This window comes from Myceligenerans pegani (genome assembly GCF_014892515.1).
In the GTDB taxonomy this organism is placed as follows: domain Bacteria; phylum Actinomycetota; class Actinomycetes; order Actinomycetales; family Cellulomonadaceae; genus Myceligenerans; species Myceligenerans pegani.
Genome location: NZ_JADBGR010000060.1, coordinates 1 through 46,320 on the forward strand (window position 1 = coordinate 1; position 46,320 = coordinate 46,320).

34 protein-coding genes are annotated in these 46,320 nt (G+C 72.3%); 18 read left to right on the forward strand and 16 right to left on the reverse strand.

Going from position 1 to position 46,320, the window contains the following annotated elements; genetic code table 11:
* The 3 genes from IIE03_RS06280 to IIE03_RS06290 form a co-directional block, all read right to left on the reverse strand.
* Nucleotides 1-2,229, reverse strand: a 2,229-nt coding sequence (locus tag IIE03_RS06280) for a serine/threonine-protein kinase (RefSeq protein WP_192861892.1), incomplete at its 3' end; no start/stop codon positions are given.
* Between the two features lie 90 nt (nucleotides 2,230-2,319).
* Nucleotides 2,320-4,395 carry a serine/threonine-protein kinase gene (locus IIE03_RS06285; RefSeq protein WP_192861893.1) on the reverse strand — a complete coding sequence of 692 codons (2,076 nt, stop codon included), beginning with the start codon at nucleotides 4,393-4,395 and terminating at the stop codon, nucleotides 2,320-2,322.
* Between the two features lie 116 nt (nucleotides 4,396-4,511).
* Nucleotides 4,512-5,579: a YtxH domain-containing protein gene (locus IIE03_RS06290; protein WP_192861894.1), complete on the reverse strand. Its 1,068-nt coding sequence runs from the start codon at nucleotides 5,577-5,579 to the stop codon at nucleotides 4,512-4,514.
* 235 nt (nucleotides 5,580-5,814) lie between these two features.
* Between IIE03_RS06290 and IIE03_RS06295 the strand changes: the two genes are divergently transcribed.
* A complete protein-coding gene (locus IIE03_RS06295; protein ID WP_192861895.1) occupies nucleotides 5,815-7,629 on the forward strand; it encodes an AAA family ATPase in 1,815 nt (604 codons plus the stop codon).
* A gap of 97 nt (nucleotides 7,630-7,726) precedes the next feature.
* On the opposite strand, the gene IIE03_RS06300 is transcribed toward IIE03_RS06295, so the two are convergent.
* Complete coding sequence (locus IIE03_RS06300; RefSeq protein WP_192861896.1) at nucleotides 7,727-8,545, reverse strand: metal-dependent hydrolase; 819 nt, start codon at nucleotides 8,543-8,545, stop codon at nucleotides 7,727-7,729.
* Between the two features lie 507 nt (nucleotides 8,546-9,052).
* Here IIE03_RS06300 and IIE03_RS06305 point away from each other — a divergent pair.
* The 3 genes from IIE03_RS06305 to IIE03_RS06315 all read left to right on the forward strand — a co-directional run bounded on the left by IIE03_RS06305 (nucleotide 9,053) and on the right by IIE03_RS06315 (nucleotide 11,711).
* Nucleotides 9,053-9,523: an HNH endonuclease gene (locus tag IIE03_RS06305; protein WP_192861897.1), complete on the forward strand. Its 471-nt coding sequence runs from the start codon at nucleotides 9,053-9,055 to the stop codon at nucleotides 9,521-9,523.
* Between the two features lie 126 nt (nucleotides 9,524-9,649).
* Nucleotides 9,650-11,155, forward strand: a complete 1,506-nt coding sequence (locus IIE03_RS06310; protein ID WP_192861898.1) for an ATPase — start codon at nucleotides 9,650-9,652, stop codon at nucleotides 11,153-11,155.
* Between the two features lie 97 nt (nucleotides 11,156-11,252).
* Entirely contained in the window at nucleotides 11,253-11,711 is a 459-nt protein-coding gene (locus IIE03_RS06315) for a GNAT family N-acetyltransferase (protein ID WP_318842836.1), read from the forward strand.
* 4 nt (nucleotides 11,712-11,715) lie between these two features.
* On the opposite strand, the gene IIE03_RS06320 is transcribed toward IIE03_RS06315, so the two are convergent.
* Nucleotides 11,716-12,216: an HtaA domain-containing protein gene (locus tag IIE03_RS06320; protein ID WP_192861900.1), complete on the reverse strand. Its 501-nt coding sequence runs from the start codon at nucleotides 12,214-12,216 to the stop codon at nucleotides 11,716-11,718.
* Nucleotides 12,217-12,290: 74 nt separating this feature from the next.
* Here IIE03_RS06320 and IIE03_RS06325 point away from each other — a divergent pair, with 74 nt between their 5' ends.
* Nucleotides 12,291-13,562, forward strand: a complete 1,272-nt coding sequence (locus tag IIE03_RS06325) for an arginine deiminase (protein WP_192861901.1) — start codon at nucleotides 12,291-12,293, stop codon at nucleotides 13,560-13,562.
* Nucleotides 13,563-13,610: 48 nt separating this feature from the next.
* A complete protein-coding gene (locus tag IIE03_RS06330; protein WP_192861902.1) occupies nucleotides 13,611-14,051 on the forward strand; it encodes a GNAT family N-acetyltransferase in 441 nt (146 codons plus the stop codon).
* Between the two features lie 46 nt (nucleotides 14,052-14,097).
* On the opposite strand, the gene IIE03_RS06335 is transcribed toward IIE03_RS06330, so the two are convergent.
* Nucleotides 14,098-14,433 (reverse strand): TFIIB-type zinc ribbon-containing protein, encoded by a 336-nt coding sequence (locus tag IIE03_RS06335; protein WP_192861903.1) that lies wholly within the window; start codon nucleotides 14,431-14,433, stop codon nucleotides 14,098-14,100.
* 142 nt (nucleotides 14,434-14,575) lie between these two features.
* Between IIE03_RS06335 and IIE03_RS26650 the strand changes: the two genes are divergently transcribed.
* The gene (locus IIE03_RS26650) at nucleotides 14,576-15,166 is read left to right on the forward strand and encodes a methylated-DNA--[protein]-cysteine S-methyltransferase (RefSeq protein WP_192861924.1); all 591 of its coding nucleotides are present in this window, start codon (nucleotides 14,576-14,578) and stop codon (nucleotides 15,164-15,166) included.
* A 33-nt stretch (nucleotides 15,167-15,199) separates the two neighbouring features.
* Here the strand turns inward: IIE03_RS26650 and IIE03_RS06345 are convergent, their stop codons facing one another.
* A complete protein-coding gene (locus tag IIE03_RS06345; RefSeq protein ID WP_192861904.1) occupies nucleotides 15,200-16,219 on the reverse strand; it encodes an LLM class flavin-dependent oxidoreductase in 1,020 nt (339 codons plus the stop codon).
* Nucleotides 16,220-16,472: 253 nt separating this feature from the next.
* Here IIE03_RS06345 and idi point away from each other — a divergent pair, with 253 nt between their 5' ends.
* Together idi and IIE03_RS06355 are read left to right on the forward strand one after the other, a co-directional pair.
* Nucleotides 16,473-17,045: an isopentenyl-diphosphate Delta-isomerase gene (gene idi / locus IIE03_RS06350; protein ID WP_192861905.1), complete on the forward strand. Its 573-nt coding sequence runs from the start codon at nucleotides 16,473-16,475 to the stop codon at nucleotides 17,043-17,045.
* Between the two features lie 61 nt (nucleotides 17,046-17,106).
* Nucleotides 17,107-18,117, forward strand: a complete 1,011-nt coding sequence (locus IIE03_RS06355) for a prenyltransferase/squalene oxidase repeat-containing protein (protein WP_192861906.1) — start codon at nucleotides 17,107-17,109, stop codon at nucleotides 18,115-18,117.
* A gap of 29 nt (nucleotides 18,118-18,146) precedes the next feature.
* Here IIE03_RS06355 and fabG read toward each other — a convergent pair whose 3' ends face one another.
* The 6 genes from fabG to IIE03_RS06385 all read right to left on the reverse strand — a co-directional run bounded on the left by fabG (nucleotide 18,147) and on the right by IIE03_RS06385 (nucleotide 21,847).
* Nucleotides 18,147-18,899, reverse strand: coding sequence for a 3-oxoacyl-ACP reductase FabG (gene fabG, locus IIE03_RS06360; RefSeq protein ID WP_192861907.1), 753 nt, complete (start codon nucleotides 18,897-18,899; stop codon nucleotides 18,147-18,149).
* A 77-nt stretch (nucleotides 18,900-18,976) separates the two neighbouring features.
* On the reverse strand, nucleotides 18,977-19,573 hold the full coding sequence (locus tag IIE03_RS06365) for a YbaK/EbsC family protein (RefSeq protein WP_192861908.1): 597 nt from the start codon (nucleotides 19,571-19,573) through the stop codon (nucleotides 18,977-18,979).
* A gap of 38 nt (nucleotides 19,574-19,611) precedes the next feature.
* Nucleotides 19,612-19,785, reverse strand: a complete 174-nt coding sequence (locus tag IIE03_RS06370) for a hypothetical protein (protein ID WP_192861909.1) — start codon at nucleotides 19,783-19,785, stop codon at nucleotides 19,612-19,614.
* The gene (locus IIE03_RS06375) at nucleotides 19,778-20,458 is read right to left on the reverse strand and encodes a DsbA family oxidoreductase (protein ID WP_192861910.1); all 681 of its coding nucleotides are present in this window, start codon (nucleotides 20,456-20,458) and stop codon (nucleotides 19,778-19,780) included. Before IIE03_RS06375 ends, IIE03_RS06370 begins: the two co-directional genes overlap by 8 nt.
* A 60-nt stretch (nucleotides 20,459-20,518) precedes the next feature.
* Nucleotides 20,519-21,220, reverse strand: coding sequence for a hypothetical protein (locus IIE03_RS06380; protein ID WP_192861911.1), 702 nt, complete (start codon nucleotides 21,218-21,220; stop codon nucleotides 20,519-20,521).
* 108 nt (nucleotides 21,221-21,328) lie between these two features.
* A complete protein-coding gene (locus IIE03_RS06385) occupies nucleotides 21,329-21,847 on the reverse strand; it encodes a gamma carbonic anhydrase family protein (RefSeq protein ID WP_192861912.1) in 519 nt (172 codons plus the stop codon).
* A 46-nt stretch (nucleotides 21,848-21,893) separates the two neighbouring features.
* On the opposite strand from IIE03_RS06385, the gene IIE03_RS06390 reads away from it, so the two are divergent.
* Entirely contained in the window at nucleotides 21,894-22,127 is a 234-nt protein-coding gene (locus tag IIE03_RS06390) for a helix-turn-helix domain-containing protein (protein ID WP_192861913.1), read from the forward strand.
* A 16-nt stretch (nucleotides 22,128-22,143) separates the two neighbouring features.
* Here the strand turns inward: IIE03_RS06390 and IIE03_RS06395 are convergent, their stop codons facing one another.
* The gene (locus IIE03_RS06395) at nucleotides 22,144-23,133 is read right to left on the reverse strand and encodes an NAD(P)-dependent alcohol dehydrogenase (RefSeq protein WP_192861914.1); all 990 of its coding nucleotides are present in this window, start codon (nucleotides 23,131-23,133) and stop codon (nucleotides 22,144-22,146) included.
* Between the two features lie 59 nt (nucleotides 23,134-23,192).
* Entirely contained in the window at nucleotides 23,193-23,954 is a 762-nt protein-coding gene (locus tag IIE03_RS06400) for a GTP pyrophosphokinase (protein ID WP_192861915.1), read from the reverse strand.
* A 219-nt stretch (nucleotides 23,955-24,173) separates the two neighbouring features.
* On the opposite strand from IIE03_RS06400, the gene IIE03_RS06405 reads away from it, so the two are divergent.
* From IIE03_RS06405 to IIE03_RS06430, 6 genes are all read left to right on the forward strand, one after another.
* Complete coding sequence (locus tag IIE03_RS06405) at nucleotides 24,174-26,897, forward strand: discoidin domain-containing protein (RefSeq protein WP_192861916.1); 2,724 nt, start codon at nucleotides 24,174-24,176, stop codon at nucleotides 26,895-26,897.
* 77 nt (nucleotides 26,898-26,974) lie between these two features.
* Nucleotides 26,975-27,988, forward strand: coding sequence for a LacI family DNA-binding transcriptional regulator (locus IIE03_RS06410; RefSeq protein ID WP_192861917.1), 1,014 nt, complete (start codon nucleotides 26,975-26,977; stop codon nucleotides 27,986-27,988).
* A 121-nt stretch (nucleotides 27,989-28,109) separates the two neighbouring features.
* A complete protein-coding gene (locus tag IIE03_RS06415; RefSeq protein ID WP_192861918.1) occupies nucleotides 28,110-29,771 on the forward strand; it encodes a glycoside hydrolase family 13 protein in 1,662 nt (553 codons plus the stop codon).
* A gap of 40 nt (nucleotides 29,772-29,811) precedes the next feature.
* On the forward strand, nucleotides 29,812-31,191 hold the full coding sequence (locus IIE03_RS06420) for an ABC transporter substrate-binding protein (RefSeq protein WP_192861919.1): 1,380 nt from the start codon (nucleotides 29,812-29,814) through the stop codon (nucleotides 31,189-31,191).
* Nucleotides 31,184-32,152, forward strand: coding sequence for a carbohydrate ABC transporter permease (locus IIE03_RS06425; protein WP_408632831.1), 969 nt, complete (start codon nucleotides 31,184-31,186; stop codon nucleotides 32,150-32,152). Before IIE03_RS06420 ends, IIE03_RS06425 begins: the two co-directional genes overlap by 8 nt.
* Nucleotides 32,149-33,063 carry a carbohydrate ABC transporter permease gene (locus tag IIE03_RS06430; protein ID WP_192861920.1) on the forward strand — a complete coding sequence of 305 codons (915 nt, stop codon included), beginning with the start codon at nucleotides 32,149-32,151 and terminating at the stop codon, nucleotides 33,061-33,063. Before IIE03_RS06425 ends, IIE03_RS06430 begins: the two co-directional genes overlap by 4 nt.
* A gap of 6 nt (nucleotides 33,064-33,069) precedes the next feature.
* On the opposite strand, the gene IIE03_RS06435 is transcribed toward IIE03_RS06430, so the two are convergent.
* A complete protein-coding gene (locus tag IIE03_RS06435; RefSeq protein WP_192861921.1) occupies nucleotides 33,070-34,887 on the reverse strand; it encodes a serine/threonine-protein kinase in 1,818 nt (605 codons plus the stop codon).
* Between the two features lie 277 nt (nucleotides 34,888-35,164).
* Between IIE03_RS06435 and IIE03_RS26655 the strand changes: the two genes are divergently transcribed.
* Nucleotides 35,165-38,353, forward strand: coding sequence for a LamG domain-containing protein (locus IIE03_RS26655; RefSeq protein ID WP_192861922.1), 3,189 nt, complete (start codon nucleotides 35,165-35,167; stop codon nucleotides 38,351-38,353).
* 11 nt (nucleotides 38,354-38,364) lie between these two features.
* Nucleotides 38,365-46,320, forward strand: a 7,956-nt coding sequence (locus tag IIE03_RS06445) for a hypothetical protein (protein ID WP_192861923.1), incomplete at its 3' end; no start/stop codon positions are given.

Consider the following 46,320-nt stretch of genomic DNA (forward strand, 5'->3'; position numbering starts at 1 on the left):
CGGGCGCGTCGCGCCGAGATCCTGTCCGGCCGTCCTGGCGGCGGGCGCCGGCGAACCGGCCCGGGGGTTCGACCGTGGCTGGACCGACGGCGGCCGCGACCGCGGCAGCGCGGAGGTGGCCTGCGCGGACGGTTGCCGGGCGGGCGGCGTCGGCGCCGGCCCGAGGTGCTTCACCGAACTCGTGTGCGGCGCGGGGCCGAGATGCCTCACGGGGCTCTTGCGAGGCGCGTACGACGGCGGTGCGGTCTCCCGCGGCGGCCGCGCGGTCTCCCGCGCCCGGGTGGGCGCCGGCTCCGGGCTCCGGAACCTTCGCCAGCCGCGCAGTGTGTCCGCGTGCCCCTCCGGGGGCGTCGCCGCCCGCCACCGCATCGCCTGCCAGATCCAGTCCTTGATCTCCGCCGGGGTGTGGCCGCCGGCCGCGTCGGCGCCGAGCTGCGCGACGTGGTCGGCGATCACCTGCGACGCGGCGCCGTCGAACCCGTCGGCGTGCACCTCGGACAGGACGTTCATGAGCTCGCGGTCGTACACGAGGGCGTGCCAGGGCTCGCGGATCCGTCCCGGGGAGCCGGTGTCCGCGCCGTCGTCGTCGGCGGAGCCCCGGCCGCTCTCGAACACCTTCGTCGGCCGCTCGGGGGACACGGGCAGGACCGCCGTCGCCGGGAGGATCGCGCGCTCGGCGGCGGTGACGCCGTCGGCGACGAGTCGCTCGGTGACCAGGAGGGTCGGGTCGGCGTCCACGCCCCCGAGTCGCGCGCGCACGACGCCGGCGATGTTCGCCAGCGGCGGGCGGTGGGCCGGCTGGTACCGCGTCATCGCCAGGATCAGCGGGAGCAGGTGCCGGTCGATCTCGGGCGCCGCCGAGCCGGGCTCCGCCTCCACCAGGTCGTCCGCGGTCAGGTCCCGGCCGAGGAAGTTCAGGTCCGGTGGCAGCGCCCCCGTGGTCGCGAACACGAGCAGCAGGCCCAGGCTGTAGACGTCGGACCGGGGGTGCACGCGCCGCCCGAACAGCTCCGGCGCCATGTACGACACCGTCCCGGCGGGCTGCGTCGACGTGGCGGCGTCGAACACCTTGGCGATGCCCAGGTCGATGAGGACGGCGCGCTCGCCGTCGACCATGATGTTCGCCGGCTTGAGGTCGCGGTGCAGGCAGCGCGCGTCCTGCAGCACGAGCAGTGCGTCGACCACCTGCTCGGCGAGGCGCAACGCATCGCGCCCGGACAGCGGTCCCTTCGCCCGCACCCGCTCCAGCAGGGTGCTGCCGGGCACGAGCTCCATCGCGAACCACGGCTGCGCGGCGTCCATGTCCGACTCCACGAAGCGCGGGAAGCCGCGCCCGCCCAGCCGCTCGAGGAGCTGCGCCTCCTGCTCGAAGCGGTCGCGGGCGTCCTCGGGCAGGCCGGTCAGGACCTTGACGGCGACCTCGGTGCCGTCGCCGGCCTCGGCCCGGTACACGTGCGCGAACCCGCCGTGGCCGAGCGACTCGCCGAGCGTGTAGGCACCCACCCGCTCCCCGCTCGCGGGGATGCGCCGCACCGGGCGGACGGGGAGAGGTGCGGGCGAGGGCTTGATCGCGGCCTCGGGCTCCGGTGCGACGTCGGGCTCCGGCGTGGCCTCAGGGTCGGGCGCGGCTTCGGGGTCGGACGCCTGGCCGGGCCCTGGACCATGCTCCGGGTCGGGTCCCGGCTCTGTTCCGCTGCCGGGCCCTGCCTCCGTGGAAGTCTCAACCTTGACTCGAGGGTTCGTCCTGTCCTCAGGCTCGACCTGAGGTTCAGGGTCTGCCACGATCTCCGCCGAACCTTCAAGTCCTGGTTCAACCTTGCGCTCTGCCTCGGGAAACGGCCGGGCGTTCGGCGCGGACTCGGCGTTCGGCGGGGATTCAGTGCCTGGCTCGGGCTCGGCGTCCGGCGCGGGCTCGCTCGGCGCGGGCTTGCTTGGCGCGGGCTCGGCGCCCGGCTCGGCGTCGGGCTCGGCGTCGGGCTCCGGCCCGCTCTTGGATCCGGCGTCAGCGCCGGCGGTGTCCCACAGGGCGTCCGTTTCCGCGGCCGCAGCCCCGGCCCCGGCGTCCGGTCCGGCCCCGGCGTCCGGCCCGGCCCCGGGCTCCGGCGCGACGGCGCGCTGCTCCCCGGCCTCCGGGGGCGGGGGAGGCGGCGGAACCTGAGCGGGGTCGACGGACGCGGGCGCGACGTCGTCGACGTCCGGTGCTGGGGGAATCTGCTCGGCCCGAGGCATGTGCGCAAGGTACCAAGCCGACACACAGGTTCCGGGACAAATCGCTGCGCTGTGGGTGATATGTGACCGTCGTCCTGCCAGGTCATCCCGTCAGAACGGCCAGATCGAGTCGAGGAAGTCCTCGCCCGTCTCCTTCGCCCGTTCCTCGATCTGGTCCTGCTGCTCCTGCACGGTCTCGTCGAACTGGTCCTGGAGGTTGTCCTGCTGATCCTGGATGCCCTGCTCGATGCTGTTGCCGATGTCCTCGCGGGCCTTCTCCACGCTCTCGGTCACCGCGGCCACGATGCCCTGCACCGCGAGCACGACGATCCAGACGCCGATGGTCAGGAAGTACGGCCAGAGGCGACGCCGCCGCGCCTCGGACCGGCCCGCGGCCCGGGTCACCATGTTCAGCACGCCCGCCAGCACGAGGCCGAGCAGCGGGATCGCGAGGTTCGCCATGGTGTCGGACCACTCCCACGGCAGGTTCAGCGTCACCAGCAGGAAGTCGCCCAGCGCACGGAACAGCGGCGCCTGCGACATGTCCGGCATCGCATCGAAGCCTGGGATGAGGCGGACCACCTGGTAGACGGCGATACCCAGCAGCACCGCCGGGATGAGCCCCAGCAGCATGCTGACGAACCGCCATCCGGCGTCGTCGCCGCGCTCGCGCTCCCGCTCGTCGCGCCGCGACGGCCGCGGCTCCGGGTACGACGGCGAACCCCCCGGACCACCGTGCTGCGGCGCGTACCCCTGCTGACCAGACCCCTGCTGCCCGGTGAGCGGCTGCCCCGGATACCCCTGATGACCGGGCTGCCCGGCCGGCGGCTGCGCAGACGCCGGATATCCCTGCGGCACGGAGGGCTGCTGCTGGGTGGGCGGCTGCTGCTGGACGGGCGGCTGCGGCCGGATCGACGCTGGCGGCGGGCCCGCGGGCGTGGGCGTCTGCGCCGGGCTGAACACCTCGGTCTGCGCGCCCGCGGGGCCTGTCGCCTGCGTGCCCGATCCCATCACCTGCGTCGCCGGGTCCATCGCCTGCGTGGGCGGCCCGGCCTGTCCTGCGGCGGCAGCGGCCGCGGCGCCCGCGGCCGCCGCCCCGGCGGCGAGGCTGCCCGCGGTCACGACCTCGGTGACCACGCCGCGCTCGACGCGCGTGGTCTCCGCGGCGTGCAGCAGACCGGGCTCCGGGGCCTGCTGCGCGGCCAGCGACACCACCGCGCGGGCGATGTTGTGCAGCGGCGGTCGCTCCGCCGGGTCCTGCCGGGTCATGGCCAGCACCAGCGGCAGGATCGCCGGGTCCACCGGCCCGACGTCCTCGGGCGTCAGGTCCCTCCCGGAGAAGTTGAGGTCCGCGGGGAGCGAACCGGTGGCGCAGAAGATGAGCAGCAGCCCGAGGCTGTACACGTCCGAGCGGGGGTGCGGCTTGCGCGTGAAGAGCTCGGGCGCCATGTAGGCGAGGGTGCCGGCCGCGTGCGTGGAGGTCTGCGAGCCGTGTCCCTTGGCGATACCGAGGTCGATGAGGACGCAGCGGCCGTCGGACACGATGATGTTGGCCGGCTTCACGTCCCGGTGCAGGTAGTGCTCCTCCTGCAGGACCGCGAGGGCCCCGGCGACGTCGTCGGCCACGCGGAGCAGGTCCTGGCGGGGGAGGGGGCCGTGTTCGTGCACCACCTGGGCGAGCGTCCTCCCCGGCACGAGTTCCATGGCGAACCACGGGGTGGCGGCGTCGAGGTCGGCGCGCACGAACGCCGGGAAACCGCGCCCGCCGAGCTGCTCCAGGAGACGGGCCTCGGTGACGAAGCGCTCCCGGGAGCCCGCCTGGGAGTTGGTCAGGACCTTGAGGGCGACGACACCGTCGGCCGAGGACTCGGCACGGTAGACGTGGGCGAAGCCGCCGTGCCCGAGCGACTCGCGCAGCACGAAACCACCCAGCACCTCGCCGGTCGCGGGAACGTGGCCGGGCTGCTGGGCGGGGGCGGCTCCAGGCGTCTGCGCCGTCGAGGGCTGCACGCGGGTCGCGTGCGGGTCGCCGGTGGGAGCGGCCGGGCGCTGAATCCGTGTCGCGTACGGGTCCGGCACCGTTCCGGGCGGAGGGGGTGGTACCTGGGCGATACCGGGACGCACCTGGGTCGCCTCCGGGTCCGGCGGGACCGCGCCGTGCGTGGGGCGGTACGTCTCGTCGGACATGAGAACTCCTCGGTACGGGACAAAAGGCGCAGGTCAGCCCACAGAACAACCTATCAGCGCGGAAAGGCTGCCAGAATCACGTTCCGCAAACAACTCTCGTGGTTCTCGCGGAACGTTCACCCGCCTCCCTGGCCCTGTTCCTCGACGGTGTTCTTCGCGGCCTCGCTCGCGTCGTCGGTCATCTGGTCGATCTGGTCGCCGACGGCGTCCTCGACGTCGTCCTGCATCTGCTGGGTCTCGTCCTCGATGGTCCGGTCGACCTGCTCCTGGATGTCCTGCCGGAGGTTCTCCGTCGCGTCCGACGCGAACGACGTCACGCCGGACACCGCGAAGACCGCGATCCACGCCGCGATCACCAGCATGTACGGCCAGACGTGCAGCTTCCGGCCGCGCCGCAGGGGCGTGATGTAGTTCAGCAGCGCGGCCAGCACCAGGCCGAGGACCGGGATCGTCAGGTTCGCCGCCTGGTCGCTCCAGTCGGGGTTGAGGTTCAGCGCCCCCAGTACGCCGTCGCCGATCGCGCGGAACGGTTCCCATCGCGACACGTCGGGCATGCCGTCGAACCCGGGGATCAGGCGCACGAGCTGGTAGATCGACAGCGCGAGCAGGGCCCGCGGGATCCATGCGAGGATCTCGCCGAGGACGCTCGCGCCCGGTTCGCCCTCCGGAGCCCGGTCGCCGGGACCTTCCGACGGGCCGGGCGGGAAGGGGCCTGGCGTCCCGCGCGGCACGCCACCCGGAGGCGCCGCCGGCGCCGGTGCGCCGTGCTGCGGATGCGGTCCCGGCTGCTGGAACTGCCCGCTCGGCCGGCTCTGCTCGGGCGCGGGCGGCTGCGGCCGGATGCTGCCGGGCGGCTCGATGATCTCGGTGTTCGCCCGCACCGACTGGCGGAGCGAGTGCAGGTCGCCGTTCGGTGCCGCGGGCATCCCGGCGTCGCCCCACTGCATCTGCTGCCAGATGTACTGCTTGATCTCGTGCGGTGTCCGCCCGCCGGCGCGATGCTGCCCGACCTTCGCCAGGTGCTCCGCGATGACCTGCTCGGCACGGATGCTGAAGCCGCCCCGGTGCAGCGCCTGGAGCCGGCCGACCAGTTCCTGGTCGAAGACCAGCGTCGTCATCGGCTCGCCGGACCGAACGGGCCGGGGGTTCATGCCCGGGGTGAACCGGACGGTGGGGTCGGACACTCTGACTCCTCACGCCTGGCACCCAGTGGTCACCGGGTGATCTCAGCAAGCTACCAGTCCCTGCCGAAAGGGACGAAGGGGCATACGTGAATCGCGCCGGGCCGGGCGTCGCGCACCGAGGGTCCGCCCGGGCGGGTGATCCCTGGTCGAAAGCGGCGTTTCCGGTCGCTTTCGGGGGCGGGATGGCGGAGGCTTGGGCTCAGCGCGACGAACAGCAGAGCCGAGGAGCACGCCGATGAGCACGGAGACGGTGCGCAGCTGGCCTCAGATCGAGGCCGTGGTCAGGACGGACGGGTCCGGCGAGGTCCGGATCGACGGGAACGTCTACCCGGTGGTCACCGGCAGCCTCGAGGAGGCGCGGATCGAGGTGCTGCGCCGCGTCACCGAGAACGCGATCCAGGTCGGCCGCCCCGTGCGCGCGAGCGCGGAGGGGCCGGAAGGCGTGTGGAAGCTCGTCGTGCATCCCGACGGAACGGTGGTCCCGGAGGAGGAGGGCCCGACGCCGACGGGTGCGACGCCGGTCGTCGCGCCCGAGCGCGAACCCGATCCCGTGCAAGGCGCCGGGACGCCCGGCGAAGGGACAGCTGGCGCGGGGACGCCCGGCGACACCGGAACGGCCGACACCGGAACGGCCGACACCGAGACGACGGTGCCGCGCATCCCCGCTTCTCCGCCCGCCCTGCACGACCTCGGGCCGCTCGACCCGACGAGGCGCGACAACTCGGCACCGAACGGTTCGGGGACAACCGGTTCGGGGACGAGCGAGTCACCGAGCGGCCCGTCGTCGAGCGGCCCGTCGTCGAACGGAGCCGCGCCGATCGACACGCTTCCGGGTCCGGCCGGACCGGCGGATCACCCCCGGCCGCCCACGCACGAGAACGCTCCGCGCGGCGCGGCGCAGGACGGCGTCCTGCCCGACGACGTCCTGTACGACGGCGCCCGGCACGACGGCGCGTATCCCGCGGCGACGCAGGACGGCGCGCCGCACACCCCCCGGAACGACGCCGGGCGCCACAGCGCGCCGCCCGCAGTCGTCGGCTCCGCGCCGTCGGCCCCGGAGGGCGTCGCCGACTGGGTGCGCGAGGAGGAGGCGCGGGGCCCGGAGGCCGAGCCCGGCTCCCGCACGCGCCGGGCGGAGCGTGCGTCGTTCCTCACGCAGGTGTCGGTGGAGGAGCCGGCCGAGCAGGGCTTCCGCGGCTGGCTCACGCGGATGGGCCTGCCGGTCGGGCCGAGCGAGGCGGAGCGGGCCGAGCGCGCCGACGAGCGGGACGTGAGCCAGCACTGGCCCGGCCCGCGCACCATCTCGATCGTGAACGGCAAGGGCGGGGCGGGCAAGACGCCGTCGTCGGTGCTGCTGTCGGCGGTGTTCGCGCAGTTCGGCGGGGCCGGCGTGGTGGCGTGGGACAACAACCAGACGCGTGGCACGCTCGGCTGGCGCACGGAGAAGGGCCCGCACGACGCCACGCTCCTGGACCTGCTGCCCCGGGCGGACCACCTGCTCGGGCCGTCGGCGCAGGCGGCCGACCTGGCCCGCTACGTGCACCATCAGACGCGCGACCGTTACGACGTGCTGCGCTCCAAGCCGATGGCGATGGCGCACGAGCAGCGCATCGGGCAGGCGGACGTGGACGCGATCCACGCGGTGCTGAGCAAGTACTACCGGCTGATCATCATCGACTCGGGGAACGACGAGTCCGACCCGATGTGGCAGCGGATGATCGACCACACGGACCAGCTCGTCGTGGCCACGACCACGCGTGACGACCACGCCGAGGCCGGCGCGCTGCTCCTGGAGGGTCTGGCCGAGCGCGACGGGCGGTCCGCCTACCTGGCGCAGCAGGCGGTGGTCGTGGTGAGCCAGGCGGACCAGAAGGCTCCCGCCGAGGAGGTGAGGAAGGTGGCCGCCGGGTACGAGCCCATCGCGCGCGAGGTCGTGACCGTGCCGTTCGACCCGGGCATGGTCGACGGCCACCTGCGCTACGGCGCACTGCGTCCCGCGACGCGGCGCGCGTGGCTGGCCGCGGGCGCCGCGGTCGCGAGGGGGCTCTGAAACACACCACTCCCGGGCCGCCGGAAGGGTAGCGAAGACCGAGGACGCGACGTAGGAGCGCCCGCGGGGCTGAGCCCGGCGGCTCCGGACAACAGAGTCACACCCAGGAGGTGACCTGCTCCCACAGCGGCATCGTGTCGTAGCCCATCTGGTTCAGCAGTGCCCAGACGATGCCGACCACCGCGTACAGCGAGACCGGGACCAGGAGGATCCACTCGCGCACCGACCCCGCGTTGCCGAGGATCGGCAGCGCGATGTTCCCGCTGCGGCGCCAGAAGCTGTCGAGCTCGATGCCCCGGCCGTCGCGCATCCAGCGGGGCGACCTGAACTTCAGCGGCCAGAACAGCGGGACGCCGTTCGTGGTGATGAAGTCGCCGAGGATGTGCACGATGCACCCGAGCGCCACGCAGAACGGCATCCAGAACCACTCCTCGGGCGCGAAGATCGCGATGAGCGTGGCCAGTGTCACCGACGTCGTCCACGGCAGGATCCTGGTGTCGCGCGTGATCTTGAGTGCCTTGAGCGCGAAGGCGACCAGCAGGACGCACATGATGCCCGGGCCGATGAGCACCGTCCCGATGCCGTCGATCCCCGTGTCCACCGACAACAGGCTGAGGAACCAGGCGATCGCCGTGAACACGATCACGCCCAGGATCGAGTGGGTGCCCTTGCGGTGCCCGCCGGAGACCTTCTCGACGACCTTCACCACGGCGTCCGAGACGGGGGAGAGCGAGTTGGCGATGGTGCCGCTGTGGTGGTCGGCGTCGGGCAGGAGCGCCGCACCCGCACAGACCAGTGCGCCGGCGACGACGCCGGTGTGGGAGACACCCTCGTACCAGCCGAAGGCGAACGGTGCGGTCGAGGTCACGGCGACCCAGGCGGCGGCGCCTGTCGCGGCGTGATGTCCTCCCATCATGGGATGTGGGCTCCTTTCAGCCGACTGTCCGTTCCGACCGGAAACGCCCGGCCGACAGGTAACCGTAGCGCGAGCCGCCGACATCGGAGGTGACCAGGCCCGACGTGGCGGTGTTCGGCGTGTCGCGCGAGCGGATCTCCGAGGTTTGATGAATTCTTGGAGACGGATTCAGAAAAGGCATGGACGTGCCAAGCTCGCGTGTGTACCTTTCTTCACGACGAGGTTGCCCGGTCTCGTCACATGGCTGTATCCACTGGCATCTATCGGCTGTATCGACACGAAAGGACGGGAAGCACATGATTCGCTGCGCACGCACCTCGTCCTACCCGACCACCGCGCAGCACCTCCTGGACGGCCGCGAGGCCCTCCGAGGCGCCATACGACGCTGACCCGGCGCTTCGCCGGACCAGCACCCGTGTGCCGCCTGGAGGACTTGCGTCCTGGGCGGCTTTTTCTTTGCACTTCCAGCACCGACGAAACGAACTTCTCACTCGAAGGGAGCGGACCGTGGCCGACGTCCTCGTACTCAATGCCGGCTACGAGCCGCTGCACCGCGTGTCGGTCAGGCATGCCATCGGGATGCTCGTGCGGGAGGTAGCGGTCGTGGAGGAAGCGGTCGACGGCCGCACCTTCGGACCGTTCCCGTTACCGCGCGTCCTGCGCCTGGTCCGGTACGTCGCGATGCGGTGGCTCTACAAGCGAGGCGGCGCCCCCGCCTGCACCAAGCAGGGCGTGAAGCGCCGGGACGGCGCCTGCGCGTACTGCGGAGGCCCGGCCGACACGGTGGACCACATCGTCCCCAGGTCGCGGGGTGGCCCCTCGACGTGGCTCAACCTCGTGGCCGCCTGCTATGAGTGCAACTCGTTCAAGGCGGACCGCACGCCCGCCGAGGCCGGCATGCTGCTGTACGTCACCCCGTACGTCCCGCGCGCCGAGCACGCGCGGGCACGGCTGCAGCGCGCCGCCCGCCTGGCGTAGCCGCACGATTCGTCGCGGGACGCCCGGGCTGTACCCTGTGCCACGACCGCGGGTGAATTATTCGCCCGCCGTCGGGCCCGGGTGAGGCCCGGCGTCCGGATCGCACGATGTCGAGGGGGCAGGCGCATGAGTGTCGGCGCGGCGCCGGGCTGGGATCGCGTGCACGCGGTGGTGCGCGAGGACGGCAGCGGCGAGGTGCACATCGGCGGCGTTCCCTACCCCGTGTACATGACCACGGTCGGTCAGGCGCGGAGCGAGGTCATGCGGCGCGTCGTCGAGCACGCGGTCGCGGTCGGGCAGCCCGTGGCGATGTCGGCCTCGGGGCCCGAGGGCACCTCCGAGCTCGTGGTGTATCCCAACGGCGACGTCCAGCAGGGCGAGGCGCCGCCGTCGTACCCGGAGCCGTCGTACCCGGAGCCGTCGTACCCGGAGCCGTCGTACCCGGAGCCGTCCTACGGCGAACCGTCGTACCCGGCTCCGCAGGCCCCGCCGGCCTTTCCCTTCCCGCAGGTACCGGGTGCACCGGCGCGCGAGCCCGCGGTGCCGCGGCAGGCCGCCGCGGCACCGGCCGCCCCCGCGGAATCCCCCTTCCCGCCGATGCCGGGCGCGCAGGGCTCGATCGCTCCGCAGGGCCCGGCACCCGCACACGACCCCGCCACCGGCAGCCCCTTCCCGCAGCCCGCCGGCTACGGACACCCGCCGTCGGCCCCGGAACCGGACCGCCGCTCGTTCCTGGTCGAGGAACGCGGCGAGGACCCCGCTCGCCGCGGCGTACGCGGGGCACTCTCCCGCATCGGCGTACGTCTCCCGCCCAGTGCCGAGGAACGCTCCGAGCGGGCCGACGAGGCCGCCGTCGCGCAGCACTGGCCCGGCCCGCGCACGGTCGCCGTCGTGAACGGCAAGGGTGGCGCCGGCAAGACCCCCGGCACCGTCCTGCTCAGCTCCGTCTTCGCCGCGCACGGCGGCTCCGGCGTCGTGGCCTGGGACAACAACCAGACGCGCGGCACGCTCGGCTGGCGCACCGAGCAGGGCATGCACGACGCCACCCTGCACGACCTGCTCCCGCAGATCGACCACTTCCTCGGCCCCACGGCACAGCTCGCCGACCTGGCCTGGTACGTCCACCACCAGTCCCGCGACCGGTTCGACGTGCTGCGCTCCAAGCCCATGGTGCTCGCCGACGAGCAGCGGATCTCGTCGACCGACGTCGACGCGATCCACGCGGTGCTGAGCAAGTACTACCGGCTCATCTTCATCGACTCGGGCAACGACGAGTCCGACCCGATGTGGCTGCGCATGATCGACCACACGGACCAGCTCGTCGTCGCGACCACCACCCGCGACGACCACGCCGAGGCCGGCGCGCTGCTGCTCGAGGCGCTCGCCGCCCGGGACCCGCGCAGCGCCGAACTGGCGCGCGGCGCCGTGGTGCTCGTCAGCCAGGCCGACCCCAAGGCCACCCCGGCGGAGATGCAGCAGGTGGCGCGCGGGTACCGGAGCCTCGCCCGCGAGGTCGTGACCGTGCCGTTCGACCCCGGCATGGTCGACGGCCGGCTCAGTCTGCGCTCGCTCCGCCCGGCCACCCGGCGCGCCTGGCTCGCGGCCGGGGCCGCGGTGGCCCGAGGGTTCTGAACATGTGCCCGAAGACCCTCCTGAGCACCCTCCCGAACACGCTCCCGAACACGAGGGGAATGGCGTTCACGGGGGCGGACCTGTCATGATCGCCCGCGTGCCCATCGAAGTGCGTGACGCGAACGCTGCCGACCTCGACGCCGTTGCCGGACTGTTCCTCCAGTACCTGGCCTTCTACGAGCACGCCGCCGACGAGCAGCGCGTACGGGACTTCCTGAGAGCGCGGTTCGCCTCCGACGACACCGTGCTCCTCATCGCGGAAGCGGACGGGAAGCGACCGGCCGTCGGGCTCGCGCAGGCGTACCGGTCCTGGTCGTCGGTGAGTCTCGGGCCCGTGTGGGTCCTCAACGACCTCTTCGTGGAGCCCGCCGCGCGCGGCACCGGCGCGGGCCGCGCCCTCGTCCGCGCGATCTGCGAGCGCGCGAAGGAGGCCGGCGCGATCCGCGTCTCCCTGGCCACCGCCTGGGACAACGTCGCCGCCCAGGGCCTGTACGAGTCCGAGGGCTTCGCGCGCGACGTCGCCTTCCTGCACTACGCGAAGGTCACCGGCGCCTGACCGGCTACGCCCCGGGCCCCTCCCCGGGCCCTTCCCCGAGATCGATCGACACCGGCTCGAACCGGGTACCGGCCGGGTAGTTCCCGCCCCAGAGGCTCGCACCCGTCGCGCTCACCTCGACGTGCGGCCACGTGAGCCGGCGCCCGCCGTCGACCACCTCGGGCGCGCCGACGAGCCGGAACGCATCCGTGCGCACACCGGACTCGCGGTCCAGGATCGACATCGTCCAGTCGTCCCCGGCCGCGTCCGCACGGACCTCCGGGTCGCCGATCTCGCCGACGAACGACCCGAAGTGGCCGAAGAAGGCGACCGAGCCGCTGAAGGCGAACGCGCGCGCGTCCGGCGTCGTGCCGCCGCCGTCGAGGCCCGCGGACCGGTCCGCGTCGAGCCCGAACCAGAACGACGCCCCCTCACCCCCGACCTCCGGCCCCACCGCGAGACGGCCACCCGGCGCCCCGGCGACATACATGAGCAGGCTCGGCTTGATTCCCCAGTCCAGATGCACGCGACGACCCTAACGCCTGCACGTCCCGCCCTACGCCTGCACGCCTCGCCGGCGCCGACGTACCGTTGGCGGTTATGACGACCGCTTCTGAGACCCAGAACCCCGGACCGCGTCCCTCCGCCGCCTACGGCGTGCACTCCGAGGTGGGCAGGCTGCGCAAGGTGCTCGTCTGCGCGCCGGGCCAGGCCCACCGCCGGCTCACGCCCACGAACTCCGACAGCCTGCTGTTCGACGACGTCCTGTGGGTCGAGCGCGCGCAGGCCGATCACGCCGCCTTCGTCGGAGAACTGGAGGCGCGCGGCGTCGAGGTCGTCGAACTGCACGCCGTCCTGGCGCAGACCCTGCGCGTGCCGGGCGCCCGCGACTGGCTCCTGGACCGCAAGATCGTGCCGCAGATCGTCGGCGACGGCCTCGTCGACGCCACGCGGGAGTACCTCGAGTCGCTGCCCCCGCACACGCTCGCCGAGTACCTGATCGGCGGACTCGCCGTGTCGGACGTGCCGGAGCTGCCGCCGGGCCACCGGGCGCTCGCGGCGTTCTCCCCGGACGAGCGGGAGTACCTCATGCCGCCGCTGCCGAACACCCTGTTCACGCGGGACACGACGTGCTGGCTGTACGGCGGCGTCACGCTGAACCCGCTCTACTACCCGGCGCGGCGTGACGAGACGCTGCTGATGAAGGCGGTGTACGAGTTCCACCCGGACTTCGTCGGGTCCCGGGTGTGGTGGGGCGATCCGGAGGAGGACCACGGCCAGGCCACCTTCGAGGGCGGGGACATCATGCCGGTCGGCAACGGCACGGTGCTGATGGGTATGGGGGAGCGCACCTCCCGGCAGGCGATCACTCAGGTGGCCGCGCGGTTGTTCGCGGGTGGCGCGGCGGAGCGGGTGGTGGTGGCGGGGATGCCGCGCCTGCGCGCGGCGATGCACCTGGACACGGTGATGACGTTCGTGGACGTGGACACGGTGACCGTGTACCCGCGGATCGTGGACGGCGTGCACCCGTTCGTGCTGCGGCCCGGCGACGACGGCGACGTGGTGGTGTCGCGCGGCGACGGCGCGTCGTTCCTCGACGTCGTCGCCGACGCGATGGGACTGGACGGGCTGCGCGTGATCGAGACGGGCGGGGACAGCTACGAGTCCGAGCGGCAGCAGTGGGACAGCGGGAACAACGCGGTCGCCGTCGAGCCGGGCGTCGTGTTCACGTACGACCGCAACACCACCACGAACGACCTGCTGCGCAAGGCGGGGATCGAGGTGCTCGAGATCGCGGGAGGGGAGCTGGGCCGCGGGCGGGGCGGCGGGCACTGCATGACCTGCCCGATCATCCGGGACGCGGTGGGATGACGGGGTAGGACGACGGGGTGGGGGACGGCGTGGTGCCATAATGCGCGCGTGGTCCTCGAGATTCTTCCCCCGCACACCCATCTGGCCTTCCGCGCGATGCAGGCGCTGCGCGGACACCTGACGGACGCCGAGACGTTCTCGAGGCACGTCGACGAGGTCCAGCGGCCCGAGGGCTACCGCCTGCTCGGCGCGTTCGACGACGACCGCGGCGACGGGGTGGACGCCGTCGCCGTGCTGGGCTTCCGGTTCACCACCAGCCTGGCCTGGGGCCGGTTCTGCTACGTGGACGACCTGTCGACCCTGCCCGAGGAGCGCGGCAAGGGTCACGCCACCGCGCTCCTCGAGCGGGTGCACGAGATCGCCGCGGACGAGGGCGCCGGCATGGTGCACCTCGACTCGGGCGTACAGCCCGAGCGCGCCGCGGCGCACGGGCTGTACTTCTCGCAGCGGTACCGGATCGCGTCGTACCACTTCTCGCGCACGGTGTAGCGCGGGCAGGCGCTCCCCGCCGCCGGCCGTCGGCGGGGAGCGGCGATCAGAAGTCGAACAGGTCGCCCAGGAACGACTCCTTGCGCTTCTTCTTGCCGTAGCGCGGGTCGTAGTGGTCGCGGCGGCGGTCGTCGTAGCGGCGGTCGTCGTCGTACCGGCGCTCGTCGTACCGCGGCTGGGCGGGGTACAGCGGCTGCTGCGGCTGGGGCGCGGCCGGCGGCCGGGTGTTCTCCGCGGCGATCTCGCCGTCGATGGACCGGTCGATGATCTTGTCGAGCTCGCCCCGGTCGAGCCAGACGCCGCGACACTGCGGGCAGTAGTCGATCTCCACGCCCTTGCGGTCGGCCATGACGAGGGTGGTCTGGTCGGTGGGGCACTGCATGGGACGGCTCCTTGTGATCCTGGGACGGGTACTCGGTGAGGTCAACGCGCGTACTGGTGCGGTGGTTCCGGGCAAGGCTGCCGCTGTCGGCTGGGGACTTCCTGTACGGGGCGTGATCGATGTCGGTGTCGCCACCTACTGTATGGGCGTGGGCAGCGAAGCGGGATCCGAGGTGGAAGCTCTCGCGTTCGTCGTGTTTCCGACCCGGCTCGGGGACTGCGCGATCGTGTGGCGGGCCGACGGCGGCGCCGTGGTCGGCTCGACCCTGCCACAGGGCGGGGCGGACCAGGTGCGGCGTGCCGTGCGCCGCTGGTACCCGGGCGCCGCGGAGTCGGAGCCGACGGCGGACGTGGCGGAGGCGGTCGAGCGCGTCGCGCGGCTGCTCGACGACGGCGGCGAGGGGGACGCGGCGCCGGTGGCGGACATCGAGCTGGACATGGGCGCCGTCCCGGAGTTCGACCGCCGCGTCTACGAAATCGTCCGGGGCATCCCGCCGGGGGAGACGCTCACCTACGGCGAGGTCGCGACCCGGCTGGGTGCGCCCGGCTCGGCGCAGGCCGTGGGGCAGGCGCTCGGGCGCAACCCGTTCCCGCCGATCGTGCCGTGCCACCGGGTGCTGGCCGCGGGCGGCGGGATCGGCGGGTTCTCGGCCCGGGGCGGGCCCCGGACCAAGCTGCGCATGCTGGAGAACGAGGGCGCGGTCATGGAGCAGCCCACGCTGTTCGACCTGTGACGGAACCGCCCGTGACCGGGCGGTTCCGCGGTCTCACCGCCAGCCGAGGGCGGGGGCGACGTGCTTCACGACGTTCTCGACGACATGCGCGTTGTAGTCGACGCCGAGCTGGTTCGGCACCGTGAGCAGGAGGGTGTCGGCGGCGGCGATCGCGGTGTCGGCCGCCAGGTCCTCGACGATCTCGTCGATCTCCCCGGCGTAGGTCTTGCCGAACCGGGCCGTGCCGCCCTCGAGGTTCCCGACCTGGTCGCTGCTGAACCGCTCGAGGCCGAAGTAGGCGTTGTCGCGGTCGTCGGTGATGGGGAAGATCGACCGCGACACCGACACGCGCGGCTCCCGGGCGTGACCCGCTTCCTTCCACGCGTCGCGGAACCGCTGGATCTGCTCGGCCTGCAGCTCGTGGAACGGCACCCCGGTGTCCTCGGTCAGGAGCGTCGAGGACATCAGGTTCATGCCCTGCCGGGCGGTCCACTCGGCGGTGGCGCGTGTGCCGGCGCCCCACCAGATGCGCTCGCGCAGCCCCTCCGGCCAGGGCTCGATGCGCAGCAGCCCGGGCGGGTTGGGGAACATCGGCCGCGGATTGGGCTCGGCGAACCCCTCGCCCTCCAGCAGTTCCAGGAAACGGGCGGCGTGGCGGCGGGCCATGTCGGCGTCCGACTCGCCGTCCCGGGGCTCGTGGCCGAAGTGGCGCCAGCCGTCGATCACCTGTTCCGGTGACCCGCGCGAGATCCCGAGCTGCAGGCGGCCGCCCGAGATGAGGTCCGCCGCGCCGGCGTCCTCGACCATGTAGGCGGGGTTCTCGTAGCGCATGTCGATGACGCCCGTGCCGATCTCGATCCTCGACGTCCGCGCTCCGACGGCCGCCAGCAGCGGGAACGGCGACGCGAGCTGCCGGGCGAAGTGGTGCACCCGGAAGTAGGCGCCGTCGGCCCCGAGTTCCTCGGCGGCGACGGCCAGATCGATGGACTGCAGGAGCGCGTCCGCGGCGGACCGGGTCTGCGACGACGAATGCGGCGTCCAGTGCCCGAAGGAGAGAAAACCGATGTGCTTCACGAGGCCAGCCTGCCCTCCCACGAGCCCGATGTCACGATGTCGACACCCTGCCAGAACCGGACGGTCCAAGGCGATGGCGGCCAACGGTCTCGTGCCGCTGCGCGTCGTCGACCTCATCGACCGGACCATCCCATACTGGGAGCTGCGGGCGTGATCCTCGGTGGCGACGGGGATCGAGGACCCGTTCCTGACCGCTTACAAGGAGGGCAGTTTCCACTACCTGCTCATCGCCGCCGATCGGATCTGATCACCCGTGCCCGCACCCTTCCCGCTTCCTTCCCCCGGTGAACCGGTCCTTCTCGAGCTGGTCGACGAGGCGGGGATCACGACCGGTACGGCCGAGAAGCTGTCCGCGCATCGTGCCCCGGGCAGGCTGCACCGGGCGTTCTCGGTGTTCCTCCTCGACGACGACGGCCGGATGCTGCTCCAGCGCCGGGCGGCGGGGAAATACCACTCGCCCGGGGTGTGGTCGAACTCCTGCTGCGGGCACCCCTACCCGGGCGAGCCGCCGTTCGCGGCGGCCGCCCGGCGGGTGGGAGAGGAGCTCGGGGTGGGGCCCGACCTGATGCGCGCGGCAGGGACCGTGCGGTACCACCACCCGGACCCGGCCTCGGGTCTGGTCGAGCGGGAGTACAACCACCTGTTCGTGGGCCGAGTGAGCGAGGATCTGCGGCCCGATCCGGCCGAGGTGGGCGAGGTGCGCTTTGCCGGCCCCGCGGAGCTGGCCGCGCTCCGGGACTCGTACCCGTTCTCCGTCTGGTTCGGCACCGTGCTCGACGCCGCGCGCCCCGCGATCCGCCTGATCGCGGGCGATGCCGGGTGGTAGCCGTACCTGATCCGTCACCAGAGGCGCTCACCCCTCGCCACATCGGGCATACAGTCGACCCATGCCCGCACCGGCCCTGACCGACTGGCTCCTCGACAGCGACCCCGCCCTGCGCTGGCAGGTGGAGCGTGACCTGCTGCACGAGCCTCCCGAGATCTGGCGAGCGACGCGTGCCCGCATCGCGACCGAGGGGTTCGGCGCCCGCCTCCTCGCGCTCCAGGACGACGACGGCCAGTGGGCGGGCGGCGCCTTCTTCCCGAAGGACTTCGACGTCCACGGCCCGGAGGCCGCTCCGGGCGCCGGCCAGCCCTGGACGGCCACCACGTGGTCATTGAACAGCCTGCGCGGGTGGGGCCTCGACCCGGCCGTCCCGCGCGAGCGCCGCACCGCGGAGCTCATCGCCGAGAACTCGCGGTGGGAGTACGACGGCCTCCCGTACTGGGGCGGCGAGGTGGACTGCTGCATCAACGCCTACACCCTGGCCAACGGGGTGTGGCTCGGGGTCGACGTCGACGGCCTGGTGGACTGGCTGGTCGAGCACCGACAGGACGACGGCGGCTGGAACTGCGAGTGGGTGAACGGCTCCGTCCGCTCGTCGTTCCATTCGACGCTCAACGTGCTCGGCGCTCTCCTCGACCACGAGGAGGCGACCGGCGGTACGGAGGCGTCCCGGTCGGCGCGCCGGGCGGGGGAGGAGTACCTGCTCGAGCGTGGCCTGTTCCGGCGGCTGTCGACCGGCGACGAGGTCGGGAGCTGGGCCGACACCTACGTCTACCCGTTCCGCTGGCGCTACAGCGTGCTGCGTGCGGCCGACCACTTCCGGCGCTCCTCCGGGTACGACGGCACCCCGCCCGACCCGCGGATGTCGGACGCGATCGCGCTCGTGCGCGCGGCCCGGCAGCCCGACGGGACCTGGATCCAGCAGGGCCGTCACCCCGGGCGCGCCTGGTTCGAGGAGGACGTCCCGCCGGGCGAGCCGTCGCCGTGGCTCACGCTGTACGGCACGCGTGTCCTGGAGTGGTGGGACGCCGGCGGTCCGGGGCGGGCAGGCGCGCGCCGCCCGTCCCGGTGACCGCCGTCCCGTTCAGCCGCGCAGTCCGTTCAGCCCCGCGGACCGCCCGCCACGTACAGCACCTGGCCCGAGACGAAGCCCGCGTCCTCCGACGCGAAGAACGCGACGGCGGCCGCGACGTCCTCCGGCTCGCCGACGCGCCCGACCGGGATCTGTCCGGCCCGCTCCTCGAGCAGCTGGTCGACGGTGACGCCCAGGCGCGCCGCTGTCGTGTCGGCCATCGCGGTCCGGATCGTCCCGGGCGCCACCGCGTTGGCGGTGATCCCGAACTTGCCGAGCTCGTTCGCGAGCGTCTTGGTGAAGCCCTGCAGCCCGGCCTTCGCCGTGGCGTAGTTCGCCTGCCCGCGGTTGCCCAGGGCCGACGTCGACGACAGGTTCACGATGCGCCCGTACCTCGCGGCGACCATGTGCGTCTGCACGGCGCGCGTCATGAGGAACGCGCCCCGCAGGTGAACCCCCATGACGGCGTCCCAGTCGTCGACCGACATCTTGAAGATCAGGTTGTCGCGCAGGATGCCGGCGTTGTTCACGAGGATCGCCGGGGCCCCGACCTCGCTCGCGACGCGCTCGACGGCGGCCGCGACGGCGCCCTCGTCGGACACGTCGGCTCCGACGGCGATCGCGGTGCCGCCCTCGCGGGCGATCTCCTCGGCGGTCGCCCTGGCGTCATCCTCCAGGAGGTCGAGCACGGCGACGGCGTGACCCTCGCGGGCGAGGCGCTTGGCGGTGGCGGCGCCGATGCCGCGGGCGGCTCCGGTCACGATGGCGGTACGAGAGGTCATCGTCGTCCTTTCACGTCAGGTGTGGGCCCAGTCTGCCGGATGCCCGACGACGCCGGACGCCCGCCGCCGCCCCGCCCTCACGAGCGCGCGACGCCCAGGTCCTCGACGACCTCCACGCCCGGCGTCGCGCACAGCAGCGCCCCCGTCATGAGCAGCTTGGACCGGCGCACGCCGGAACCCATGAGGGCGAGCGTGCCGGGCTCGGCGAACCGGGAGTCCACGAGCACGCGCCAGCCGCCCGGCAGCCCGATGGGCGTGATCCCGCCGTACTCCATGCCGGAGTCGGCCACGGCGCGGTCCTGCGGCATGAACGACGCCTTGCGCACGTCGAGCAGCTTGCGCACGCGCTTGTTCACGTCGGCGAACGTGGACGCGGGGACGACGACGCCGGCGATGCGTTCGTCGTCGCCCCGCCTGCCCGCCACGACCACGCAGTTGGCGGACGCCTCCGGCGGCAGCCCGTGCAGCCGGTTCAGCGTCTCGGTGTCGGCGTGGTCGGGGTCGATCTCGGTGACCGCGACCGACGTCGCGACGTCGGGTGCGGCGTCGGCCCACGTGCGCAGCGCGGCCAGGACGGGCGGGGCGAGCAGCTCGGGATGGTCGAGCGCCGGGGACCAGGTCAGGTCGCCGAGGGCGGGGAGCGCGGTCGGGCGGTCGGTGGGCTGTGCGTTCATACGCCCCACTCTGCCAGGAGCGCTCCTCCTCGCGACGCTCAGTCCTTGCGGTGCGGATCCGGCTCCGGGAGGGCGCACACCCCGTCGACGCACGCCGCGCCGTCGTCGGCCAGCATGCTGAGGAGGGGCGCGGGCGGCGCGATCCCGTCGGCGTCCGACCGTTCGACGGCGGTCCGGTCGACGGCGATCATGGTCCGGTCGGTGTCAGACATCGGCGGTCTCCTTGGCCCGGTTCCGGGTCGCCTCGTCGATGACCTGGACGAACACCGCGGGGTCCTGCGCGCCCGAGACGCCGTACGTGCCGTCGAGCACGAAGAACGGGACGCCGTTGATGCCGTAGGCGCGGGCCTGGGCGATGTCGGCGGCGACGTCGTCGGCGAACCGGCCGCTCTCCAGCGCCTCGAGTACCTCGTCCCGGTCCAGGCCCACCTCGGCGGCGAGGTCGGCCAGGTCGGCGGCGTGCCCGACGTGCCGGCCGTCCGTGAAGTACGCCTTGAGGAGGCGCTCCTTCATCTCGTACTGCCTGCCGTGCGCCTTGGCCAGGTGCAGCAGCTCGTGGGCCTTGAGCGTCTTCGTGTGCCGCACGTCGTCGGTGCGGAACTCGACACCCTCGGCGGCCGCGAGCCGGGTCACGTGCTCCTGCATCTGCCGCGCCTGGGCCTGCGGGATGCCCTTGTGGGCGGCCAGGAACTCGGTCGCGGTGCCCTCGAAGTCGACGGGCGTGTCCGGCGACAGCTCGAAGGAGTGGTACTCGATCGTCACGTCCGGGCGGACGCCGTCGCGCTCCGTGATGCGGTCGATCGCGGACTCGAGCCTGCGCTTGCCGATGTAGCACCAGGGGCAGGCGACGTCGGACCAGATGTCGATCTTGAGGGATTCGCTCACGCCGGGCGACAACGTGGGCGGGGGACGCCGTATTCCTGTTCGTGCGTCACTCCTCGTGCGTCACTCGACGTCCCGCAGGGCGGACAGCACCGCGACCGTGTCCGCGCCGAACGTCGCGTCGGCGTAGCGCTGGATGCGGCCGTCGTCGTAGACGACCGTCACCCAGACGTAGCCGTTCTCGGTCCAGCCGCTGAGGCCGTCGAGGTGCTGGTAGACCTCGACCTGCAGGTCGTGGGCATCGCCCTCCGGGGTGTCCGGTCCCGCGGCGCCGGGGTTGTCCGGGTCGAGGCGGGGATCCTCCGGCAACTCCGGCCACTCGTCCGGTGGCGCCGCGGCGGAGGTGAGGTGGAACGTCTCGCCGTCCCAGGTGCCCTCCACCTCGTACTCGCCCCACGTGGTGTCCTGCGCGGAGTCGGACTCGACGGCGTCCCAGTCCCAGCCGGCGACCTCCGGGCCGCCGCACTGGGGCGGGAGCGACTCGGCGACGCCGCCCAGGCAGAGCTCGGGCGGGCCGTCGCCCTTCTGGAGGACCGTCGTGACGACGGTCACCGGGCCGGGCGCCGCCGGGATCGCCGGAGGTGCGGTGTCAGGTTCGTTTCCGGCCGTCGCGTTCCCGCTCGGCTCCGTTCCGCCCGATCCGGGGGCGGCCGGTCCCGCGCAGGCGCCGAGCCCGAGGACGCCGGCCAGGCCGACGCCGAGGAGCAGGCGCGGGGCCCAGCGCGGGTGCGTGGCTCGTGCGGGAACCGCTCGTCGTGGGTTCATGCCCCGTATGTGTCGCCGGGACGGTCTCGCTTGCGGCCCGGGCCGCCGCTCGCCCGACTCGCCGCCCCGCCCGCTCCGTCGTCGGGCACGAACGGCGCACGCCGTGGTTCAGCCCACCGAGCGGCGGTGCAGCTCCGCGAGCCTCTGGTACTCGAGCGCGTTCTCCCGCACGCGCTCACGCCCGGCGTCGTCCAGCTCGCCGCGCACCTTGGCAGGCAGTCCCGCGGCCAGGTGACCGGCCGGGATCTCCTGCCCCTCGCGCACCAGCGCGCCCGCGGCGACGAACGCGCCGGCGCGGACCACGCTGTTGTTGAGCAGCATGGCGCCCATGCCGATGAGGCAGCCGTCCTCCACCGTGGCGCCGTGGATGATCGCCGCGTGCCCGACGCCGACTCCGGCGCCGATGTGTGCCGGGACGTCCGTGTCCGTGTGCACGACGCAGTTGTCCTGGATGTTGCTGCCCTCGCCGAGGGTGATCTCGTCCATGTCGCCGCGCAGCACCGCGCCGTAGAAGACGCTCGCGCGGGGGCCGATCGTCACGCGGCCGACGATGGTCGCGGTCGGCGCGATCCATGCCGTCGGGTCGATCCGCGGCTCATGACCGTCGAAGGGGAGAACTGTAGCCATGGATCGCACCCTACGTTCCTTGCCCGGATCCGGGAGACTGTACGGCATGGAAAGTCAGTACAAGCCCGACGACTCCCGGTTCATGACGCTGACCGACGTCTGCAAGACGCTCGACGTCTCCAGCGCGATCGTCTACGGCCTGCTGCGCAGCGGCGAGCTGCCCGGCATCCAGGTGGGGCCGAAGAAGGTCTGGCGGATCGAGCGCTCCCGCTTCGAGGAGTACATCACCGCCCAGTACGCGCTGGTCCGGGAGCGGATCAAGCACGGGGAGGTCGAGTAGGCCGGCGGCGAGCCGGTCAGCCGGCGGGCCCGGCGACGATCTCCACCACGATCTTGCCGCGGTTCGCGCTGCTCGCGAGGCGCCGGTACGCCTCCGGCACGTCGTCGAACGCGTAGACGCGGTCGATGGCGGGGACGACGGCGGAGGTGGTGACCAGTCGCGTCACCGCGACGAGGTCGTCGCGGCTCTGCGGGACGGCGAGCACGCGCACCCGCTTGCCGGTGAGCCACTGGATCGCCGGCCCGGCGGTCAGGGTGGCGAGCAGGGTCCGGGTGAGGCCGCCGACCACGTAGTAGGCGCCGCCGGGCCGTAGCGCCCGGTGGACGCGGTACGGGGAGCGGCGGGCGACGAGGTCGACGATCAGGTCGTAGCGCTCGTGGTGGTCGGCGTGGGCGGCCCAGTCCTCGGTCTCGCAGGCGACGGTGTGGTCGGCGCCGACGCGTCGCAGGTGGTCGGCCTTGCCGGCACGGTCGACGGCGGTCACCTCCGCGCCGGCATGCTTGGCGAGCCCGACGACGAACGCTCCGCCGGCTCCGCCCGCGCCGTTGACCAGGACCTTGTCGCCGGGCCGGACCTTCCCGGTCTCGTGCACGGCCCGCCAGGCGATGCAGCCGGCCTGCGGTATCGCCGCGGCGTCGGTGAACGACAGCCCGGCGGGCTTGCGGGCGAGGAGGTCCGCCCGGGCGGCGACGTACTCGGCGAGGCCTCCGCGGTACCCGGCGAGCTCGCCGTACACCTCGTCGCCGGGGGCGAAGCCGGTGACGTCGCGGCCGACGGCGGTGACGACCCCCGCGATGTCGGACCCGGGAACGGGGCGGCGCGGGCGCCGCAGGCCGCCGAGACGCGCGTAGAACGGGCTGCCGGTGAGGTTCTCGCGGTCGGAGCCGTTGAGCGAGGCGGCGTGGACGCGCACCAGGACCTGGCCGGGAGCGGGTTCGGGCCGGGGGAGGTCGCCGAGCCGGACGACGTCGGCCGTGCCGTACCGGTCCTGGATGACTGCTCGCACGGGGGATCCTCCGTCGGTCGGGAGCTGCGGGTCTGGAGCTGCGGGTCGCGAGCCGCGGATCACGAGCCGCGGGTGAGGCGGCCGTGGTCGTCGAACCGGGCGTCGTCGGATCGGCCCGACCAGAACTCGCGCAGGATCTCCTCGGGGCTGAGGAGCGTGTCGGGGCGGACGGCGGGCTCGGTGCCGCCGGAGAGCTGCTTGACCTCGTCGTGGATGCGTTCCATGGAGGTGTCGAGGGACTGGGCGACGTCGGCGGCGAGCTTGAGGGAGTCGATCAGGTGCCGGGGGACCTCGCGGTCGTACTTGTAGTAGATCTTGTGCTCGAGGGATGCCCAGAAGTCCATGGCGATGGTGCGCAGCTGGACCTCGACGATGACGTCCTCCACGCGGTCGGACAGGAAGACGGGCACCTGCACGATGAGGTGCAGGGAGCGGTACCCGTTCTGCTTGGGGGTGGCGATGTAGTCCCGTTCCTCGAGGAGGGTGATGTCGGCCTGCTTGGTCAGCATGTCGCGCACGTGGTAGATGTCCGAGACGAAGCTGCAGGTGACCCGGATGCCGGCGATGTCGAACATGTGCTTGCGGATGCCCTCGGGCGTGAACGGGATGCCCTTGCGGCGGCACTTGGCGACGATCGAGTCGAGCGACTTGAGCCGGGAGCCGACGTGCTCGACGGGGTTGTACTGCTGCATGTGGCGCAGCTCGTCGCGCAGGATCGAGATCTTCGTCATCACCTCGTCGATGCCGAACTTGTAGGTCAGCGCCATGCGGCGGACCTCGTGCATCACAACCCGCAGCTCGCTCGGGTCCACCGTGTCCATGGCCCCGATCCTAGGCAGAACGGCGTGACGGCGTCGTGAAAATCGGTTGACGTCTTCGGGCTACGGCTCGGGGGTTGACGGGTCCCAGCAGCGTTCGTAGGCTCACCGGTGCGCAAGAAATCGACAACACGACTGCACAAAGTTGTCAGTCGGCGGGAAACATCCCGAGAACCGTCATCGCCGCCGCCATCGTCGCCGGCCACGATCCCTGGAGATCCGATGAGAAGACGCAAGCGCACCACCGTCATCACGGCGCTGGCCGGGCTGTCCGGCCTGCTCCTGTCGTCACTCGCCCTCGTCGCGACGCAGTCGGCGTCCGCGCAGGTGCAGGACCTGGCCGCCGGCCGGGCCACGAGCGCGAGCTCCCACACCCAGACCTACATCTCCGGCAACGTCACCGACGGCGACCCGGGCACCTACTGGGAGTCCGCCAACCGGAGCTTCCCCGAGTGGTTCCAGGTGGACCTGGGTGCCTCGGCCACGGTCACCGGGCTCGAGCTCCGCCTGCCCCCGGGCTGGGAGCCGCGCGACCAGGACGTCACGGTCCTCGGCTCGGCCGACGGGGCGTCGTTCGCCCCGATCCTGGAGCGGGACACCTACTCCTTCGACCCCGCGAGCGGGAACACCGTCGACGTCGACGTCCCGGACACGGACACCCGGTTCGTCAGGCTTCGGTTCGAGGCCAACACGACCTGGCCCGCCGGCCAGCTCTCGGAGCTGCGGGTGCTCGGCGTCCCGGGCTCCCCGGACACGCCGGCGGACGGCGCGAACCTGGCCGACGGCCGCCCGGCGTCGGCGTCCTCCCACACGCACACGTACGTGGCCGGACACGCGACCGACGGCGACACGGGGACCTACTGGGAGTCGGGCGGCGGGCAGTACCCGGCGACCCTGACGACCGGCCTCGCGACACCGGCCGAGCTCACGTCCGTCACGGTCCGGCTGAACCCGGACCCGGTGTGGGCGCAGCGCACGCAGACGTTCGCGGTGCTCGGGCGGACGGGCTCGGGGGCGTTCACCACCCTGGTGGAGCCCGTGCAGTACACGTTCAGCCCGTCCACCGGCAACGTGGTGACGGTTCCGGTCACCGGCACCGCGCAGGACGTCCGCCTGGAGTTCTCCGCGAACTCGGGCGCGCCGGGGGCTCAGGTGGGTGAGCTCGAGGTGCGCGGCACGCCGACGGACGACCCGACGGACCCGCCGACCGGCGACCCCACGGATCCGCCCACCGACGATCCGACGGACCCGCCGGACCTGCCCGACGGGCGCGGGGCCGACATGCCGTACCGGCTCCTCGAGGCCGAGGACGGCACGGTCGGCGGTGGCGCCGACCTGCTCGGGCCGAACCGGACCGTGGGCGACCTGGCCGGTGAGGCGTCCGGGCGGCGGGCCGCGCACCTCGACCAGAACGGCGCGTACGTGGAGTGGACGCTGACCGAGCCCACCAACACGCTGGTCACCCGCTTCTCGATCCCGGACGCCCCCGGGGGCGGCGGCCAGGACGGCGGCGTGGACATCTACGTGGACGGGCAGTTCCACAAGAGGCTCGACCTCACCTCCCGGTACGCCTGGGTGTACGGCAACGAGGCGAGCCCGGTGAACAACCCGTCCGCGGGCGGGCCGCGGCACGTCTACGACGAGGCCAACACGTTCCTCGACGAGACCGTCCCGGCGGGCTCGACGATCCGGCTGCAGAAGACGGCGGCCAACCCGTTGCCGGTAGCCGTCGACTTCATCAGCACCGAACTGGTCAGCCCGAAGGCGAACCCCGACCCGGCACGGTACGTGGAGCCCGCCGGCTTCACGCACCAGGACGTGCAGAACGCCCTCGACCGGGCCCGCATGGACAACGGCGGCGAGTACGACGGCGTCTACCTGCCCGCGGGTGACTACACGACGTCGAGCAAGTTCCAGGTGTACGGCGAGGCGGTCGACATCGTGGGCGCCGGGCCCTGGTACACGCGCTTCCACGCACCCCAGGACCAGAGCAACACGGACATCGGGTTCCGGGCCGAGGCGTCGGCCAACGGCTCGAAGTTCCGCAGCTTCTCCTACTGGGGCAACTACGTCGAACGGATCGACGGGCCGGGCAAGGTCCTGGACTTCAACCGCGTCGCCGACATGACCGTCGACGACCTGTGGGTGGAGCACATGGTCTGCATGTTCTGGGCCGCGAACATGGACGACTCGACGATCACGAACTCGCGCGTGCGCAACACGTGGGCCGACGCGATCAACATGACCAACGGCTCTGCGGGCAACGTGGTGCGCAACATCGAGACCCGCGGCACGGGCGACGACTCCTTCGCCCTGTTCGCGGCGACCGACGCGGGCGGCAGCGGCCAGTCGGGCAACCTGTACGAGAGCCTGACCTCGCTGGTCACGTGGCGGGCGGCCGGCCTGGCCGTGTACGGCGGGCAGAACAACACGTTCCGCGACATCCTCGTGGCCGACACGCTGGTCTACTCCGGCGTGACGATCAGCTCGCTCGACTTCGGCTACCCCATGGAGGGCTTCGGTCCGGGCCCGACGGTGTTCGAGGACATCTCGCTGATCCGCACCGGAGGGCATTTCTGGGGCAACCAGACCTTCCCCGCCATGTGGCTGTTCTCGGCGTCGAAGGAGTTCCGCGCGATCCGGGTGTCCGACGTCGACATCGTCGATCCGACCTACTCCGGGATCATGTTCCAGACGAACTACGTGGGCGGGCAGCCGCAGCACGCCGTCGAGGACACCGTGCTCACGCGCGTCTCGATCAGCGGCGCCCGGCGCAGCGGGGACGACTGGGACGCGAAGTCCGGGTTCGGCATCTGGGCGAACGAGCTGCCCGAGCCCGGACAGGGGCCCGCGGTGGGTTCCGCCACGTTCGTGGACCTGACGCTCGCGAACAACGCGATCGACATCCGGAACGAGACGAGTACCTTCACGATCGACCGCCAGTAGGCGCGTCCGGCCCCGAATAGCGCAAGATCTCGCAAGCCGTGCAAGCGGCTTGCGAGATCTTGTGTAAGGTCGCTTCCATGGGACGACGACTTGCCGATGTTGCCGAGAAGGTCGGGGTCAGCGAAGCGACCGTGAGCCGCGTGCTGAACGGGAAGCCCGGGGTGTCCGCCGCGACCCGCGAGGCGGTGCTCACGGCACTCGACGTGCTGGGCTACGAACGGCCCGTGAAGCTGCGGGGGGACCGGGGCCGCCTGGTCGGGCTGGTCCTGCCGGAACTGGTGAACCCGATCTTCCCGGCGTTCGCCGAGGTCATGGGCGGCGCCCTGGCGCAGCAGGGCTTCACCCCCGTGCTGTGCACGCGCAGCGCGGGCGGGATCACCGAGGCCGAGTACATCGACCTGCTGCTGACCCAGCAGGTCTCCGGCGTGATCTTCGCCGGCGGCCTGTACGCCGAGCGGGACGCCGACCACGAGCACTACGAGCGGCTGGAGTCCCTCGGACTCCCGGTGGTGCTGATCAACGCCTCGATCGACGAACTGGGCTTCCCGCACGTGTCGTGCGACGACCTCATCGCCACCCACCAGGGCCTGGAGCACCTGGTCTCCATGGGGCATGAGCGCATCGGGCTGCTGCTCGGGCCCGGCGACCACGTGCCCTCGGAGCGCAAGCTGGACGCCGCCCGATCCTTCGCGGCCCGCGTCGGCATCGAGTTCCCCGACGAGCTCGTCGTGCACAGCCGCTACGGCATCGAGGCCGGCCAGGCCGCCGGGGCCAAGCTCGTCGACCGCGGCGTCACCGCGATCCTCGCCGCCTCCGATCCCCTCGCGCTCGGCGCCATCCGCGCCGTGCGGCGCGCCGGCCTGGACGTACCGCGCGACGTGTCCGTGGTGGGCTACGACGACTCGGCCCTGATGAACTCCACCGACCCGGCCCTGACCACGGTGCGCCAGCCGATCGACCAGATGGGGCGCGCCGCCGTGGACCTCCTCGCCGGCCTGATCGAGGGGGCGACCGTGTCGCGCGACGAGCTGCTGTTCGAGCCCGAGCTGGTCGTGCGCCGCTCCACGGCGGCCGCCCGTCCGCGGACATGACACGGTCCTGAACCCGCCGAGCAAAATTCCCTGCAGAATATCTGTCAGGTTCTTGCGCTGATCCTGTCGAGTCGTTACGGTCGTGCCCAGAGACCGAACACGACGAAGTGCGGAGGGCAGCGTGAAGCACCCGGACGAGCGCGCCTGGTGGCGCGACGCGGTGATCTACCAGATCTACCCGCGGTCGTTCGCCGACGGCGACGGTGACGGCACCGGCGACCTCGCGGGCATCAGGGCCCGCCTCGACCATCTCGAACGACTCGGCGTCGACGCCGTCTGGTACACCCCCTGGTACGCGTCACCGCTGGCCGACGGCGGCTACGACGTCGCCGACTACCGCGCCATCGACCCCGTGTTCGGCGACCTCGCCGAGGCCGAGGCCGTCATCGCCGAGGCGAGCACCCGGGGCATCCGCACCATCGTCGACGTCGTCCCCAACCACGTCTCCGACCAGCACCCCTGGTTCCAGGCGGCGCTCGCGGCCCCGCCCGGCTCGCCCGAGCGCGACCGGTTCTGGTTCCGTGACGGCACCGGCCCCGACGGCGACGGCATGCCGACCGGCTGGACCTCCAGCTTCCAGGGCGAGACCTGGACCCGCACCACGAACCCCGACGGCACCCCGGGGCAGTGGTACCTGCACCTGTTCACGCCGCAGCAACCCGACCTGAACTGGAACAACGCGGACGTGCGTGCCGAGCACGAGGCCGTCCTGCGGTTCTGGTTCGACCGTGGCGCCGCCGGCGTCCGGATCGACTCCGCCGCCCTGCCGGCCAAGGATCCGGCCCTCCCGGAGGTCCCCGAGACCTGGGGGGCCGGCGAGCACCCCCACCTCGACCGGGACGACCTGCACGACATCTACCGCGACTGGCGCGCCGTCGCCGACTCCTACGGCACGGGCCCCGCCGACGAACGTGTGCTCGTGGGTGAGGTGTGGCTGCCCGACCCGGAACGCTTCGCGCTCTACCTGCGCCCCGACGAGATGCACACCGCGTTCAACTTCGACTTCATGACCCGCCCCTGGGACGCGAAGGAACTGCGCGAGTCGATCACGCGCACCCTGGACGCGCACGCCCCCGTCGGCGCGCCGCCCACCTGGGTCCTGTCCAACCACGACATCACGCGGCCGGTCACCCGCTACGGGCGGGAGGACACCTCGTTCGACTTCGCGGCCAAGCGCTTCGGCACCCCCACCGACCTGGAGCTCGGCACCCGGCGCGCCCGCGCCGCGGCCCTGCTCACCGGCGCGCTGCCCGGCAGCCTGTACGTCTACCAGGGCGACGAGCTCGGCCTCCCCGAGGCCGACATCCCGCGCGACGCCATCCAGGACCCCATGCACTTCCGCTCCGGCGGCGTCGACCCCGGCCGTGACGGCTGCCGCGTCCCGCTCCCGTGGACCGCGGACGGACCCAGCCACGGCTTCGGGCCCGACGACGGTGCGCCGCCCTGGCTGCCCCAGCCCGACGGCTGGGGCGACCTCGCCGTCGAGCGCCAGGCCGGCGACCCCGGCTCGATGCTCACCCTGTACCGCAGGATGATCGCGGCTCGCCGCACCGAACCCGGACTGCGCGACGACGCCTTCGCCTGGCTCGACCTGCCCGGCGCCCTCCCCGGCGACGACGCCGACGTCCTCGCCTTCACCCGCGGCACCGGATTCGCCTGCGTGGTGAACCTCGGCACCGAATCCGTGGCGCTGCCCGACGGCGCCACGGTCATCCTCGCCAGCGCACCCCTCACGGACGACGGGCGCCTGGCCTCGGACACGGCGGCCTGGTGCCGCCTGTAGCACCCAGTGGCGCGACCCCGCGCCGAACCAAGGAGTGATGATGAAGTCACGCATGATTGCCCCCCTCGCCGTCGTCGCGCTCACCGCGGGCCTCGCGGCCTGCTCGACCGGCGACGACGCCCTCACCCCGGCCGACGCCGAGGCCCTCGCCGACGAGGAGGTGACCCTCCACGTCGCCATCGACGAAGGCCTGGAGGACGAGGCGATCGAGGCCTTCGAGACCCGCGCCGCGGAGTTCACCGAGCAACACCCCCACATCACCGTCGAGGCCCAGGAATACACCTGGACCGGCACCACCTTCGCCGCCGACCTCGCCGGCGGCACCCTGCCCACCGTGTTCACGGTGCCCTTCACCGACGGGCGCGGCCTCATCGAGCGGCAGCAGATCGCCGACATCTCGGCCCTCGTGGCCGAGCTGCCGTACGCGGACCAGTTCAACGAGACCGTCGCCGCCGCGGGCCAGTCCGCCGACGGCGCCCAGTGGGCGGTCCCGGTCGCCGCCTACGGACAGGGCATCCACTACAACCGTGCCCTCTTCGCCGAGGCCGGTCTGGACCCGGACGCCCCGCCCACCACCTGGGAAGAGGTCCGCGAGGCGGCCAGGACGATCAGCGAGGAGACCGGCCAGACGGGCCTGGGCATGATGACGTCGTCGAACACGGGCGGCTGGATCCTCACCACCCTCGTGTACGCCATGGGCGGCCGCGCCGAGGCCGTCGACGGCGAGGAGGTCACGGCCACCATCGACACCCCCGACTACAAGGAGGCCCTGGAGTACCTGCACGCCATGCGGTGGGAGGACGACTCCATGGGCGACGAGTTCCTCTACGACTGGGCCACCAGCCACGCCGACTTCGGCGCCGGGAAGATCGGCATGATGATCTCCGGCGGCGGCGACTACGGGAACCTCGTCACGCAGAACGCGATGAACCCCGACGACTACGGCGTCACCGTGCTCCCGCTCGAGGGCGACGACGCCGCCGTACTGGGCGGCGGCACCCTCGCCGCCGTCGACGCCAAGGCCACCCCCGCCGAACAGGCCGCCGCCGTGGAGTGGATCGACTTCTACTACCTGGGCAAGCTCACCACACAGGAGGGGGCCGTCGCCGACGCCGAGGCCGCCGCCGCGCAGGACCAGCCCGTCGGCGCACCGATCCTGCCCGTGTTCGACAAGGCGACGTACGACCGGTCGCAGGAATGGATCGCCGACCTGATCAACGTGCCGCTCGAGCAGTTCGCGCCGTACAGCGACCGGATCTACGACCAGCCGCTCGCCGCCGAGCCGCCGGCCGCCACGCAGGACCTGTACGCCACCCTCGACCCGGTGGTCCAGGCCGTGCTCACCGATGAGAACGCCGACATCGACACGCTGCTGGCCGACGCCGAGCAGCAGGTCCAGACCCTGATCGACCGTGGCTGACACGACCGTCTCCCTCGCCGTCCGCTCGGCGCCGCCCGCCCCCGCGCAGGCGCCGCCGAGCGGGCGCCGCCGCGGCCGGGTGGCCACGTGGATACGCCGCGGAGGACCGTCCACCCTCGTCATCGCGCTGCCGATGCTGCTGTGCTTCGGCCTGTTCTCCTGGTTCCCCATCGCCCGTGCGGTGGTCATGAGCTTCCAGTTCACCAACCTGGTCACCGCGCCCGAGTTCGTGGGAACGGAGAACTTCACCTACGTGCTGTCCGACCCGCTGCTGCCCGTCGCCGTCGGGAACACGCTGTACTTCGCGGTGCTCGCGCTGCTGTTCGGGTACCCGATCCCGCTCCTGGCCGCGGTCGCCATGAGCGAGGTACGCCGGGCGCGCGGCCTGTTCGCGGCGCTCGCGTACCTGCCCGTCGTCGTGCCGCCCGTGGTGGCCGTGCTGCTGTGGAAGACCTTCTACAGCGGCTCCGACACCGGCGTGTTCAACACCGTCGCCGGCTGGTTCGGAGCCGGGCCGTTCCCCTGGCTGCAGCACCCGGACTGGGCGATGCCCTCCCTCGTGCTCGAGGCCACCTGGGCGGCCGCCGGCGGCACCGTGATCATCTACCTCGCCGCGCTGACCAGCGTCCCGCCCGAGCTGTACGACGCCGCCGAGGTGGACGGCGCCGGGATCTGGCGCAAGATCTGGCACGTCACGCTGCCGCAGCTGCGGCCCGTCCTCTTCATCACGCTGATCCTGCAGATCATCGGCACGTCCCAGGTGTTCACCGAGCCCTACCTGTTCACCGGGGGAGGCCCCGCGAACTCCACCACCACGATCCTGCTGATGATCTACAACTACGCCTTCGGCGGGCGCGGCGACTACGGCGCCGCCACCGCGCTCAGCCTCATGCTCGCCGTCGTCCTCGCGATCCTGTCGGCGATCTACTTCCGAGCCACCAGACGCTGGAGCACGACATGAGCGGACCGACGGCCGGCCGCGCGACCGGCCAGACGATCGACCGGGGCATCGTCTCCGACGCCGACCTGCGCAGGCCCGGCGTGCGGCGCGGCGTCCGAGCCGTGCACGCCGCGCTCCTGGTCGCGTTGGTCGTGGTGGGACTCGGGCCCATCCTGTGGCTCGCCAAGGCCGCCGTCACGCCGACCCAGGACACGCTGCGCGCGCCCATCGAGGTGTTCCCGAACGGGATCGACTGGGCGAATCTCGCGGAGGCGTGGACGCGGTTCGACATCGACCTGCACTTCTTCAACACCCTCTGGCTGGCGCTCGGGTCCTGGGCCGTGCAGCTGCTCGTCGCCGTCACCGGCGGGTACGTGCTGTCCGTGCTGCGGCCCGCGTACGCCCGCGTGCTCGGCGCGCTCGTGCTGTCCACGCTGTTCGTGCCCGCCGTCGTCCTGCTCGTGCCCCTGTACCTCACGGTGCTCGACGTGCCGGTCGCCAACGTGTCCCTGATCAACACGTTCTGGGCCGTATGGCTGCCCGCCGGGGCCAACGCGTTCAACGTGCTGCTCGTGGCCCGGTTCTTCGACGGGCTGCCACGCGAGGTCTTCGAGGCCGCCAAGGTCGACGGCGCCGGCCCCTTCCGGCTCGGCTGGTCGATCGTGCTGCCCATGTCCCGGCCGATCATCGGAGTGGTGTCCGTCTTCGCCTTCATCACGGCGTGGAAGGACTTCCTGTGGCCGCTGCTCGTCCTGCGCGACCCGGCCGTCCAGCCCCTGTCGGTGCGGCTGCCCGCGCTGCAGGACTACGTCGAGCTCGACGTGCTGCTGGCGGCGCTCGCGATCAGCACCGTGATCCCCATCGCGATCTTCCTGGTGTTCCAGCGGCTGTTCCTGAGCGGCGCCGGGTTGTCGGGGGCGGTGAAGGGGTGAACGACGTCACCACTGCGGGACCCATGCCGTGGTCAGGAACTCGCTGCCGCGGTATTGGTCGCGCGTGGCGATCACCTTGACCCGGAGCTGGTGCTCCCGCCGGTAGCTGAAGACGTAGCTCATCTCCCGCGAGGAGCACTCCGACGAGCCGATGGTGCTGCCGCTCGTGAGGTCGTACCAGCACCACTGGTAGCTGACGTCCGGATGCTGGTCGACGTGACAGTATCCGGACCACCGGTCGACCGACTCGTGCTTCTCGAACGAGATCTCGCACCGGGGCTCCGGAACCTGCGGCTGGGGAACCGCCCGGGTCGGGTCCGAGACCTGCGAGAGCCGCTCGTACCCGTCCCGGGTCGCGGTCAGCCGGACCTGGATCGGCTTGCCGACGTCGTCGATCGTCACCGTGTAGGCGCACTCGCCGAGGTTCTCGCGCTGCGCGCCCCCGATGCTCCACGTGCACGAGCGGCCGGCCGGCTCCGGGCTCCAGCCGCTCGTGGTGGCCGTGATCGTCTGCCCGACCCGGACGTCCGCCGGGATCGCGACCGTCCCGGGCGTGAACGTCAGCGGCGGGGCCGGTTCCTCCCCGGCCCCCGCGTCTCCTGGGTCGACGGGCGTGGTCTCGGAGGCCGGGGTGGGCGAGGCCGACGGGGAAGACGACGAGGAGGACGACGGCGACGCCGAGCCGGAGGCGCGCGGGCTCGGCGAGGGCGACCCGGACGACTCCGCCGAGGCGCCCGGCGTGACACCCGCCGTGGCCGGCGGCTCGTCGTCGGACAACCACAGCGCCGACGCGGTCAGGCCACCCCCGATCAGCATGACGCCCGCCGTGACCAGCCCGACGAGAAGCCCTCGACGTCGCCGGGGCGAGGGGTCCGGGGTGCCGGACGAGGGCTCCGGGGCGCTCGCGGTGCGCAGGTCGGTCGCCGCGTGGGGCAGGTCGGTGCCGGTGGGTGCGGGCGCGTGGAGCATCGGCAGGTCCGTGCCCCCGGCCGGCTGGCTCACGGAGGCCAGCACCGCTGACGGCGTCGGGCGCGTGGCGGGGTCCTTGGTCAGGCAGGCCGCGACGAGTCCGCGGAGCCCTGCGGGCAGCGCGTCCAGCGGCGGCCGCTCGTTCACCACGCGCAGCCCGACCGCGGTGGACGTCCCCGTCCCGAACGGGGGCCGGCCGGTCGCCGCGATGTACGCCACGGCGCCGAGCGACCAGACATCGGTCGCGGCCGAGACCCGCTCGCCCAGGGCCTGTTCCGGCGACATGTACTGCGGGGTGCCCACCTGCAGTCCCGTGGTGGTCAGCGACGTCCCGTCCGGATCGGCGACGATCCCCAGATCGAGGAGGCAGGGCCCATCGGGTCCGATCAGGATGTTGGCCGGCTTCACGTCGCGGTGCACGAGGCCCTCGGCGTGGATCGCGTCGAGCGCCCGGGCCACGCCCGCCACGAGTTCCCGCACCGCGGGTTCGGGCAGCGCGCCCACCTCGGCCACGACCTGCGCCAGCGTCGGGCCGGGAACGTACTCCGTGGCCAGCCAGGGGGTCGGCCCGTCGACGTCGAAGTCGACGACCGCCGCGGTCTGCCGGCTCCGCACCCGCGTCGCGGCGGCCACCTCCCGCCGGAAGCGCACGCGGAACTCCCGCTCGTCGGCCCGCTCGGGATGGATCACCTTGATCGCGAGCGGCCGCCCGTCCGCCGTCGTCGCGAGATAGACGGCGCCCATGCCGCCGCGACCGATCCGGCCGCTGATGTCGTAACCCCCCAGCCGGCGCGGGTCGCCGGCGACCAGCGGCTTGACCTGCGGCGGCGTCGTGCGCGCCACGATGTCGGACAACACTGCCTCTACCCCCTGGAACCGACGGATCAAGATCGCTGACGACCAGCGCCAACCCCGCGCCGACTATAGCGAGTTCGCGGCGGCCGCCTTCGGGCCGTGATGCGATGGGTGAAATATGGGCGCATTTTGGTAACGATGTTCTGTGGTTTCGCACCGGAAAGGCTCTTTTTCACCCCATGTGTTGGTTCGGGCCGGTTAGGTTCACTCCTTGGCCGGCGGGTGTGCCCGAGGTGCCTCGGTCGGTCTCGTGAACGTGCGGCGTCAGGAGCGACAGGTGTCAGCAGTGCGGCAGATCAGTGGCGTGTTCGCACGCACTCGTTCGGCCGGCTCACGGGCGGCGGAGCGGCTGCGGAAGCGGCCGGGCGCCCTGGTGGCGGGCCTCCTGGCCCTGGCGCTCGGCGCGGGGGCCGCGGCCGCGGTGGAGCCGCTGACGGGGAAGTCCCTGGGTCAGGTGCTCGCGGCGGACGCCGACGGCGCCGCGGCCGACGTGCCGTGCGACGAGCCCGCGCCCGACCTGCCCGCCGCCTGGGAGCGCGCGAAGGCGTGCGGGCACGAGATCGAGTCGCTCGCCGATCGCACGGAGTACACCACCACCTACGGCACCGTCGACGAGCTGGTGCGTGAGGAGATCTCCGCGGCGGCGGTCCGGTCGCGGACGGCCGACGGCGGGTGGCGCGCGATCGACACGTCGATCGTGCCGGGCGACGACGGGCGCCTGGAGGTGGCCGCGCCGGGCCTGGCGGAGATCTCCTTCGCGGATCCGGGTGCGACGGGCGCCGACCCGGGGGCTCCGCTGGCGGTGCTGGAGCGGGACGGGCACGAGCTGGAGTTCGACGTGCCGTTCGGACTGGCCCCACCGGTGGTGGAGGGCGACCGGGTGACGTACCCGGCCCTGTTCGGGGACCCGGGGATCGAGCTCACGGTCATGCCGAACGGCGACGGCACCGGCATCCGCGAGGTGATCACCGTGGACGACGCCGAGTCGGCGGCCAACCCCGGGCTGGCGGAACTGGACTTCCGGGTGGAGGTGTCGGGTGGGCTGCGGCTGGCCGCCGCGGGCGGCGGTTTCGTGGCGGAGGACGAGGCGGGCGCGCAGGTGTTCCGCGCGCCGCAGCCGACGGGATGGACGGCCGAGGGGCACGAGCCGGCGCAGGTCGCGGGCATGACGGCGGCGTCGGGGTCGACGGCGTCGTCGGGCGTGGCGCCGGGCGACGTCGTCGACGGTCCCGGCAGCTACGGCGCGGTCTTCGAGATGGACACCGACGTGCGGGTCGACGACGCCGATCGCGGCAGGAGCGCGACGGTGTCGGTGCGTCCCGATCAGGCGGTGCTGACCGATCCGGACACGGTCTACCCGTTGGCGCTGGACCCGAGCGTGTCGGGGTCGCTGAACGAGTTCACGGCCGTCAAGTCGTACTGGCCGACGTCGACGTCGGGCTACGGGTTCGGGGACACGTCGGACGGCACGCACGGGATCGGGCTGTGCGACGCCGCCGACCCGTACGGGTACGAGTGCATGGGGGCGACGTCGAAGCACCGGATCATGTACGAGTTCAACGGGCTGGAGAAGGTGAAGAACGCGGCGGCCGGCGACGTGTCGTCCGCGTCGTTCGAGGTGTACGGCACGCACTCGTACAACTGCACGGCGCACACGGTGGCGGCCTACCGGCTGGGGGCGAGCGCGGTGTCGTCCTCGACGAGCTGGGACAACATGAACCCGTGGCTCACCGAGAACCGGCAGGACGGCGTCGGCATCGCGCACAAGCTGGGCGAGTGCGGGGGCCGCAAGTGGGTGGGGTTCAACGTGACCGAGGCGCTGGACACTGTCGCGTCGGCGGACTGGTCCAGTATCACGCTCGGGTTGAAGGTGGACGAGTCCTCGATGGAGTACTGGAAGCGGTACGCCGGGCGGCGGATGGAGTACGGCGGGACGTGGTACGACCGTCCGGCGCGCCTCTCGGTGACGTACAACCGTGCGCCGTATGCGCCCACGGGCCGGCAGACGCGGTCAGTCGTCCCGGTGCAGAACTGGGGCTGTCGCCCGTCGTCGGATGCTGTGCGGATGCCGACGAGACACCCGCAACTCAAGGCCAAGGCGAGCGATCCGGACTGGCAGAGCCTGCGGGTGCAGTTCCTGATCCAGCGGGTGTCGAACCAGACCACGGTGTGGACGGCGTGGACATCCGCGCAGGCCAGCGGGCTCGTGCACACCGCGCGCCCGTCCTCGGGGAACGCGCTGACCGAGGGCGTGACGTACCGGTGGCGCGCCAAGGCCAAGGACTCCGCAGGCCGGACCGGGCCCGTGACCGGCTGGTGCTACTTCACCCCGGACCTCACCAAGCCGAATCCGCCGTCGATCGAGGCGGCGACGGACCGGGGTGCCGAGGCGAACTACCCGGACTGCTCGACGGGATCGGCGACGTGTGCGGAGGCCGGGGGCGTGGGGCAGACCGGCGACTTCCGGTTCGGCCTCAACGGTTCGACCGACGTGGCGACGTTCCAGTGGTCCTGGGACAGTGAGGAGTTCGACAAGGCGCACGCGCCATGGTCCTCGAACACGTACGTGACCTCGTACACGCCGCAGGCACCGGGCCCGCACACCCTGTACGCCCGCTCGGTCGACCGTGCGGGGAACGTGTCGGACGTGGCCTCGTACAAGATCGACGTGGCCTACCCGCTGGCCAACGGCTACTGGAAGATGGACGACGGCCCCGGTAGTACGACGGTGCAGGACTGGTCGCAGCTCCAGGTGCCGAATCCGCTGACGCTGCACGGCTCCGGTGTGTCCTGGACGAACGGTCCGCACGAACTGTTCGACTCCCGCGACGGTGACCGGGCGCTTGTGTTCGACGGGACCGATGGCCGGGCGGTAGCCAATGGGCAGGTGGTGGAGACCGCCGAGTCGTTCGTGGTGTCCGCGTTCGTGTGGCTGGACGCGGACGTGTCCCAGTCGGCGGTGGCAGTCTCTCAGGACGGGAGCCGGACCAGCGCGTTCAAGCTGGGCTACCGCACCGACTGCGGCGGCGGAGCGGACTGCTGGGACTTCTGGGTGCACGACGCCGATGTGGACGCAGCGACCGCGGCGCACGCCGTCTCGAGCGCGAACCCGGTGCTGCGGGAGTGGACGCATCTGGTGGGTGCGTACGACGCGGCCGGGACCGTGAACATCTGGGTGTGCGAAGCCGGCACGCCCGGGGATCCGAAGGCGGGTGAACCGGTGCACGACCAGGCGAACGTGGGATTCACGCCGTTCCACAGCACCGGAAACTTCGCCGTCGGGCGCAGCCTGCGCGCGGGCGTGCACCGCGACCCGTTCAACGGCTACGTCGACGAGGTGCGGGTGTGGGACGGCACGGTCATCGCGGAGGCGAAGATCCGCCGGCTGTGTCAGGGCGCGGGCGGGGACGACTTCGCCGGTGACGTGGCCCTGGACCCGACCGAGCAGATCGACATCGACGAATGAGCGCGCACCGGATGAGCGCGCGCCACGAGACGGGCCCGGCCGGCGGCACGGGCGGTACGGGACGCGACGAGAACACGATCAGGACGACGACGGTGACGACGAAGGCCCCGAGGAAGACGCCTGCGATGACCGGGATGACGAGGCTGGCTGCCGTGCGAGCGATCCGGAGGTTCTCGGGAACACTCGCGTGGATCCCTGAGGCCGGGGCGAGGTTGCGTGGCGGGCTCGTGGCCGTCGCGACGATCGGGGGTCGTGGCCCGGGGCATGGTGGCCGCAGGGCGGGGCGTGGCGGCGAGCGGTCCGGGCGCGGCCTGGCGCGTGGCGTGACCGCGGTGTTCGCGGCGGGCGCCGTGGCGGCGGGCCCGGTGCTGGTGGCCGCGCCGGCGGCGGGTGTGACCTGTACGGCGCAGGCGGCCGAGCGAGCGGAGGCGCTCCAGGTCGCCGAGGCGTGCGACCAGGACGTGATGATCAGCGGCGAGACCACCTCGTGGTCGACGGCGAAGGCGACGCCGGCCGGGACGGTGCTGCTGGAGGTGAGCGCGGCGGCGCGGCGGACCAGGTTCTCCCCGCACGCGCCGGGGGAGTGGTCCCGGATCGACACGCGGTTCTCGGACCTGGATCCGGGAGACGGTCGCGTGGACGTGACCGCGCCGGTGTTTCCGATGAGCGTCTCCGACGGCACCGAGGGCCGGCCGCTGGCGATGTTCGCCGGCGAGCAGGGGACGGTCGTTCTCGACGTCCCGTTCGCGCTCCCGGAACCCGAGCTCGACGGGGACGCGGCGGTCTACGAGGCTGTCGCCGGGCCGGGCGTAGACCTCGTGGTGCGCGTCACGCCCGACGGCACCGGACTGGTGCCGAGTCTGCGTGTGGCCTCGCGGAAGGCGTGGCGGGAGGCACGGAGCGAGATCGCGACGCTGGACCTCACGGTGACCACCACCGAGGGCCTGAGCCTGGCGCGATCCGGTGACGGGTTCGGCGTCGCGGACCCGACCGGCAAGGCGGCACTGACGTGGACCCAGCCGCTGGCGATCGACGCGGACGCCGACCTGGCCGGCCTGGAGGGGAAACTGGCTCCCGCCGCCGGGGAGCGCGCGGCGAACGGGCGCGACGCGCTGGCCGACCTGGCGGTGGACACGTTCGTGGCGAGTCAGGCGCCCGGGCTCGAGGCCGCCGTCGGCACGGACGGGCCGGGAGTCGGGAACCCCGCCGCATCGGCCACGGGCGACGTCACCGCCGGCAAGGACGCCGTGGACGGCACGGTTTCGGGCCTGCTCGACGGCGCGGTCGACACCGGTGCGGAGGACGCGCAGGCCGGGCAGCTCGTGCCCGGCGACCCGAACGCGGACCGCATCGCCGAGGCGGTGCGCGCCGACGCGCTCGCGAAGGCGACCTCGGCAGGCGTGACCCTGCGGCCCGCGAGGGCGCTGAAGCAGGCCGCCCTGGCGCGCTCGGCGCAGGGCCGCGGCGGACAGGGCGGCACGACGGCGTGGCCGGTGACCTTCGGCCTGGGAACGCTGGCGGCGACCGAGGCCGGCTGGATGAGCCTGTCCGACGACGCCACGGCGGGCGCCGGACACGCCGCGGGACTCGGCGCCGGCGCCGCCGGATTCCTTGCCGGCCCGGCCCTGCCCGTGGGCAGCCGGGAGGACGCCGACCGGCGGCTGGCCTGGTCGATCGCGGGCCTGGGGGAGGTCGGGCTGTCCGACCCGGAGCAGGTGGTGTCCGCCCGGTTCACCGTCCCGGCGTCGGGCGTGTGCGACGACGTCGCCGTCGACCTGTGGCGTACCGGTGCGTGGGACCACGCGACGACCCTGGCCGAGCACGCGTCGACGTGGAAGGCGCTGGACGAGCGGACGACCGGCCCGGACTGCGGTGGCGGCAGCGAGGGTGAAGGAGCCGAGCGGATCACGTTCGACGCCACGGCCGCGGCCAAGCATGTCGCCACCAGCGACACCCGGACCGCCTATCTCGGGCTGAGCGCCGAGACGGAGGCCGCGCCCGGCTCCGGCGCGGCCGCTGAGCAGGGCGACGGATCCGACGACGACTCCGTGGCGCGCGCCGCCCGCCGGTCGACGCCGAAAACCACGGCCGACGCGCTGGCGGCAGACGCCCTGGCCGACCCGACGGCGGACGCCTCCATGGCGACGTTCTCCGCGGATCAGGCGGTCCTGACGGTCGAGCTGGAGCCGTCCGCGGAGTCGCTGGAAACGACATCGACGACGACGTCGACCGCGAACCCTGACGACACGCTGGAGGCGCGCAAGGAGCACCGGGACGAGGCGACCGCGCATCTGCCGGAGCCGTCGGCGGCGCCGAGCGCGGACACCGAGGGCACCGCGACGCCGGAGCCCGCGCCGGAGCCGTCCGTGGCACCTGCCGACGACCTGCCGGTCGCGGCGAGGGCGACGATCCCGGTGACCACGACGGCGACCACCCAGGATGTGGGTGGCATGAACGTGACCGTGCAGGCCCCGGCCGCCGCGACGGCTCCGGAGAGCCTGGAGGTGACGGTCGAGGACCAGACGGTCGCGGACGCGGAGGGCGTCACGGGTGTGGTGCTGGGACTCGACGACGCGTCGGCCACGCCTCCGGCGGCTGGCGATCCCGCCCGGCAGGTGGACGTCGCGTTCGACTACACCGACTTCGCCGAGGTCGCCGGAGCTGGCTGGGCCGACCGGCTCGGGCTGCTGCGGATCCCGGCGTGTGCGGAGGTGACCCCGGACGCGCCCGAGTGCCAGCCGGAGCGGATTCCCACGAGCAACGACCCGGTCACCTCGACCGTGTCGGCCACGGTGGAGCTGCCGACCGCGGAGAGCACGCAGGCCGCGGCGACGTTCCAGGAAGAGAGCGCCACGAGCCAGAAGTCCGGCGACCTGGACGGCTCCGGCGCCTCGGCGCAGACGTCGTCGGCGGAGACGTCCTCCGCCTCGACGCTGGCGGCGGGCGACTCGGCGCCGCCGTCGGCGGGCGACCGGTACGCGCTCGTGTCGGGGACGCAGTCGGACGCGGGGAACTGGGGGGCGACGCCGCTGTCGACGTCGTCGTCCTGGAGTGTGTCCGGGTCGACGGGCTCGTTCTCCTGGTCGTATCCGCTGGGCGTGCCCAAGCCGTCGGGGGGTCCCTCGCCGGACCTGTCGCTCGGGTACTCGACCGCGGCGCTGGACGGTTTGGTCACGGACTCGAACACGCAGTCCTCGGTGGCGGGTATGGGCTGGGACATGACCTCGGGGTTCATCGAGCGCCGGTTCGTCCCGTGCGCCCAGGACACCGACCCGTACCCGGGTTCGACGACGGATCCGAACAATGCCGATCGCGAGACGGGGGACCTGTGCTGGGGTCCGGCGGATGCGGTGTCGCTGGTGTTCAACGGGCACTCCTCGGAGCTGATCCGGGACGAGGACGACGGTGTGTGGCGTCCGAAGAACGACGACGGCACCCGCGTCAAGCTCCAGACCGGCGCTCCCAACCGGGACGACAACGGCGAGTACTGGGTCGTGACGACGACCGACGGCGTGAAGTACTACTTCGGCAAGGACGAGCGGTTCACCGGTGACACGCTGGACCAGAACTCGACCTGGACGGTGCCGGTGTACGGCAACCACGCGGGTGAGCCCGGCAAGGCGTCCGCGTTCGCGGACTCCGAGTCGCGTCAGGCGTGGCGGTGGAACCTGGACTACGTCGTGGATCCCGCGGGCCGGTCGATGGCGTACGTGTACGCCTGGGAGCAGAACCGGTACGGGGCGGACCTGAACCGGGACGGCGCGAAGCTGTACGAGCGCGGCGGGCGCCTTGACTACATCACCTACGGCACGACCGCCTCGGGTGACGAGGCCGGCAGCGTGGCGCCGTACCGGGTGGACCTGTCCTACGCGGAGCGGTGCCTGGCCGACACCGGCTGTGGCGAGAACGATCTGTACAAGTCGACGGCGTGGCGCTGGCACGACACCCCGACCGACCTGCGCTGCACCAGCACGACGTCGTGCAAGCAGGTGATGTCCCCGGCGTTCTTCACGCGCAAGCGGCTCACCTCGGTGACGACGAAGGTGCGTGACGGCGGGGCGTATCAGGCGGTGGACACCTACACGCTCAAGCACCGGTGGAAGGACCCGGGCGACGGCACCAACCGGGTGCTGTGGTTGCAGTCCATCACCCGGCAGGCGGTCGACCACACGAGCGGCGGCGAGGATGACGTCGCGCCGCAGAAGGTGTGGTTCACCTCGACCCAGCTGCCGGGCCGTGTGCAGGACACGGTGAACGACGGCTGGCCGGTGATGAACCGGGTCGCGATCCAGGGCGTGAACACGGCCACCGGGTCGCACCTGACGGTGAACTACCAGCCCACCGAGTGCACGGACGCGAACACGCCCAACGACCCCACCCTGGCCGAGCAGGAGGCCAACAAGAAGGCGTGCTTCCCGGTGACGTGGACGCCGGTGGGCGAGGACAACGACGTGACGGAGTGGTTCCACAAGCATCTCGTGGCGGGCATCGTGCAGAACCCGGGCGAGGCGTCGAACCAGGTGACGGTGGAGACTGCCTACACCTACTCGGGTGGCGCGCACTGGGCGCGCACCCCGTCCGCGTTGAGCCCGCTCAAGGACGTCAACTACGCCGACTTCCGGGGCTTCAAGCAGGCGGCCACGATCACCGGCCACATCGAGGACGACAGTCCCCCGCAGAAGGTCGTCACGGAGTATTTCCGCGGTACCGGGGACACGCTCACCGCGAGCATCGACGGCGGCGTGAGCGCGACCGACAACGAGCGGTTCGCCGGCATGCCGTTCCGCACCACCGTGTACAACGGCGCGGCGGGGGACGCGAAGAAGGTCTCCGTCACGGTGGCCAAGCACGCCCAGAGCATCACCGCGACGAATCCGGGCTGGGACGACCGGTCCGGTCAGGAGGCCGATGACACGCACGCGCGCCGGCTGGAGTCGTCCACGTCGTGGAAGCAGGTGCTGCGCGCGGACGGGACGACGACGTCGTCCACGACCCGGGTGCGCAGCGAGTTCGACGCCTACGGGCAGGTCGTCAAGGTGGACGATGCCGGTGGCATCGGCACCAGCGGCGACGACCTGTGCACGACGACGTCCTACATCCCCAACACCACGGACCACCTGCGCACCACGATCAAGGAGACGCGCACCATCGCGGCCGCGTGCGGGAGCACGGGCAAGCTGGTCGCGGCGCAGCAGATCGCGTACGACGGCGGCAACGTGGGTGAGGCTCCCACGCGCGGCCTGCCCACGAAGTCACTGATGCCCGACCCGGCCAGCCCGCCCGCCGGTGCAGTGGGGGAGAGCACGACGCTGTCGTGGACGACGGCGCAGCGGGTGACCTACGAGTCCGGGCCGCGGGCCCGGCCGCGGATGGTGTACGACGCGCTCGGGCGGATGTCGGAGACCACCTACCAGGACAACGCCGCGGGTGTGCCGATCGGCATGACCACCTACTCGCCCGACCCGGACGGGACGGGCCCGGTGACCCGGCACGCGACCACCACGGAGCTGGACCCGCTGCGCGGGGTGCCGCTGACGGTGACGGACCCGAACGGGAAGGTCACCACCGCCAGGTACGACAACCTGGGCCGCCTGCTGAAGGTGTGGCAGCCCGACCGCGCGACCAGCCTGTCGCCGTCGGTGGAGTACACCTACACGGTCCGCGCGAGCGGGATCAACGCGGTGCGCACCTCGGTACTGCCGGCCGACGGAGGGGACGAGAGGCACGAGAGCAGCACCCTGTACGACGGCCTGCTGCGCCCGATCCAGACCCAGGCCGAGTCCGCCGACCCGGGGGCCCCGGGTCGCGTGGTGACCGACACCCTGTACGACCACGCCGGGCGCAAGGTCCTGGCGATCGGGGAGTGGTACGTCAAGGGTGAGGCCTCGAACAAGTTCCTGACGCTGGCCTCCAGCAACGTGGTGCCGCCGTCGGCCGTCGTGTTCGACTACGACGGCGCGGGCCGGCAGACCGCGGAACGCTTCTACGACGGGAACATCGACAATCCCGACTACGAGCTCTGGCGCACCACCACCGAGTACGACGGGAAGTTCACCCACGTCACCCCGCCCGAGGGCGGCACGCCGACCACCACGGTCGTGGACGCGCGCGGACGGATGGTCGAGCTGCGGCAGCACACCGGCGACTCCGACGCGGACAGCCTGCCTGACGTGAACGGGACCTACCAGTCCACCACGTACGAGCGTGATCCGGAGGGCCGCCTGGCCAAGGTGGTCGAGACCACCACTTCGAACGCGGACGGCGACAAGACCGCCGTGTGGACCTACGGGTACGACGTACTGGGCCGCCAGGTCACCGCGTCCGACCCGGACCGCGGCACCACCACGACCGTGTACGACATCGCCGGGCAGACCCTGGCGGTCACCGACGCGAACGGCGACTCCCTGGGATACAAGTACGACGCTCTGGGGCGCAAGACCGGCATGTTCGACGCCACCGTGAGCGGCAGCAGCGTCACCTACGGCGCGCAGCGCGCCGGATGGGTGTACGACCGGCTCACCGACGCGTCCGGGGCGCCTGGTTCGACGGTGGTCAAGGGCCAGGCCACTGCCTCCATCCGGTACTCCGGCGGTCACGAATACGTGACGACGGTGACCGGGTACGACGACGCCTACCGGCCCACCGGATCCGTCGTGCACCTGCCGAGCTCGAATTCCGAGCTGGGTGAGCTGGCGGGCGACTACGAGACGACGTACACCTACATGGCCGACGGGCAGGTGGAGTCCGTCACCCTCCCCGCGGCCGGCACGCTGGGCCAGGAGACCGTCACCACCCACTTCGACGAGGCGTCCCTGCCCGAGTGGATGGGCGGCGGGTTCGGGTGGGGCACCTACGTGGCGGCGTCGGGCCGCACGATCTACGGCGAGCAGTCGTGGCTGGACCTGGGCAACACGTACGCCGCGGTCGTCTCCTACGAGTACGACGAGGCCACCCGCCGGCTCGAGGGCATCGCCCTGGACCGGGAACGCATCAACGGCACGGACCTGGACGTCACCTACACGTACGACGACGCCGGGAACATCCTGTCCCAGACCGACGTGCCGTCCGCATCCAGCGGGGGCATCGAGGCCGACGGGCAGTGCTTCGACTACGACGCGCTCGGGCGCCTGACCGAGGCGTGGACGCCGGTGGTGCCGACGGCGACGGACGGAACCCGCAGCGCGACGGCGGACTGTGCCGCGGCGAAGGACGTCGCGACCCTGGCGGGCCCGGCCCCGTACTGGGACACGTGGGCCTTCGAGGGCAACGGCAACCGCACCCAGTGGACACACCGCACCCCGGACGGGGACACGACCACCACCTACGAGTACGACCCGGCCGGCCCTCACCAGGTCACCGGCGTCACCGTGGACGCTCCCTCGGGCACGATCACCGAGGCGTTCACCTACGACGCCGCCGGGAACACGACCGGACGCACCACGGTCACCGAGGGCTCGGCCGCGACATCGACGGGCGAGACCGAGACCCGCACCGCCACGCAGGAGCTGACCTTTGACGTCGAGTCGGAACTGACCGGTACGGACACGGACACGTCGCTGTCGGTGCAGCCGGCTGAGCCGGAGTGTGAGGTGCCTGACGGGGAGGATCCGGAGACGTGGTGTGAGGGTCAGACCGGCAGCGGGGCGACCCCGACGGTGACGGATGAGGGCACGCTGGCGACGGAGAACATTTACTCCGCCGACGGCGACCGCCTCGTGCGCATCACCCGCACCGCTACGACCAGCGGCGGGACTCCTGTGGTCACGGGTGTGACGGCGTACGTGGGTGGCGGGCAGGAGCTCACCCTGACCCCGGGTCAGCCGGTCGCCACGACGCGGTACTACGCGTTTGCGGGGCAGACGGTCGCGGTCCGCACCGACAAGGGCATGAAGAGCGTCTCGAGCCTGGTCGCGGACCACCACGGCACCCCGCTGGCCTCGGTCCCGAACACGGACTGGGCCACCCAG

What these genes read in the sequence shown, in the direction of transcription:
- IIE03_RS06400 (WP_192861915.1), bottom strand. Translation starts at nt 23,954, where the DNA reads ATGGACACGGTGGACCCGAGCGAGCTGCGGGTTGTGATGCACGAGGTC.
- IIE03_RS06405 (WP_192861916.1), top strand. Translation starts at nt 24,174, where the DNA reads ATGAGAAGACGCAAGCGCACCACCGTCATCACGGCGCTGGCCGGGCTG.
- IIE03_RS06370 (WP_192861909.1), bottom strand. Translation starts at nt 19,785, where the DNA reads ATGTCTGACACCGACCGGACCATGATCGCCGTCGACCGGACCGCCGTC.
- IIE03_RS06380 (WP_192861911.1), bottom strand. Translation starts at nt 21,220, where the DNA reads ATGAACCCACGACGAGCGGTTCCCGCACGAGCCACGCACCCGCGCTGG.
- IIE03_RS06335 (WP_192861903.1), bottom strand. Translation starts at nt 14,433, where the DNA reads ATGCAGTGCCCCACCGACCAGACCACCCTCGTCATGGCCGACCGCAAG.
- IIE03_RS06385 (WP_192861912.1), bottom strand. Translation starts at nt 21,847, where the DNA reads ATGGCTACAGTTCTCCCCTTCGACGGTCATGAGCCGCGGATCGACCCG.
- IIE03_RS06285 (WP_192861893.1), bottom strand. Translation starts at nt 4,395, where the DNA reads ATGTCCGACGAGACGTACCGCCCCACGCACGGCGCGGTCCCGCCGGAC.
- fabG (WP_192861907.1), bottom strand. Translation starts at nt 18,899, where the DNA reads ATGACCTCTCGTACCGCCATCGTGACCGGAGCCGCCCGCGGCATCGGC.
- IIE03_RS06365 (WP_192861908.1), bottom strand. Translation starts at nt 19,573, where the DNA reads ATGAACGCACAGCCCACCGACCGCCCGACCGCGCTCCCCGCCCTCGGC.
- IIE03_RS06325 (WP_192861901.1), top strand. Translation starts at nt 12,291, where the DNA reads ATGACGACCGCTTCTGAGACCCAGAACCCCGGACCGCGTCCCTCCGCC.
- IIE03_RS06295 (WP_192861895.1), top strand. Translation starts at nt 5,815, where the DNA reads ATGAGCACGGAGACGGTGCGCAGCTGGCCTCAGATCGAGGCCGTGGTC.
- IIE03_RS06390 (WP_192861913.1), top strand. Translation starts at nt 21,894, where the DNA reads ATGGAAAGTCAGTACAAGCCCGACGACTCCCGGTTCATGACGCTGACC.
- IIE03_RS06355 (WP_192861906.1), top strand. Translation starts at nt 17,107, where the DNA reads ATGCCCGCACCGGCCCTGACCGACTGGCTCCTCGACAGCGACCCCGCC.
- IIE03_RS06300 (WP_192861896.1), bottom strand. Translation starts at nt 8,545, where the DNA reads ATGATGGGAGGACATCACGCCGCGACAGGCGCCGCCGCCTGGGTCGCC.
- IIE03_RS26650 (WP_192861924.1), top strand. Translation starts at nt 14,576, where the DNA reads ATGGGCGTGGGCAGCGAAGCGGGATCCGAGGTGGAAGCTCTCGCGTTC.
- IIE03_RS06420 (WP_192861919.1), top strand. Translation starts at nt 29,812, where the DNA reads ATGAAGTCACGCATGATTGCCCCCCTCGCCGTCGTCGCGCTCACCGCG.
- IIE03_RS06410 (WP_192861917.1), top strand. Translation starts at nt 26,975, where the DNA reads ATGGGACGACGACTTGCCGATGTTGCCGAGAAGGTCGGGGTCAGCGAA.
- IIE03_RS06430 (WP_192861920.1), top strand. Translation starts at nt 32,149, where the DNA reads ATGAGCGGACCGACGGCCGGCCGCGCGACCGGCCAGACGATCGACCGG.
- IIE03_RS06310 (WP_192861898.1), top strand. Translation starts at nt 9,650, where the DNA reads ATGAGTGTCGGCGCGGCGCCGGGCTGGGATCGCGTGCACGCGGTGGTG.